We start from the raw sequence: 55,998 nt of genomic DNA on the forward strand, positions 1-55,998 counted from the left end.
GAGGGCCTCGGTCCGGCGACGGTCGGCCTCGGCGCGACGGCGCGCATCGGGGGTGACGGCGCCGGGGGTGAGGGAGCCGGGCCCGCCGGGGCGGGAGGTGAAGGCGCCGGGGGCGTGGGCGATGCGGCTCTGCGAGATGGGGGTGGCGACGGCGGTCATCGTGTTCTCCTCGTGTTCCGTTCGGTGCGACCCGGTGTGCGATCTCCGGTGTTGCACGCAACGTTATGAGGGATTCCACGGCGGGTCGATGGGGAGAACTCCCCTCCCCACGGGGAGAACTACCCATGCCATCGTCGCAGGTCAGAGGGGTCAGCTCGCGGCGTTGCGCGCAGCCTCCGCATCGATCAGGGGGAGATCTGCCCGGGTGACTATCCGGGACGCCACGGCGTACTCGACGAGCTTGGCGCGACGGTTGCTGGCGAGTTTGCCGCCGCCGGCCCGCATGCCGCTGACGCCGAGCTGATCGAGCTTGTCGCAGACATTGTCGAGTTTGCGGTTGAACTTGGTGATCGGCCACCCCAGGCGGGCGGCCGCCTGCGCCGACGACGGGATGGAACTCGATCCGCTCCCCTCGCGCCGCAATGCCTCCTCGGCGAGCACGATGATGAGCAGCTTCTGGCTCTCGGTGAGCGTCGGCACACCCTGGGTGGTGCGGCCCCCGGCGAACGACTGCTGAGTGACCGGCCGGACCTGCGGGGCGGTCGCGTAGACGCTCAGCTCGTAGGTGGTGGGTCCGGCGGTGAACACGATGGTGGTCTCGCCGAAGACCAGCGGCATCCGGGCACCGGGACCGAGGGTCGCCGAGAAACCGACGTCGCCCGCCGACACCGTCGCCGACAGGTGGCTGCCGAGATTGCTCAGCCACCACAGGCCGTTCTCGTTGTGCAGCACCAGGAACTGGCGGTGCAGGTAGGGGTTGTCATCGACCGACAGATCGGCCTCACGGCCGATGGTGAACCGGCGCTCGCCGCTCAGCGGGAACCGTTCGCCGCAGAACTCGACGTAGGTCATCCCGGCCGGAACGGATGCGGCCATCATCGATCCCCGGCTGGGTCGCCCGCTTCCTCTGCGCCGAGTTCGGGTGCGGCGGCCGCCGCGGCGGGCTCGGCAGGTTCGGCGGGTTCGGCGGACTCGCCGGTCGGCACCGGCGCCTCGGCGGAGACGACGTCGTCGGCGGTGACGGTCTCGACGTCGTCGACGGTGACGGTCTCGACGTCGTCGGCGGTGACGGTCTCGACGTCGTCGACGGCGGGCATACGGATGGTCGACACCGATTCGTGGACGTCGACGACGATCACGGTCACATTGTCGTGGGCTCCGAGTGCGAGGGCCGCCTCGACGAGGTCATCGGCGGTCTGCACCGCGCCCTCCCCCTCACCGAGGATGCGGGCGATCTCGTCGTCGGGCAGTTCGCCGGTCAGGCCGTCCGAACACATCAGGAGGACGTCACCGGGCAGGGCAACGGTGGAGAAGTAGTCGGCGACCGGGTCGATCATCCCGGCGCCGAGCGCCCGCGTGATCACATTGCGGCGCGGGTCGGTGCGCGCATCCTCGGGGGTGAGGAAACCGGCATCGATGAAGTCCTGGACCTGCGAGTGGTCGCGGGTCAGCTGTTGCAGCGTGCCGTGCTGGAAGCGGTAGGTGCGGGAGTCGCCGATGTTGAGGATCAGCCAGTGCGGCTCTTCCTCCACGGTCACCAGGACCGCGCCGGTCGCGGTGGTGCCCGCACGCCGTTCGGTGGCGGTCTCGATCTCCGAGATCCGGGTCTGCGCCTGGTCGAGCAGGTCGATCAGCGACTTCTGGGTCTCGATCAGTTCGCCGGAGCTCTCCACCCCGGCCAGGGTGAGCAGTGCCGCCTCGCTGGCCACCTCACCGCTGTCGTGTCCGCCCATGCCGTCGGCGAGCAGATAGGTGCCGGGCAGCGCCAGTGCTGCGTCCTCGTTGGTCTCCCGGACCATGCCGACGCTGCACCGCACCGCCCACTCCAGTCGCAGGTTGCCGACGAAGTGCGTCCCCGAGGTCGATTCGTCGCGGACGATACTCACCGAATCCATGATCAGCAGATACTACCGGCGAGCACCCGCCGGACAACGGCAGACCACACCGGTGCGCCCAGGTTCATTCGAGCGGTTCACGTGTGGTCTGCCGTCGGTGGGGTCACCAGCCGCGTTCGGCCAGACGATGCGGCTGCGGGATGTCGTCGACGTTGATGCCGACCATCGCCTCACCGAGACCGCGCGACACCTTGGCCAGCACGTCGGGATCGTCGTGGAAGGTGGTGGCCTGCACGATCGCCGCCGCACGCTGCGCCGGGTTGCCCGACTTGAAGATGCCCGAGCCGACGAACACGCCCTCGGCGCCGAGCTGCATCATCATCGCCGCATCCGCGGGGGTGGCGATGCCACCGGCGGTGAACAGCGTCACCGGCAGCTTCCCGGCCTTGGCGACCTCGACGACCAGGTCGTACGGCGCCTGCAGCTCCTTGGCCGCCACGTACAGCTCGTCCTCGGGCAGCGAGGTCAGCCGACGGATCTCGTCGCGGATCTTACGCATGTGGGTGGTGGCGTTGGACACGTCACCGGTACCGGCCTCACCCTTGGACCGGATCATCGCCGCACCCTCGGTGATCCGGCGCAGGGCCTCACCGAGGTTGGTGGCACCACACACGAACGGAACGGTGAACGCCCACTTGTCGATGTGGTTGGAGTAGTCGGCCGGGGTCAGCACCTCGGACTCGTCGACGTAGTCGACGCCGAGACTCTGCAGGATCTGTGCCTCCACGAAGTGACCGATCCGGGCCTTGGCCATCACCGGGATGGACACGGTGTTGATGATGCCGTCGATCATGTCCGGATCCGACATCCGCGACACGCCCCCCTGGGCCCGGATGTCGGCCGGCACACGCTCGAGCGCCATCACCGCGACCGCACCGGCGTCCTCGGCGATCTTCGCCTGCTCGGGGGTGACCACGTCCATGATCACGCCGCCCTTGAGCATCTCGGCCATCCCGCGCTTTACTCGCGCTGTGCCCTGACCGATGTCCGACCCGGGAACGTTGCCTGACTGGGATTGGCTCACTGAAAGTCTCCTGGTTCTCGCATTGCTTCCGATCCGCATGGGGTGCGGACCGTCCTGGTATCAGGATAGGTGAGCAGATCCACCGCGTTCCGGCAGGTCGCGCCCGGTCACAGGTGCGTTGCCCGGCACCCTCGCGTCGGTACCCCGCTCGGCCCCGTCATTCGGGTGCGTCGCCCTGCCCCGGGGTCATGCGTTCGACGATCTCGAAGTAGTGCGGGCGGGTCGAACGGCCACCGAGTCGCAGGGCCCGCACCAGGAACCGGTCGGCCAGGGCGAGCGTGTCGCGGACCGCGTCGTTGTAGAACCGGCGCGCCATCATCACCCGGGTCTCGGCATCGGCGAGCTCGCCGACGAGCGCAGCCGGCCGACTGTCGGCCTCGACCCGGGCCAACGCCGCCGACAGCGCGTTCTCGACGTCCTCACGGGCCTCCCACGGCGCGTGTTCGGCGGCATCGGCGCAGGTCAGGAGTTCCCGTGCGGCCGCCCGCGCCTGCGGGTCGCCGTTGGTCGCCATCCATGCGGCGATCGCCCGGACCACCACGGTGCGGCGGTCGAGGGCCGACTCGAGGGATTGCCGGGCCAGGTCGACCCGGACGTTGAGCCGGTCGAGCCGGTTGGCGCGGCCGTAGAGCCAGCCGCCGACGATCAGCGCCACCACCACGACGGCCACGACGATCACGATCACTGTTGAATCGGTCACGTCGTCATCTCCTGCTCGTCCATCGGTTCATCTGCCACACGGGTTCGGTCGGCTCGGGTTCGGTCGGCTCGGGTTCGGTCGGCACACGGCATCGGGGCGGCACCGGCCCGATGGCGGTTCGGTCAGTCGGACACGACGACGGGGCCGGCGCCGACGGTCACGGTCTCGTAGACCCGCATGATCTGATCGGCCACCCGCGACCAGTCGTAGCGTTCGGCGCGGGCCTGTCCGGCGGTGACCAGTTCGGTGCGTGCGGCGTCGTCGCCGAGCAGGGTGATGATGGCGTCGGCGAGCTCGTCGGCGGCCCCCACCCCCACCAGCATCCCGGCGCGGCCGTCGTCGAGGACCCGGCGGAAGGCGTCGAGTTTGGACGCGATCACCGCGGCGCCGGCGGCCATCGCCTCCACCAGCACGATGCCGAAACTCTCACCGCCGAGGTTGGGTGCCACGTAGACGTCGGTGGATGCGAAGGCCCGGGCCTTGGTGACGTCGTCGACGCGACCCAGGAACACCAGGTGGTCGGCGAGTTCCCCGGCCCGGCGGCGCAGTGCCTTCTCGTTGCCGCCGCCGACGACGAGTACCCGGACGTCGGGGAACTCGGCGACCACGCGGGGCAGGGCACGCATCAGGATGTCGATGCCCTTGCGCGGCTCGTCGAAGCGGCCGAGGAACAGGATCGACCGTCCCGGCCACGGGTATCCCTCGAGCGGTTCGGCGGAGGCGAAGAACGGATAGTTGATGCCGTTGGGGATCTCCACCGCGTCGGAGCCGAGGGCCTCCATCTGCCAGCGCCGGGCGAGTTCGGAGACGGCGATCTTGCCGGAGATCCGCTCGTGGTACGGCCGCAGGATTCCCTGGAAGACGGTGAGCCACAACGATCGTGACGTCGACGTGTGGAATGTGGTGACGATCGGTCCGAGTGCCACCATCAACGCCATCATCGACAGACTCGGCGAGTTGGGCTCGTGCACGTGCAGCACGTCGAAGTCGTTCTCGTCGATCCAGCGGCGGAGCCTGCGGTATCCGCGCGGACTGAAGTTCACCCGCGAGACCGACCCGTTGTACGGCAGTGCCAGCGCCGGTCCCGCCGAGACGACGTACTCGGGCAGCGGGGTGTCGGCGTCGGCGGGTGCGATCACGCTGACGTGATGGCCCCGCTCGAGGTAGACCTGTGCGAGCTCGACGACGTGGGCCTGCACGCCGCCGGGCACGTCGAACGAGTACGGGCAGACCATCCCGATCCTCATGCGTCACCCACGATCCGGGCACGTTGCCGGTCGGTCCAGTCCGACTCCCACAGCGGTTGGAGCATGTGCCAGTCGGCCGGATGTGCGGCGATGTTCGCCGCGAATGCGTCGGCGAGGGCCTGGGTGGCGGCCTCCACCCCCACCGACACGTCGATCTCCTCGCCGCAGCCGATCATCGAACCGGGTGCGTCGGTGAACCAGTGGTGGACCGGCAGCAGGGCCGCGCCGGTCTCGATCGCCAGCCGCGCCGAACCGGCGGGCATCCGCGTCTTCTCCCCGAAGAACGTCACCGGCACACCGTGGCGGGCCAGGTCGCGCTCGCCGAGCAGGCAGACGATCTTGCCCTCACGGAGTCGCGCGGCGAGCTGACCGAACGGCGGCTGCTCTCCCCCGCTGAGCGGGAAGATCTCGAAGCCGAGGCTCTCGCGGTACTCGACGAACCGGTTGAACAGCGATTCCGGGCGCAGACGCTCGGCCACGGTCGCGAAACTGGCGCGGTTCTGCACCAGCCACACCCCGGCCATGTCCCAGTTGCCGGTGTGCGGCAGCGACAGGATCACGCCTTTGCCGCGCGACAGCGCCGCATCGAGGCGGGCACGGTCCGGCGCGGGGACGTCGACGGTGGCCGCGGTCTCGGCGAGGTCCTGGGCGGGTAGCCGGAAGGCCTCGTACCAGTAGCGGGCATAGGAGCGCATGGCGTCGGCGACGAGGTCGTCGGGCACCTGCTCGCGCGTGGTGCCGACGACCCGGGCGAGGTTGCGGCGCAACTGTTCCGGGCCGCCGTGACGACGGCCGGCGTAGCCGCCGATCCGGTCGAACGCCGCGCGGGCGAGACCGTCCGGTGCATGGCGGACCCCCGCCCAGCCCGCCCGGTACCCGAGGTCGGTGGCCGACTCCTTCAGCCGTCCGAACTGCTCACCGATGCTCACCGGGCCGCCTCGTCGGGGTCGGATTCGGTGCCCGGATCGGAGTCGGTGGATGTGGCCAGCGGGATCAGGTCGCGGGCACCCGGGGACGACGCGATCGACCACATGCGCTGGCCGACGGTGATCACACTGCCGACGGCGAGCAACCACATCGCCACGTGGATGGCCCACCACAGGCCGAGACCGGTCAGGCCGGCGCCGACGAGCACGATGATCAGCCGGTCCGGGCGCTCGATGAGTCCGCCGTCGCCGTAGAGTCCGGCGGCCTCGGCGCGCGCCTTGGCATACGAGATGACCTGCGAGGTGACCAGGCAGATCAGGGTCGCGACGAACAGCAGCTGGTGCGGATCGTTCCAGGCACACCACCAGGCGAGACCGGCGAAGATCGCGCCGTCGGCGATCCGGTCGCAGGTGGCGTCGAGGACCGACCCGAACCGGGTGCCGCCGCCGCGGGCGCGGGCCATCGCACCGTCGAGCATGTCGAACATGACGAACAGCCAGATGACCATCGTTCCCCAGAACAGGTGGCCCATGGGGAACAGCGTGAGCGCCGCGGCCACGGTGGCGACCGTGCCGATCAGCGTCATCATGTCGGGGGTCAGCCCGGTGCGCAGCAGGGCCCGGCCGATCGGGAGGGTCACCTTGGACACCGAGGCGCGGCCCCGAATGCTCAGCACCGATCTGCTCCTTCCGGCCCACCGGCCGTGACGTCGTCGAATCGGTGCCAGGCGTCGGCGAGCAGTGCGCGGGTGTCGCGCAACAGTTGCGGCATCACCTTGGTGCCGCTGACCACGGTGATGAAGTTCGCGTCTCCCACCCACCGCGGCACGATGTGCTGGTGCAGGTGCTCGGCGAGCGATCCGCCGGCCGCATAACCCAGGTTGAGTCCGACGTTGAACGCGTTCGGGTTGGACACCGCCTTGATGGTGCGGATCATCTGCTGGGTGAACGCCATCAGCTCGGCCGACTCGCCCGGGGTGAGTTCCTCGAGGTCGGCGACCTGCCGGTAGGGCACCACCATGGTGTGGCCCGGGTTGTACGGATACAGGTTGAGCACCGCGTAGACATGTTCGCCGCGGGCGACGACCAGCCCGTCCTCGTCCGACATCCGCGGGATGTCGAGGAAGGGATGGCCCGACGTCTTGGGCTCGGTGGCCTCGGACTCACCGGTGTCGGCGGTCCCCGACCCCGGATCCCCACTCGGGGCATCCCGGTTCTGGGGTGCCTCCGCGGTGATGTAGGTCATCCGATGCGGGGTCCACAGACGCTGGAGCCGATCGGCATCGCCGGTCCCGAAGTCGCGGATCTCGGTCTCCGGCGCGTCCGGGCCGTCAGCCATCGCTGCTCCCCGCGGCCGCACTCACGGACTCGGGGCTCACCAGTTCCTTGCTCGGCGACTCGTTGCGACGCGAGCCGACCCACTCGACGATGGTCTCGATCGCCTCCGCCACCGGCACCCCGTTGACCTGGGTGCCGTCACGGAATCGGAAGCTCACCGCACCCGCCTCGACGTCGCGTTCGCCCGCCAGCAGCATGAACGGCACCTTCCCGGTCGTGTGGGTGCGGATCTTCTTCTGCATGCGGTCGTCAGAGTAGTCGACCTCGGCGCGGATGCCCTGCTTGCGGAGAGCGTCGACGACACCCTGCAGGTGATCGGCGAAGGCCTCCGCCACCGGGATACCCACCACCTGCACGGGTGCGAGCCAGGCCGGGAACGCGCCGGCGTAGTGCTCGGTGAGCACACCGAAGAACCGCTCGATCGATCCGAACAGCGCGCGGTGGATCATCACCGGGCGCTGCTTGGTGCCGTCGGGTGCGGTGTACTCGAGCTGGAAACGCTCGGGCAGGTTGAAGTCGAGCTGGATGGTCGACATCTGCCAGCTGCGGCCGAGCGCGTCCTGCACCTGCACCGAGATCTTGGGGCCGTAGAACGCGGCACCGCCCGGATCGGGCACGAGGTTCAGGCCCGACGCCTCGCCGACTTCGCGCAGCGTGTCGGTGGCCTCGGTCCACAGTGCGTCGTCGCCGACGAACTTGTTGGGGTTCTTGGTCGACAGCTCGAGGTAGAAGTCGTCGAGGCCGTAGTCCTTGAGCAGCGCCAGCACGAAGTTCAGGGTGGTGGTGAGCTCGTCGCGCATCTGATCTTTGGTGCAGTAGATGTGCGCATCGTCCTGCGTCATGCCGCGGACGCGGGTGAGTCCGTGGATCACGCCGGACTTCTCGTAGCGGTACACCGAACCGAACTCGAACAGGCGCAGCGGCAGCTCCCGGTAGGAGCGTCCACGCGACCCGAACACCAGGTTGTGCATCGGGCAGTTCATCGGCTTGAGGTAGTAGTCCTGGCCCGGTTTGCGGACCGTGCCGTCCTCGTTGAGCTCCTCGTCGATGTGCATCGCCGGGAACATGCCGTCGCGGTACCAGTCGAGGTGACCGGAGACCTCGTACAGATGCCCCTTGGTGATGTGCGGCGAGTAGACGAAGTCGTAGCCCTCCTCGACGTGCCGCTTGCGCGAGTAGTTCTCCATCTCCTGACGGATGATGCCGCCCTTGGGGTGGAACACCGGCAGACCCGAGCCGAGCTCGTCGGGGAAGCTGAACAGGTCGAGCTCGGCGCCGAGCTTGCGATGGTCGCGGCGCTCGGCCTCGGCGAGCAGGTCCAGGTACTCCTGCTGGGCGTCGGCCGACTCCCATGCGGTGCCGTAGATGCGCTGCAGGGCGGCGTTGTCCTGGTCGCCGCGCCAGTAGGCGGCCGAGCTGCGGGTGAGCTTGAACGCGGCGATGTACTTGGTGGTGGGCACGTGCGGGCCACGGCACAGGTCGCACCAGATGCGTTCTCCGGTACGGGGATTGAGGTTGTCGTAGACGGTCAGCTCCTTGCCGCCGACCTCCATGACCTCTTTCTCGTCGAAGCTGCCCTTGTCGTCGATCAGCTCGAGTTTGAACGGTTCGTTCGACAGCTCGACCTTGGCCTCGGCCTTGGAGGCGTAGACACGGCGGGAGAACTTCTGCCCCGACTTGATGATCTGCTTCATCTTCTTCTCGAGGGCGGCGATGTCCTCGGGCGTGAAGGGATCGGCGACGTCGAAGTCGTAGTAGAAGCCGTCCTTGATCGGGGGCCCGATGCCGAGCTTGGCATCTGGGAACAGGTCCTGCACGGCCTGTGCGAGGACGTGTGCGGTGGAGTGGCGGATCACGCTGCGGCCGGCCTCGGTGTTGGCCGCAACCGGCTCCACCTCGGTCTCGAGGTCGGGTGCCCACGACAGGTCGCGCAGCATGCCCGACGCGTCGCGGACGACGACGATGGCCTCGGGGCCCTTGTTCGGCAGATCGTGCTCCCGCAGCGCGGTGCCCGCGGTGGTCCCAGCAGGCACACGGATCGTGGCTGGGTAACTCACCTTGACTTCGTCGGGCACGGCGAACGCTCCTCCGGGGGATCGGCCTCTGGACACCAGACGGCGCCCGTCGGCAAAACGGGTTTTCCGACGTCGATCGTATCGAGTTGACCCGACATTCCGGGTCGCCGGTTCCCCCTCTCGGCGCGTCCTCCTCGATTTCGAGACTATCGAGACCGTTTCGCGAATCGTTTCGAGACCGCACGCCCTGGCTGTTTGCCGATCCAACGCGATCGATGAGCGCGTTCCACAATCCGTCTCACAACACACCTGATCTCAATACCGACACCGAAGGCAGTTTCGAGATAGATTCGGTCAATGCCTTCCGACGCATCGACCGCGACCCTGCTCGGGTACGCGCGCGCCCGGCCCCGTGCCGGTTCCCTCGACGAGCAGATCGACCTGCTCACCGAGACAGGCGTCGCCGCCAACCGCATCTACACCGACACCACCGTGTTGCCCGAGGCCGAGCGACCCGGGATGACCGCCCTGCTCGACTACGCCCGTCGCGGCGACACCGTCGTCGTGGTGGGCATCGACCGGCTCGGCCGTTCGACGCCCGAGGTGATGTCCACCGTCCGCCACCTGGGTGAACGTGGCCTTCGGCTGCGCTCGCTGCGGGAACGGATCGACACCACCGAACCGGCCGGCCACATGATCGTCGGGGTGCTCGCGTCACTGTCGGAGCTCGACGACGAGCAGTCCCCCGGTCGGCGGGTGTCGACCGGCGGCGCACGCCGTGCCGGCGGCACGGTGGGCCGGCCCCGCGCGCTCACCCCCGACCAGATCGCACAGGCCGAACGCATGCGCGCGAACGGCGAACCCGTGCCCCGGATCGCCGCGGCACTCGGGGTGAGCCGCGCGACGTTGTACCGCACCCTCGCCACCAAGGAGGCACGGTGATCAGTATCACGGCGGGGTGTGACACCGCCCATCTCGACGCCCTGGAGTTCCGGCGCGGTATCGAGGCCGCGTACGCCTACCTCGGGGCGTTGCCGATCCCGTGGGCGCGCCATCATGCGGTGAGCACCCTGGCCGAACCACCCCGGGACGTCGGCCCGCCCCAGCATGCCGCCGAGCGTGGCCCCGGCGAGGCGTCGACCACAGACGTACACGACGCCGAGTCGGACCTGGCCGCGTCGAGCTACTCCCGCGGGTATCGCGCCGCGTTGCACGGGTTCCTGCGCGACGGCCCCCGGCTCTAGACCCCCACGATCAGCTACACCCGACACGTTTCGGGTGCGCCCACGTCACAGGATCGGGCTGCGTACCCACTCCGCGTCGACGTCGACCCAGCCGGCCACGGTGCCGAACACACCCAGCATCCACATCGAGGCCAGCACCACCAGACAGGTGCCGAGCCCGAACACGCCCTGCACCGACCAGTGCTGATGCCGGAACCATTCCACCCACGCGTCGTATCGGGTGCGCGCGAACCGCAACAACCGGTGCGCCCAGGAGAACTCCGACGCCAGGATACCCAGTCCGAGAAAGACGATCAGCCAGCCCGGCCCCGGATACGGGATGGCGACGACACCGCCGGCGAGCACGAGCGCACCCACCACGCCGACCGTGATGCGGTAGGTGAGATTCAACTCCGGTCGACGCCGGATCACGTAGCGCCGCTTGCGCGCCCAGATCCGGATTCGCTTCCACGCCGACATCCTCGACCACTCCCCTGGCACTGATCCGGGCCGGTGACACCCGTTCTGTCCAGGATACGTGGGCCCGGCCCCGTCGAAATCGTGGCCGCACCACCGCGGACGCCGGGATCCGAGTCGCCCAAGTGCCCGGTGTATCCGGGTCGGCTCTGTGAGACTGTGCAGGTGATTCGCACATTCCGGCTTCTCCGCGTGCTGTCGGCGGCGGTCCCGCTCACCGTGTTGGGCGCGTCGAGCGCCCTGGCCGCGCCGACACCGCAGGGCAGTGCACCCGAGCCGGTGTGCGCCTGGCAGTTCATGTCCAATGCCAACGATCTGAACGTCGCGTTCCCGGACAGCAACGCCACCTACTGGGTGATGCCGTATGCACTCGGCCCCGGCGACTCGATCAGCCTGTCGGGACAGTTCCCCCAGGCCCGATACTTCTCGCTGAACACCTACGGCACCGACTTCGACACCATCGACACCCTGCGCGACAACCAGATCACGCCCGATCGCGGCAGTTCCAATCCGTTCGCCGAGGTGTCGCCGGCGCAGGCCGGCCGCAGCTGGCACGCGGCGGTGGTTCCCGGGCCGGCCGATGCCTCGCGCAACCAGATCAGCGGACTGCCCACCTCGGGGACTCAACGCGTCCCGGTGGGTTTCCTCATCGTGCGGGTGTACGTCCCCGACGACCCGAACTCACCCAACGGTGGAGTCGCCCTGCCCACGATGACGATGCACCTGGGCGGCGCGACGATCCCGTTGCGCCCGTGCGCATCCCCACTTTCCCTCTCCGGGGACTCGGCGCCGATGAAGGCACTGTTCGACCGCCTCGTCACCACCGGTGGCGGCTCGGCGACGGAGGCCGTCTTCACCAATCCGACGACGACCGGCGGCCTGTTCCCGAACGGGGACAACAAGTATCTCGCCGCTCCGGTGACCTATCGGCCCGGCCGGGTGGTCGTGGTCCGCGGAAAGGCGCCCTCGTTCCCCGACACCACCGCCGGGACGTCGCCGGCGGCCGCCCGGGATCTGCGGTACTGGTCGATGTGTCAGAACGACAGGGTGAGCCCCTACCCCGTCGTCACCTGTGCGGCCGACCACCAGACCGCGCTCGACGCCGACGGCTACTACACCTATGTGATCGCCGCGCCCCAGGACCTGGCCGCGCCGATCGATGCGAGCCAGACCCTGATCGGTTGGGGCAGCACCGCCGTCGCCGACAAGGTGCTGATCATGCGGAACATGCTCCCGTCGGCCGGGTTCTATCCGCGGTCGGTCCAGGCGTCGCAGGCCGACCACTCCGATCCCGCCACGTCGATGGGCGCGTACTACCCGCGCGGCACCTACTGCCAGGTCGACGTGCTGCGCAGTCAGGGATGGCAGGGCTGCTATCGGTGAGGACGGATCCGGGCGACACCGCTGGTGTCGTTCGGCCCGAGATGACATCGGTGACCCCGGACCATGCCGGCAGACACGGTCGGGCCCGACTTCTTGACGTACGGCAACGACCAGGTGCTCGTCTCGGTGGTCATCGCCCGGAGCCGACCTGCCGTGCGTAGGTGGCCGGAGTGACACCGAACTCCCGACGGAATGCCCGGGTGAAAGTATCCGGCTCAGAGAAGCCCGCCTCGACGGCTGCAGCGCGGGGAGGTACCCCGCTGCGCAGAAGGTCACGGGCGTGGTCGAGCCGATGCCGGCGGATCAGTGCCGCCGGCGAAGCGTGAGCGCGCGCCAGGATCGCCTGCAGCGTCCGCAGTGAGATGTGATTGTCGTGCGCCAGTCGGCGTGGGGTGAGGTCCGGATCGCGAAAGCTGCGCGCCACCTGCTCCCGCAGCACAGCCACGGATGGCAGAGCCCCGGCCTCACTGGAGGGCATCGGCGGCGCGGAGCGCTGCGGATGGAAGGCCAAGAGCCGCAACTGGTGCCCGGGCAGTGCCGAGATCCGCCACTGCGCGGTGAACCGGTGACCGGCAGCAGTCGCGAACGTCTCTGTGCCGGAAGCCTTCCGATGGCCTCGGGCCGCCTGGACAATCGGGCATTCCTCGGCCGGATACGGCGTTCCGTTCAGGTGAAACGCGTGTAGCGTGTCGTGACTGGAACGGCCGTGCAGGTCTGCGTGATCGGAGATGCCCAACGCCCGACCGGCCGCCTCGTTGGCGTATTCGATAGCGCCGTCCGCGCCGATCACCCACAAGGGCTGCCAGACGGTGTCGACCACCGTGCTCAACCACCGATCCGGCGCACTCGTCACCGCCCAATCGTGGCACCACTCGGTTACACCGCGATTGCCGGGACGTTTCCGCAGTTCGATGCGCAAAGTGTCAGGCAAGTCGCGTATTTTTCCCTTTTCCTGCCCGCCGTCGGGTGATCGACTGGATGCGTCCCAACCCGATCCGCCCGTCAGGGCACGAAAGGACCACCACGATGACGTACAACCCCCGGATGCAGAAGGCCACATTCGCCGAGATCGATCCGGACGTGCACGGCCGGATCTCCAAGCGCACGGCTGCACTCGACGGTGTCGATGTCACGCAGGTGACCTTCGGTGTCGGCGCAAAGTGGTCTGCCGACCTCAAGGACTACGCCGGCACCGCCGACTGTCGACTTCCGCACGTCTCGCTGGTGTTGGCCGGCACCCTGGGAGTCGAGATGACCGACGGCTCCACCGAAGAGTTCTCGGCCGGCGACGTCATGCTGCTGCCGCCCGGGCACGACGCGTGGACCATCGGGGACGAGGCATGCACCTTCGTCGAATTCTCCCGCGGTAACGACTACTACGACCAGCAATCGGCACAATGATCGACAAGCACACGGCAGGGTTGGTCATCGATGAGGCGCGCCAGGATCGCGGGTTGACCTGGAACCGGCTGGCCGAGATCATCGAACGGCCTCCGGTGTGGACGGTTTCGGCACTGCTCGGCATGCACCCGGTGCCGCAGGCCATCGCGGATGTGGTGCGAGACGAACTCGGACTCGACGAGGACATCGCCAAAGCCCTCACCCGACAGCCTGTTCGGATCGGGCCCACCGACATCTCCGCTGATCCGACCATCTATCGCTTCCACGAACTCATCGCCGTGTACGGCGCCGCGTTGAAGGCGCTCATCCACGAGGAGTTCGGCGACGGCATCATGAGCGCCATCAATTGCAGCGTCGCCGTCGATCGAGGTACCCACCCCGACGGCGACCGCGTGAGGGTGACCATCGACGGAAAGTTCCTGCCGTATGCGTGGAACGCCAGCGAGGGCTGACCGACGAGTGCCCCGGCCGCCCTGAGCTGCCGGGGCACGTCCGCTCGTACAGCGCCACCACGGCGCCGCCCGCGGTGGCACCCTAACCACTCGTCCCGCCGGGTCCGTCGAAGCGCACGGCCTGCTCCACCGCGAGGAACACCCCGGAGCCGGTCGTGGTGTTCCAGCAGGTGAGGCCGTTGCTCTCGGAAGCACAGATCCAGTCGTCGAAGTAGTACTGATTGCCGTATGCGGCAACGGGAACCTGGTAGCCGTCAGTGGCGGGTTGGTTCATCCAGCCCGTGGTACCCGAGCCGTCGGTCGGAGCGCCGACACGGTTGGCGGCGAGCGGAAAGATCCACCTGCCCTTACACGTCCCCGACCGGGTCACGCAGCCGAGCGGACTGCTCGACTTGTTGTAGCTCGTGATGCCGCACAGGCCTTGCGCCCCCTCGGCGTCGGGCTGGTTGAAGTCGCAGCCGATCCGGCCGGTCGGCGTCACGAGGTGTGCCGAGCGGAGCTTGCCGTACCTGCTCACATACGTCGGCAGTGGCTGCGCGGTTGCCGGCCGCGGCCCGCCCGCACCCACATAGGCACCCGGGACCGGCGGCGTCGCCTGACCAGGACTCGCGGGACTGCCCGCTGGGCTCGAGTCCGGCATGACAGACGACGTCGACGTCCCGACGGTGGTCGGGTCGCCGTTCACGGCACTCGGCGCTGCGGCCCGATCGTCGCCCTCGGCATCGATCACCAGGATCACCGCCACGACCAGCGCGGACACCAGGACCACGGCGGTGGCCAGGAGCGCCAACACCGTCTTGTTACCCGACGTTGAATTCATCGTCTTCCCCCGAAGCTCGACATCTGGACACCGCCTCACACGAGCGATTCGCCACAGTGAATCACAGACGGGAGGTCCGATCTCTCGATGTCGTCTGGTCGAATCACAGCCCTCGGCGCACGATCGCACCGCAATCGTCGCCAGAGGAGAACCACTGCGCTACAACAGGTTCGACAGTGTGAACCCGATTCGACCGAGGTCGCACCGCCGTTGCCGACACCCGGCGAGCCGGACTTCCACCCAGTCGTCGCGAGCGGCTGGGTCAGCCGGTGATGCCCGTATCGGCGTGTACCCATCACGATCTGGTTGCCCATCGATCCGGATAGGGCGTCAAACGAAGAAAACCCGCAGTTACCTGCGGGTTTTGTTGTGGTCCCGGCTGGGATCGAACCAGCGTCCTATGCTATGGTCAGAGGAACAATCAGCAGGTCAGAGCCGTTTAGTATCCGGTACTTTGGGCGAGATTCCGGCAGTTTTGGCATGCTGAGTACCGCACAAGTACCGCGCCTGCGGTACTTGATCAACCGGGAGGGACACCGTGACCGCTAAGGGCCAGAAGCAGAAGCGCAAGCGCACGTGGGGCATCGTCGACCCTCAACGCAGCGGAAAATATCGCGCTCGCTACACCCATCAGGGGGAGCGATTCAGCGCGCCGACGACGTTTGACACCGTCGACGAGGCTGACCTGTGGTTGTCCACGCAGCGCGTCGACATCTCCAGCGGCAAGTGGGTCCATCCTGACGAGGCCGCGAGACGGGCCGAGGCCCAAGCTGCCGATGCAGCTCGACGAGCCACCACCTTCGGCGAGTACGCCGACAAGTGGGTCCGCGAGCGCACCAACTCCAAGGGTGAGCCGATCCGGCCGCGCACCCGCAAGGAGTACGAGCGGATGCTCAACTCCGAGAATGGCTTCCTCACTGAGTGGCGCGCTACCCCCCTGATCGAGATCACCCCCGACGCGGTGCGGACGTGGCGCACCAAGCACCTCGACACCGGCCACCTCACCGCCACGGCTCGCAGTTATGACCTCATGAAGTCGATCCTCAAGACCGCCGTCGAGGACGGGCTGATCGAGTCCAATCCGTGCAACGTCAAGGGCGGATCGCTCACATCGACGAAGAAGAAGGTCCGCCCGCCGGCAGACGACGAGTTGGAGGCGCTGATCCAGGCCATCGACGAACGGTACAAAGCCCTCGTCGTCGTGGCCGCCGCAGGTGGCCTGCGCTACGGCGAATGCTTGGCGCTCACCACCGACGACGTCATCATCGAGCGTGATAGCGCCGGCGAGGTCGACTGCGTGCGCTTGGTCGTCGACGACGCTGTCGTTGAGGGTGCTGGAATCCCTCGGGAGTCTGGCGAGGTCAAGACCGAGGCTGGTGTGCGAGGGATCTCGATCTTCGGCCGCGACGCGCAGATCATCGCCGACCACGTGGCCAACCTCTCCCCCGGTGTGCTGCTGTGGACCGACACACAGGGCCGCTACGTCAGCCAGTCGTCGGTAAACAACGCGTGGTGGGCTGCCCGCAAGGAGGTTGGCTGCACCGACGTGACGTTCCACTCGCTACGTCACTATGCCGGGACCCGGTACGCGCAGAGCGGGGCGACCATCGCCGAGACGATGGCGCGTCTCGGGCACTCGTCGGCCAAGGCCGCGATGAGATACCAGCACGCGGGCACCCGCGACGACGAGCTGGCTCGCCGGGCAGCTCGCTGATGCCCTGGGCGCCGGCCGATGGCAGGCGCCGCTTGTCTGGCCCATCCCCACGCTGACTCAGAATGTCAGTCCACGGAAGTCCCGGTGAGGTACGGGTGCCATCCGTGCTGCTGCCAGCGCGCCGATGAGCGCTGTGCACGTATGTCACGCAAGCTCTTGCCCCCGTAGCAGGCTTCCAGGCTCACGTCGCGTTCCCCGGTGAAACGCCACCATTGCGTACGCCGTTTCGAGTTCTCGGCAATCACCTCACCTACTAAGTCCCATGTGTCGGCGCGGTAGACGGCTCGGACGATGTCGTTGGCGAAAACCAAGATCGGTAGGCCGGGAAGGTTCCGCGCCGCGGCACCGGCAATCCACGACTGACGACTCCACTCGTAGACATCCTCACGCGTGGCCGTGGGCGAGGCTGCGGCGTTCACTTTGACCAGTGCACACGGGATTGGCAGCGCCGGAACCGTTTCGGCGCTGTAACGCAGAGCCAGCTCACCGGCAGGCTGCATCCCATGCTCAGTAGCGACGTGACCTCCTTGGATATTGACCAGATCTAACTCTGACAGCGCAGCGAAGTCGAGCATGGACTGCTCGGCGGCAAACGCGCCCTGATCCTTTGCTGTGTCCTCGTCGATACGGTGGCGGATAACCCAATGCTCGACGCCGAACCCAGCACCGAAGATCCGGTCGATCCGGTCGTTCTTCTTCGAGGTGATCTCCGCAGCGTCGCCTTCGCCCACGATCTCCGAAGTGTCCAGAGGCTTGGCGCTTCGAGCGCCCCAAACGTGCTGAAATACGCGGTTTCCGCGACCCTTACCGATGTAGAACGGCTTGGACGTCATCGGGTCGACGAGGACGTACACATACACCCCGAGCTTCTCCTGTACCTCAGGTAGAAATGGTCTCGGCAGCACAGGGGCGGGTACCGAAACAACATTGAGGTTGCGCCTGAGCGCTCGGGCAAGGTCGGACTCTAGGGCCGCACTCTCACCCAATACCGCCCTGGTTGCCTCAGCCTCGCCAAGGAATCGACATCCGGTCAGGCGAACCGCTTTCTCGACCACGTCGACAACCGTGCGAGTCGATGGTGTGTCAGAGAGCATCTCAGCGATTGCTGCAACAGCACCCGCCCCAACCTCTACAACCTCAATCTTCTCTTCGTTCACTCGAGCCCTCCGAGTCACTCGTTCCTGTGTTGTCAATGAGTATGGCCGCGGCAACCCGTACCCCACGATCGGCGCCCCGAGCGACGCGAACACCACCGTCGGCACAGCCGCCGGCAAGCCCGAACTCGAACACCCACATTCGAGGGAGGGACTTCTATGTCCACAGCAGTCATCACCGATCCGTGGATCGAGCGCCAGATCGCCGCCGGCCGATTGGCTCCCGGCGCACGCGGCATGAGCCGCACCGAGGCCGCTGACCAGCACAACGCCGCCAACGCGCTCACCCCCACCGACCACGACTACCTGTACAGCCCCGGCCAGGCCCAGCAAACCGCTCTCGCAGCCCTGTCGATGGTCGGCATCGACCTGCCCGACGACACCCGCGTCGTCCTGACCGACCTCGTAGCTGGCCAGTGCGGCCGCGCATACCGGGCCAATGTCGGTCAGATCGAGGCCGCGGTCGAGGAGCACCGACTGTCCACCGGCGAGGCCATCAGCGCCGACGCCCTACTGAACGCCCTGCCGTGGGACTGAGAGGACTGACCATGACTACCGTCGCCACCACCAACACACCCAGGGCATTCGCATCTTGCGAGTCCTGTTACGCCGCAGGCCGCCTCGTCGGCGTGTGGATCGACGCCGTGGACGCCGCGGACACCACCGCCGAGCAGATCCATGCCGGCTCCGGTGTGGACCCCGTCGCCGAGGGCTGCGAGGAGTTCGTCTGCATGGACACCGACAACATGCCCACGACCGGCGAGCCCTCGCTGGAAGAGGCCGCCCGCTGGGGCGAGATCTACGAAGAGGTCGGCGACGAGCAGTGGTCGGCCCTGTGCGCCTGGGTCCGCTCCGGCTCATACATCGCCGAGGGCGACACCGACTTCCCCTGTGTCAGCGACTTCGAGGAGGCATACGCCGGTTGCTGGGACAGCTTCCGCGACTACGCCTTCGAGCTGGCCGAGGACATCGGCCTGTTCGAGGGGCTCGACAGCGAGCACGTCGCGGTCCGGTACTTCGACTGGGACAGCTGGATCAGGGACCTGGAAATGGATCACAGCGTCGAGCGTGACGGACACGGCGGTGTCTACATATTCAGGAGCCTGTGATGACCGGAGCAACGTTGCAGGACGCCGTCGACCTCATCCCCGAGGCATGGCACGACGACATCGCCAACGACGCCGAATCCCAGGGCTGCGACTTGTCCTACGCCGTGTCCAGCAGCGGCCTGCGCACCGAGACCGTCACCCGCATCCGACGGCACTTCGCCGCCCGCGAGGCCGACGCCGACTGGCAGGCACTCAGCGCCGGACAGCAGCTCGACGAGTGCTTCCCGTCCTACGGCGGCATCGGCTGGCCGGAGCTGCTCGACGAGCTGGGAATCACCACGGTCTACGTCACGCAGGCCCCCTGACCGGTGTGCCCATCGGCGCACCCCCACGACCCCGGCACTGTGAGTGCCGGGGTCATCTCATTCGGCCAGCGCGTTTGTGACCTTCATCTCTTGACCGAGTAGTTATAATCTGAAACATATTATCCGGGCGTAGCGTGCAGCCTCCGCCGCCCAGTTTCGGCCCTCGCGGACGCCACTTTCATGCGATAGAACTGCCATGTGCCAGAAACCGCAGCGTTTCACCCGGCCACAGGGTTGTCGAGTTCCGCGCCAGGTAATCCCCTGCCGAGTCATTCGTGCGCCCGACGCGCCGACCGCTGGGTCTTGCGCTTTCATGGAAAATCCATGAATCTGTAAATGTCTGGCTAGCACGACATTGAGATGGCGCCCACTATCCGAAGGAGGGAACATGCCGGGGATCAAGGTTGCGTCCGTGGGACCATGGGGTCATGCCCGTGTCCGACAGCCGCCTGACCCCGCAGCAACTGCGGGGTCGTGAAGTGCGCCGGAAAGCCCTGGCTGCCGTGCTGATCTACAGCCGCAAGGCTGCAGGTCTCACTCAGGCCCAGCTCGCCGAGCGAGCCGGACTGGCGCGATCCACGATCATCAGCCTCGAACAGGGCAAGGCCGCTATCAGCAGCGACGCGCTCTGGGAGATAGCCAAGGCCGTCGAACGACCCCTTAGCGAGATCATCGCTGCCGTCGAAGCAGACGACGCCGCTGCCGCCACACTCCAGCCCGACAGCTAGGCCCTCATCGCCCGCACGCCGGGCACTCACCATCACCATTCCAGCCGACGCACGACGTGCGCATCGGCCGACTCATTGCACCCTCATCGGGGAGGAACCATGCCGCAAACCACCTACTACGAGGTCCTCGGACTCGACCCCCGAGCGTCGTCTCCCGACCTCGCTCGGCAGTTGACCCATCAGCTCACACAGGCACCGCCCGGTCCTGGACGGCAATACATCGAGCAGGCCCGGGCCGTTCTCGGCGACGAGGGCAAGCGCCGTCACTACGACGCTCGGCTCAACGATCCGCAGGCCCCTGCGTGGACTCCGGACGAGCTGCACCGTCTTGCCCTCACCGCGCCCACCCCGGCGCGCACGGGCCTTGTCGCCGCATTCGCCGAGACGAGGGTCAAGGTGCTATCGGGTGTCGTCGCAGGGCTGGCACTGATCCTGGCCATCTCGGTGACCGCCGTGGCGTGCAGCAGCTCCGACGGCGGGACGTCGCCGACCGCGTCTGATGGCTCTGTTCAATCGAGCGCGCAGACCAGCGGTGACAGCGACCAGGTCTGCAGGCCTGCCCGCGGACGAGGGGTGTGGAACGCCGAGTGGGAGAAGGAGAAGAGACCTGACTACCTACTCAAGCTCACCGCGCAGACCGATCTGCCCTCCGAGGTCGCACAGAAGCTGTCCAACCCGCGGCTAGCTTCGGGCCTGAAATTCATGACCCAATACCAGGACAAGACCATCGGTGTGGGCGAGGTCAACTCGACTATCGGAGGACCTGCGGTCTACGTCGCCCAGTACGGCCCCGACGGCGCTCTTATCAAGCTGCACACGATCCGCCAGCAGAGCGACACGACCGCCATGCCGACACCGTTTGATCAGGCTGAGGACATTTCGGGCGGGTACATGCGCGTACAGGCAGACGGCGTCGAGATCCCCTCGGAAGCCAACGGCGTCGAGGCCACCCAGCAGTACGTCGTCAACGCACTGCCCGACGCTTTCGACCGGTCGAAAGTATGGGTCCTGCTCCGCGGCGGCACCAAGCTGTACCGCGGCACTCTCTACGCCAACGCGCCGGACTCTGGCTGCTGAACCGTCACACCCATCAGATAGAAGGAGAACACCCGTCATGTCCATCACTCTCAAGCGAGCCATCGCCACCACCACCCTGGCCACCGCCGGAATCGCAGGCACCCTCGGCGTCGGCGCCCTGGCCGCCCCACCGGCCAGCGCCAAGGTCGACAGCGGCACCTACACGATCCGCTCGACCAACGTCGGGATCACCTCGCTACCAGGCAAGGCAGTCGTGCGCGGCAACAAACTGATCATGCCGGGAGCCCCTGCCCTCGTGCTGCACTCGACACCCCGTGGCGCCTACGCCGATTTCGGCGTCACGCGCTATACCTTCAACAAGCGGAACGGTCAGCTCTACAGCGGCAAGATCATGGTCGGCCCTATCCAGACAGGCACCATCACGCTGCGCAAGCGCTGATCGTCAAGGCTGAAACCTGGGAGCACACCACAGCCACGTTCACCGTCTTCACCCCCCAGGACGGCCGCGAGTGGTGCTGGAAGTCGGGGAACTTCGACAGGAATCTACATTCATACGGCAAACATGGCCGATCATGTCCGAGGTGCGGAACGCTCATCGTGCGAGAGCAGTTCATGAACCGAGGCGCGCACTTCTGTCGGAGGTGTCAGCCCCCGCCACGGAGTAGGCACTGACCGGGGTCGGTGGACACCTAGGCTCGGTTTTACTTGCATGTGCAAGTAAAACCGAGCCATATATAAAAGGGCACCTGTGACCATCACCTACACCATCCGGATCTCCACGCTTGCCTGACCGAGCTGCGCGACGCCCTGACCAAGGTCGACTCTCTCGGACCCGTCGACCCAGCTCGTGCTCCTCGGCGACTGCGTCGACCGGGGCCAACAGCGCGGGCGTCCTCACTGCTGCGAAGGACCTCTGCGACGCCTACCCCGGCCAGACGATCGCTCTCGCTGGCAACCACGAGCGCTGGTTCCTCGACTGGCTCGACGCCGATGATGCCGAGCCCACCTCGAGCGCACGCAGACCATCGGCAACGGACTGTCACGAAGGTGTTGGACCGGAAATGAGCGGATCGTGCCTCTGCAAGTTTGGTCGGCGCCCCTGCCCGTCGAGAGTGACGACGTCCACGGTCGCCTCGCCGGCAACTGAATCTTCAGGCGATTGCAAGAGGATTCGAGCCAGTGGCCTTGCACATGCGCTCAAAATGCTCCGTGTCGGCGAACTTCAGGAACTCCATGCACCTGCGAATCTGGCTGTGGATCACGCGAGCGTCAAGCACATCGACACTCTCGCCGCCCTCACCGTGGGAGTAGCGGTTGCAGAAGTCGTATACGTCGCGGTAGGGGTTATTCACCAGGTCGCCGCCCATGAGTTCTTCTAGCCGCTGGACAAAGGTTCCAACATGCGGAGCCTTGTAGCTTGCAAATACCTCAAGGACACGGCGCGCAGCGTTTGGGAGTAGGAACAGCCGGTCATGATCGGTGCCGTCATCGACACCGTCCATCACCTTCGCGAAGAGGTAAGCGTACTCACTACTGTGCGTCACGAGCATTGGCGGAAGCGGTGTCACTTGAGTCGTGCGCACGCCGCCCTTAGTCGCTGCGTACATCTCTAAGAAGGCCACCTTGGGGAAGCGCGTCTCGTCGACGTCACCCTTCTTGATCTTGTTCCGAGAGGCATTCCATGCACTGCCCTGTGACTTGAGGAAGAGACGTAGGAGTCCGAAGTCATGGGTCAGCACGATGAACTGGCCGAAACCCTTCAGCGTGTCTACTAGCCACTGATGGGTGGCGAAGAGCGCTTCGCGGTCAAGTGAGCTTGAAGGATCATCGATTACAACGATGCGGTGAGTCCTGTCCCCGCTGACGGTCTCGTCCTCTAGCTTGCGTAGGAAATAGAGGAGGGACAGGGTGGTGCGCTCCCCATCGCTCAAGTGGGTCGCTGGCACGTCACCCCTGCGGCAAGCATAGGACTTGCCGTCCTCAGTCACAGCGACGCTGAGGTGGCCCTTCCCATAGACGCGGGCGAGGTCTGCGGTGAGCGTCTCGGCCATCTTCCTGTTGGAGAACCGCTTCTGGCGGAGGTCGCTTAGGGTGCGTTCCGCCAGTTCGGCGCCGTCTTTGGCGGCGTTGCGTTGCGCTTGCGCACTCTTGGCGCTGGCCTCATGCTGATGAAAAGCCTCGGCCCGCGACCCGATGATGTAGTCGAGCACAGTCTCGTAACACGCCTCCACTACCGTGTTGTGATCGTCAACTTGCGCGTTGTGCTCGGTGATCGCTTTCTGCAGTATGGCCGCCGAGAGATCACCGGCGAGAAGTGAGCAATCGGGCGCGCTCGGCGTGGTAGCCGGGTGTTCAACCTTCTCTTTGAGGACGCGTTCAAGGTCATCGAGCACATTCATTCGCTCAGCTACCTCGTCCCTCACGGACTGGAGGTTTGTCGCGTAGCCGTCTCGGAGTTCACGGGCTAGCGCCTCCTGCGACGGCATGGCAGCAAGCCAGTGACCCAGAGCATCCTTATGACTGTGAACCTTTTGTGCGAGCGACTGTGCGCGCTCGCGAATGTCGAACCAACTCTTATCAAAATGCTTAGCAAGCTGCTCCTGCCGGTCAGGCGTTACGGCGTTACCACAAAAGAGGCAGTCAGTGAGTCCCTCATGTAGACCAATGCCCTGTTCGACCCACCGCTGCCGCTCCTGATCCGCGGCGAGAGATGCGATTGCCGCGCTGGTAGGCGTTTCGGCCAGTAGAGTGTCCAGCCCGCTCAGTGCCGCTCTCAGTCCAGCCGGAGCATCCGCGACTACGGGCACGCGCTCCGGCTTGGGCTCGCTCAAGCGTTTGAGTGCCTCGACACTCCTGTTCTCGTCGGGGAACTCACCGACATATTTGCGGAGCATCCCCTCAACAACTGGCATCGAATACTTGTTCTTCGTGAATCGCGTGTAGTCGAAGCTCTTCAACTGCTCCGCGATGCCGTCCTGAGCTGCGCTGGCCAGCTTCTTGGCCCTGGCTGTTGATTCCTGACTTTTCTTCTTTGCCTCGGTCTCTTCAAGACGGAAGGCGTCGATCTTCTTGCCAAGTTCGATCTCCTGGTCTTTGGCTTCGATGGCCTCCTCGCCCAGGGTGACGATGGGCGATGCCGTGTCGCCTTCGAGGAACTGAGATAGATTGCGGTGTACCCACTCCTTGGTAAAGACCGCCATAGCGGGCGAAGGACCGCCACCACCGACCCGCACTGTATGACTGGATCCCAATTCGTCTTCCCAGACGACTTCCGTCGATGTGTCCTCCGAAGCGATCTCAAGCAGGAGTGACGCGAAGGACGACTTACCGCTCCCGTTGTGTCCGTACACGACCGAGCGGCTGCCTAGCGGCAGTGCAGCGGGCCAAAAGTCCTTGGCGAGCGATCGATAGGCGGTTGTCAGGTCAAGGTGGCGCAGCATGCGGAAAATGCTATCGAGCGAGCGTGACTCGCATCTGGCGGCTCGCGAAATCAACATGTCCACAAGCCGGTCGTTGACCGGACACTCTTCGGACGGCCGGCCGATGGCGGGCCGTCCAGGTCACAAAGTCTCATTAGACCCGTCCGCTTATAGTCGCGGTGAAGCGACCACGATCGCACGTCGCGATCTCCCACGGTGCGGGCTTCTGCCGTTCCCGACCTCGCTTCGCGAAGCCGCCACCTCCTGAGCGCAGCCCCGAGGTAGACCAAGTGCGGGACCGCGCTCACGTCCCAGTTTGCGCTCGGCAGAACGATGTTGGCCAACTCTCGTCCAGGCTGCCGGACGACTGAGATACCAGTCTCTCGACGTACTCCGGGAAACTGTCCTCCGATCGGCCCACTACGGTATCGGGGGCCTATCGTGTACTGCAGCGTTCTGAATCACTATCCGAGTTCCGGCACCAGCGTGCGTAGGTCGACCAGTTCGATGTGCGCAGCGGGCCCAGAGGTGAACTCTGCGACTGACAGCTCACTGTGCGGGTCGAAGCGCTCGCCGAACCGTGCCCGAGTGTGCGGTGACGAGCGTCCCAGCGCCCACGAGGCCTTCGCCGCCGAGGTGCGCAGAAAGCGCGCCGGAAGGTCACCGACGACGTAGAGCTGCCCTCGACGGTCGGACTCGTCAAGAGCAAGGTGCACGAGGTCGGCGAACACGCCACGCTTACGCATCGTGTCAGCACCTTTCCATTGAGCAACCTTGAACTCAGCGATTCGCCGGTCCGTCTCAAGGTCGAACGGCCTACTCTTGTCGTTCCCCGCGCCGAGCGATGGACGGTTCACAACACGTTCACCAGGTTCGAGAATCTTGGGTAGAACCAGCGAAATTGTCGTTGCGTGGATAACGTCATTCAGTCGACCGACCGTCGAGCGCACCGCCAACGCTGAAGCCAACAGTTCCGCAGATAGGCCGTATCGTGCACCAACCGCGCTTGCGTCGAGCGCAGTCGCGTCAACCAGGTCAGCCTCGACCTGCGCGAGCTGAGAGGTGAGGCTGTGGTCGGTGAGGAAATCGGAGAGAACGGCGACCGCCGCCGCGAGATCGTTGGGCACTAGGTCAATGTGCCATATGCATCAGACAGTTCTGTGCCTGCTACCGCGACGCAGGTTCAAACTCCGTCAGGACAGATCCGCTTCCCTGTTCACCGCGGGGACCCTTCTGACGCCACCAGGGTTTAGGTGTCCTGCCGATCGACGAGCCGACGCATGTCGGCGTCGTAGGTGTAGTGGACGATCTCACCCGAGATGATCAACTCGATCGCCTGATCGATCACGTTGCGTGGCACGACGAACCATTCGGACGGGTCGTAGTCCCGGCCCGTCTTGTCGACCTGCGTCAGATCCAACCGCACGTCGGCGAAGACGCGATGGAGGAGATTCTCCAGTGCCGAGGCACGAGCGTTGTATATCCGGTATGTCGCGACCACCTCGACCGGCGCCATCAAGTAGGTGGGCGACTTGTCTGCGTTCTTGATTCTGGCCTCGACCGGTCCACGTGAGAAGCCGATCTTGTGCAGATCAGCGATGCCAGAAATCTGCGGATCGGTGCTGCGAGAACGCAAGACGTAGATATAGCCGCTGACCTCGTCGTCGGTGAGGATCTCTGGCTGCTCCCGCGCCACGACGATCTGACCGTCCTCATCTGCCAGCCTGATCCCCAAGGATTGCCTGTACATCCGTGACTCGGTGCCGTTCTCAAAGACGCAGCGAAGGCGCTCGCGCTTGTTCTCGCGAACCGTCGATTTCTTGTACTCAGTCTCCCCGACCTCAGCGACAAAAAGCATCACACCATTGAGCACGAAGAACGCCCCCGGGACGATGTGTGTAAGTCCCGGATATGGCAACAACTGGCTCGCGCCTTCGCGCAACTCTGCATGCTTCTGCTCGAACATCGGAGCGAACTCGGCGAAGTCCTCGGCGGGTCGACGACGCGCCACCTCCTCAGTCTCGAAGCGCTGCTTACGGACCGGAAGACTCGAAACATCCAGGATGCCAGTGTCATCGCCCAGAAGATCGAGAGGGTCATGCTCCAACAACTCGTCGATCGAACCAGGTGCCTCGGGGACGTCGAGAAGGCCGAACTCGTCGAGGTGTGTGAGCGCCTGGATCTTGTTGTCGTCGGCCAGGATGCCGTCCAGTCGAGCGCCGAGCTTGCGCTCGGAGATCTCCCTCGTCGTCGGGCTCGGGAGCCGACCGTGAGTGCGGCGGAACTCTACGATCTCCAGAAACGCCCGCTCCAACCGATCGCTGGAGGTGACCTTCTTCGGCTTCTCGGGCATGTCCAGCAGGCCGTCGACGTCGGAGTCGAGAAGCTTCTGGAACGCGTCGTGCTCCACGATGCGATCGCTTCCTGCGGTCGTGTCGTCTGCAGAGGTCATTGAGCGCTCCCCATTTCGGACGCTCGCTTTTGGGCTTCGCGCTGCTGCTTGAGCCGCCGTAGGAACAGCAGAGCCTCTGCATAGCGCTTCTCTGCGGGGTCGTCTGAACGCACCTCAGGATGCCGCCCGTTGACCTTGACCCAGTTCTGAATCTTGGGGAACAACGCGAGTGCTTCGTCCTCGCTGATCTCGACCCGTGTACTAGTGATCGCGTCGGAAATGATCTTCAGCACCGACGGAGTCACCGACTTCGACATCACCTCGAACGCTCGCTGGAACGGGTTGACCGTGTCGATCAGGTTGATGCTGACGTCATCGATGTTCACGAACGTGTCGGCCATCTTGATGAACCGCTTGTCACCGACCTCGCGAACCTCGCCGTTCTTGATCACCGAGTCCACCACGACCTGCTGGCGGACCTCCTCGACCTGCTCATCGGTCAGATCCGGGTAGCGATCCCGGATGATCTTCGGGATCAGAACCTTGTTCGTGGTCTCAGGGTCAACGCTGCCGGCCGCAGCCTTGGCGAACGTCTCGTCCTGCAAGATGTTGGCCTTCAGGTCATTTAGGTCGGTCTCGACGATCTGCTTGACCCGCTCGCTCGACGGCTCCTTGAAGCCCTTGATCTTGATCGTCCCCGGCTCAGGCGCGTCATCGTTACCGCGTTTGGCCTTGAAGTTGAAGTTCGGTGCCAGTACCTGCTCCATCAGCAGCGACGCTGTGATGGCCTTGAGCATGTTGTTCACCGACACCGTCACCTCGCCCCGCTCAGCGTCGGGTTCGGCCAGCAGGTTCGTGAACTGCGCGTGGGTCTTACCATGGCTGTCGCGGGTGACCCGGCCGATGATCTGGATGATCTCGGTCAGCGACGCTCGATACCCGACGGTCAGAGCGTGCTCGGCGAACGGCCAGTCGAAACCCTCCTTCGCCATACCCAGCGCGATGATGATGTCCACCCCGTCGCGCTCCTTGGCAGCGACGGTAGACAGATAATGCAGCGTGTCGGCACGCTTCTTCTGATCGGTGTCGTCGACCAGATCAGCCACTCGCAGCACCTCGCCCGTGTCTTTGCGCCGGATACGTATGATTCCGGTGTCGGGCTCGGTGTCGATCACGTCGCCGATGGTGTCGATGATGAACCCGACCTCTTCGATCTTTTCCTTGGTCGACTCGCCTGAGTTTACGTTCGGTATGTGCACGATCGTCTTCTTGTCCAGGTCCAGCACTTCGCCGATCGCCTCGGTGTACCGTCCCTGATAAAAGTGGTGCCCGATCCCCAGCGACTTCAGGTACTGGTAGCCGTTGAGCTGGTCGTAGTAGTTGAACGTCACCGGGGTGAACTGCGCCTCGTCCTCCGACGAGAGCACGGGCACCGAGTCGCCACGGAAGTACGATCCGGTCATCGCCACAATATGGACGTCCGAGCCGACCATCACCTCCTTCAGCAGTGCTCCCAGACGGGAGTTCTCGGTATCGGCTGAGACGTGATGGAACTCGTCGATGGCCAGCACGGTCCCGTTGAACTCATCCGGCGCCAACCGCTCGAACGCGAACCGCAAGGTCGCGTGTGTGCACACCAGAATCGGATCGGTACTGCCCAGGAAGTCGACAAACGCGTCGACCTTGCCCGCCGACGACCCTGGCGTGCACAGATTCCGCTCCGGCTTAACCTCCCAATCAGCGAAGAAGCCATGCGAGGTCAACTTCGTTGTCGAGAACGACGCACCGATCGAACGCTCCGGGACAGCGACTATCACTTTCTTGCGGCCCTGGTTGAACAACTTGTCCAGACCTACGAACATCAGCGCCCGAGACTTACCCGATGCGGGCGGGGCCTTGATCAACAGGTGCTGGGCGTCCCGCTTGGCGAACACACGCTGCTGCATCTCCCGCATACCCAACGCGTCAGTATTCACCGATGCACCAGTCTGCGCGTACGTCACGTCGACGACGTTCACCGTGCTGCTCACTTCTTGCCCCTCTTCACCGGCTTCGCCGCCTGCTCCGCAGCGGTCATCTCCTCATACATAGCGAACAGGTCTGACAACCGCTCCTCATCGGTCTCGTAGCCGCGCTTGGAGTAGATCGAATCCACCAATGCGTCAACCTCACCATGTGCCGCACGCAGATCGTCAGGCATCTTGTCCGGATCGTAAAGCTCGGCCAGGGTTCTCTCGCAGTGGTATTCGCGCACATCTAAAACTCGTAGCGCAGCCACAGTCAGCTCTTCCCTAATAGTCCCCGATAACGCCGGCGCCGCAAAGTTGTTGTACACGATCGTATTTGCGTAACGCAGGCGAGACTCATGTTGACCGCCAACTGACCGAGCCCAAACCATGTGCATTCGCGACGTTAGTAACGCAAAAACCCACGGTTCGGCGCCGTAAACCGCAAACGCCAGATCCGAGATCACGGTGTCAGGACCTACGTATCCAGACGGAATGTATTCACGCCGCTCCGACGACACCTTTGGGACAATTACAGCGTCAGTCGCCTTGTAACTAATCTGAACGAACCGGTGAGGCTTCGCTGCGAATGCGGCGGTACTCTCCGCCTTACTGCCGCTTCGTTCCGTCTTTACCATCCTCAGTCGTTCCGCGATTTCTGGAATGCTCCACGCCGCGTCAGCCTCGTCATCCCCAATCCACAAACAGTATCTTTCAAGGCCATCGACATGTTCTTTCGTTCCAATATAAGACTTTATGAATTCGAGCGAACATGGATTTCGATCAGCAAAGCGATTGCGATCTTCAGGAGACAAAACGAGGGATCGAGCACGAGGCATGGAACCGAATACCATGTCTGGTAGGTATGCGCTAAGTGGGTTAGGCCGCCTGGTAATGAATATATTAGATCCGTCAGCTAGGTATCCGTTTATATTTTCAGCACCGAGGCGCATCCCCTCAGAGAAAATATACTTGGGCCCAGTTCTGATATTCCTTAAATTGATAACTGCCACGCTTACGCCAGCACTACCCCTAGCGCTATTCTGCCACTTAAATGAAGTATAGGCATATCCAATTTCCAGGCCCATATCAAATATTCGCGGAAACATCAGACCAACGTGCTCGCCCTGAGAAACAGAATTGGTTGTAATGAAAGATAACTCTGCGTTTGTACCTTTTATATACTCGGCACCCTTCGTGAACCACAACGCGATGTAATCAAGATTCTTCGAGTATCCGTCAGGTCCGAACACGAAAGGAAAGTCATCTTTCATGGTCTTAGTCTGCCCTTTCGCCCCCTTATATGGAGGATTGCCAATCAGATAGATTTCTGATCGCCCATTGTTGGGGCACACTTTTTTCCAGTCTTCGCGGTTTGCGTTTCCGGCCAGCACTCGACCGGTCTCCTTCAGCGGGATCAGCGGTATCTCGACGCCAAACTTCTCGCGGAACTCGCGGTTCATCTGGTGCTTGGCGATCCACAGCGACAAGATCGCCACCTCGACGGCGAAGTCGTCGATCTCAATGCCGTAGAAGCTCTCAATGTCGATCTTCGACACCGCGTACAGCACTTGGTGTTTGGGGCTCAGGTCTGCAAGTCGCTCGAGGATCGCGTGCTCCAGGCGTCGCAGTTCCTTGTAGGCGATGACCAAGAAGTTCCCCGACCCACAGGCGGGGTCGAAGACTTTGATCGCGCCGATCCTCTCCAGCAGCTTCTCCAGCTTGCCGACGCTGCTGAAGCCCGCGTCGAACTCCTCCTTGAGCTCGTCGAGAAACAGCGGCTCGATCGTCTTCAGGATGTTCGGCACCGACGTGTAGTGCTGCCCGAGGTCCGACCGCTTCCCGGGGGTCACGATCGCTTGAAACATCGACCCGAAGATGTCGGGGTTGATCTCACTCCAGTCCAAAACTCCCAGATCGAGAAGCAGCCCACGGGCGGACTTGGTGAACGCCGGCACCACATGTTGCTTGGTGACCTCGAACAGGCGACCGTTGACATACGGGAACGCTGACAAGTAGCTCGCCTTGTCCTCGGGCTTCTCGGTATCCAGGGCGTCGAACAGGTCGGTCAGGAACTCCTGCACGTCCGACCCATCGGCCTGGGTATGCGACCCCACCGCGCTCGTGAACTGACCGTCATCGAAGATCCCGGTGTCCTCAGCAAAGAAGCAGAACAGCAGCCGCGTGAAGAACACGTTCAGCGCATGACGGCCATGCTGCTCGTCGATGAGGTCCGGGTTCGCCCGCAACAGCTCGTCGAACAGCTTGCCCATCCGCTCGGCAGCCTTGACGTCGGCGTGAGCCTCTGAGGTGTACTGCGCCTTCTCCATCCCGGCCCAGGGAAGGAAGAACGTGAAGTGCTTGTCGATGTCGCGGATCGGGAAGACCTTGTTCTCGCCGGTCTTCATGTCGACCGCGACCAGCTCGTCGTAGTCGGTGGCGATTACGAACCGGGGGTTGTACCGAACCACGTCCGGTGATGTCCGCAGCTCCTCGACGTCAGCCAACGGCTCGCGGTCCGTCTCGCGGAAGTAGACGACATTCTTCTGCGCGACGTCGCGGTCCTTGTCGGCTGCGACGTTGAGCGACCCGTTGCGCAGCCGAGTGACGTTCCCCTTCGGCTTCCCGTAGGCCAGAAGTAGATCGAAGATGAACTCGCGGTCATATGTCTCGCGCCGTGCGAGCGGAGTGACTCGCTCCTCGACTGCTTTCAGATTCAGCCTTGCCACGCCTGGAACTCCTTCGCCTGCACCCGCTGACGCCTCTGCCAGTCGGCTCACTCATCATTCCATCGCACGTGCGGACCGATAGCTGAAACCCTCGGGTTCGGGGTCGCGAGACTAGTCCGGTGGCGCTATCGCGGCCGCGATCTGCTCGGCGATCTCGTCGATGTCGACATCAGCGGTGTTGAGCGCCAGCTTGTCGGCCAGTGACGGGCTGTACCCGCGGACATCCTCGGCGGTCACCTCGTGCCAGATCGGCAGCATGGTCTGCTCGCCTGCGACAGTGCGGGTGACAAGCCCGTCCAGCTCGTGATTGGTCCAGCCTTTGGCGAAGAACGACGGTGAAAGGACTACCACGCCGAAGCGACTCGACCTGATCCCCTCGTCGATCTCGCGACGCAGGCTGTCACCGATCTTGATCTCCGTCTTGTCCAGCCACACCCTGACTCCGCGCCTGGTCAGCGCATCGCGCAGCGGGACCGCCACCGATTCCTTGTCCTCAGTCGCATGCGACAGGAAGACGTCCCAGGTCTGGCCCCCCAACGCCTCGCCGACGGGTTCGATCGGTTCACGGACCTCGACGTCCCGCGCCGGGTTCGGCTGCTGTCGCAGCGTGGGTAAGTTCCCTCGTGGCGGAGGTTCCACCTGAACACCGGCCCGCACCTTCCCTGCGTGACCGCCGAGGTCGATGACCACATACCAGTGCCCGCTTCGAGGGATGCCCAGACGTGCAGGCGACCGTTTGGCGAGGCCGCCAATGTAGTTGTACCGCCGCCCAGACTTGTACGAGCGGTAGTCCGAGGCAGTCATCAACTGAACGTTGGCCTGCTTGTCGAGCGTAACCACCGCCGTCGCCCCTTTTTCCTGGTGCTTCAGGTCGTAGTACAGATGCTGCACCAGAGTGGCTTACTTCTTGTCCCGCGGCGGAAACGGGTCGTTACCGGGTGCCACGGTGTCAGAATCTCGAATCTTCCCGTCGCGGCCGTGTATGCGAACCTCGCCGCCGCCCGCGTTGGTCACGATCTCCTTAGCCCGTCCGATAGCTTCGGCCTGAGTGTCGGTGTGAGCCCTCGCCCGGCTCGCGCCCGGCTTCTTTACGTCCCAACCGCCTTTGTCGCTCGGGACCACATGACGTCTGTTGTCGTTGCTCATGTCATTGCCTCCTCGGCATCGCGTAGCCCCAAGTGGACCTGCGTCGAACACTAGCCGCGGCCTCTGACAAAACGGCTGTTCGTACGCCGATCGTCGGCCGAATGTATCGACGGCCTGAAGTCCACCAAGGGCAAGATGTTCGCGAGCCCGGCCCGAGCCGACGCACGAAAAGGGCACTGGCGACGTCCTACCGTTCCTGTACGCCCGGCAGCGTTAGTCGGTAGACCATCGGCGCGGCGGCGGCTGTAGCGTCTGCCGCGGTGTAGAAGGTGAGGCACGGCGAATCGAGCGCCGTCGTCACCACCGCGAGTTCCCAACCTTCGTCCTCCTGGGCGGAGCGGTACTCGTTCGCGGTCAGCAGCACCGTCGGCGTGGCGCCCGAGACGCCCTTGACCTCGACGCGGTGGATGTCGCCGGCGTCGCCCACGCACGTCAAGTCCCAGCCCAGTTTCTTGCTCCCGACGTCCGTGACGACGTAGCCGCGGGCCTCCAGGTAGTCAGTCACCTTCTCAACCGCCGCAGCTTCTACGAGTCGGTTGCTCTCCGGGTCGCCGAAGCCCGCACCCGCCGGGCTGACCGTGATGACTTGCTCGGCGTCTGGTCCGCCCTCGGGGCCAGGTGTCGACAGAGGGTCGTCGCCGCGTGCGATGGCTTCCTCCAGATCGGAGTCGGCTTCATCGACGTCGCCCGCTCGCTTACGAACACCGTGGGCCATTGGCTCGACTGCCGACCATATCGTTGTCGCCACGTTATCCGAGTTAGGGCTCTGTCCGACGAGTTGAGGAGGCTTCCAGCCTTCGACCCACGGTAGGTCGCGCTTCCACAGTTCCTCCGATATTCGATAGCACCGATCCTTCAGCGTATGAATCGTTCGATCAGTCGGTAGTGCCTGTTGCGCCCGACGTAATGCTTCGGCCTTGACGACCGGAACGCCCGCGATCTCTGCCTCAAGGACAGTGAAATACTCGACGGCCAGGATCTCGATATCGCTCTTAGTCCATGGTTGACCGGCCATCGAACACTCCTTCTCAATCCGCGTGTCTTCAATCATGACATCCCGCGCCCCTCGGGTCCGCCCATAGCGCATTCATTCGATCATCTGGGGTACTCCCAAATGGGCACTTCCCAAGTGCCGCATATTGCGTCAATTTAGGGTGAGTACGCGCTATTTATTGACATCTGTCAATCCATGCCTTAGACTCGCATTGACAGACACCGAGTGCCGCGACAGACGCGGACGATCGAAACGGAGATACTCGTGCGCAAGACCCCGATCCTCGACACCGAGCCTGTCTGGACCCAGCCGCTCCTCACGACCCCCGATCTCGCGGAGCTGGTGGGGATCACTGAGGCAGCAATGACCAAGCGCATCCAGAAGAGTGGATTCCCCGAGCCCGCCGAGGTCGACGGGCGTCGGCGCCTGTGGTCGTACGCCCAGGTCTTGACGCTTTTCACCGACCTCGGCGACATCGAGCTGGTCGCGACCGTCACCGAGGCGATCCACCGCCGGGACGCCCAGCTCGCGGCCAGGGTGGACGCGCTGCAAGCGACAATCCAGACAGACCTCGACGAGATCGAGACCGAGCGCGCAGCTTTGACTGCCTTCGGCGAGTTGCTCGCTCCCTTGAACCAGCTGCTCGCGCAACTCGCCGAAGGCGCGGCCGCTCTGCGCTCCGAGATCACCGATTACACCGGTGCCGGTGCCGATAGCGAGGCCGGGGCGGCGTGATCGACTGCGCAGCGTTCGTCGCAGATGTCCACCGCCGCAAGGTCACACACGAGGCGGGGCATGCCGTCGCCGCAGTGGCCCGTGGCGGTCGCGTGATCCGATTCGAGGTGCCGTTCGACGACTTCTCGGCTGGTGTCGAGGTCGTCGGTCAACCGCTGGTGACCCACGCCAGCGACCCGCTCGACCAGTCGTTCATTACCTATGCAGGCCTGTGGGCGACCGCTCGTTGGATGGTCGAGCGCGAGGCCGACGTCGACGACATGCGCGATGCGATGGACTGCGCGATGGCCGACCACAGTGCAGGTGCCGCATCAGACGTGGCCAAGCTGCTCACCGCGGGGGTCGACGCCACCGCTCCGCCGGCCGGTTGGGATGCCGAGCTGGAACGCCTATGGCCACGCATCGTCGCGGTCGCCGACCACTTCTTCACCCACGGTCAGCTCGACCATGCCGGGATTGCATCAATCCTGCCAAGGAGTCTGGTGTGACGTGACAGGTCAACGTGTTGGCTACGTCCGAGTGTCCACCGCCGAGCAGAACGAGGCCCGCCAGCTCGACGACGTCGAGCTGGACAGAGTCTTCACCGACAAGGCTTCCGGCCGCGACCGCCAGCGGCCGGAACTGGAGAAGCTGCTCGACTTCGTCCGCGATGGCGACACCGTCTACGTCCACAGCCTCGATCGCCTCGGCCGCAACGTCGACGACCTGCGTGACCTCATTACTGAGCTGACCGGCCAGGGTGTAGAGGTGCGCATCGTCAAGCAGGGCTTGACCTTCACCAGCGACGACACCAGCCCGATGAACCGGCTCATGCTGACCATGCTGGGCGCGTTCGCCGAGTTCGAGTTGGCCATGATCCGCGAGCGACAGGCCGAGGGCATCGCCAAGGCCAAGGCCGCAGGCAAGTATCGGGGCCGAAACGCGGCATTAACGCCCGAGCAGGTCGAGGAGATCGCACAGCGGCACGCTGGCGGTGCCGGCGAGGGCATCACCGCCCTGGCCACCGAGTACGGCGTCAGCAGGCAAACGGTCTACAACTACTTGAATCGAGGTAGACTCGACATCACTGGTTTGCTTGAGTGATACGACAAGACCCCGACACCACACGGTGTCGGGGTCTTGTTCTTCTGCCGGCTCTAGCGGCGCAACTCTCCGATGGAATAGTCGCCCTTCATAGCGAGGATCGGGTCGCTGCCGTCGATCCGACCGTTGCCGTCCCAATCGATCCGCTCGGCCGTCACGCCGGGCAGCGCCTTGCCGCCGACGATGACCGTGCCGTCGCGGACCGTCGCCACGTCGACACCGGTGGGCAGCGGCGAGGCCACGGAGACACGGATCAACAAGTACTGCCCGTCGGGGGCGACCGACGGCGCGGTGTCGGCGCTGGCCAGGCCCGCACCCAGGCCCAGAGCCAGTCCAGCTCCGGCTACGGCGACGGCTGCGGTACGAATGATGTTCTTGGACATGAGATTTCCTCTTTCGTGTGTACTTCGGAATTGGTGTGCAACCGGACAACCCCGTGGATCAGGCACTACTTACTCGGCACGACGCTGCTGGATGCATCACCTCCCTCTGAGGTGTTCTCGACGAGCTTGACCAGGGCGATCGAGTTACCCATGATGGCCACGGCCTTGTCAGCCTCACCCGCGACACCTTGGATAGCGTCGACGGACGCCCGCCCATCGACCAGACCGGCCGCGTCGGCCGGTACCTGGCCCGTCGCCGCGTATACGCCCGGGGAGCCGGGCTCGCAGCTGCCCGCGCCGCCGACGTCGCCACCGGCCCACGCCCGATCGCCGGTCACGCGGACCGCGTCGTCAGTGACGGTGACATCGGCCTTGTGGAAGCCAGGCCGATCGACCCTGTTCTTCTTCTCGGCCCTGGTCAGTGGGACCGTGGTGTAGACACCCCAGCCGGTCTTCGTCAGCTGGAGCAGGCTCGGATTACCCTGCACCCCATCGGCATTGGTCCGAGCTTGGATGAATGCGCCGGGCAACGGGGTCGATGCCACGACGTCGAGCTTCAGCTTCGGCTGTTCCGTACCGTCCGCCATCGCGTCGCCGAGACCTCCCGGGCCAGCAAGTTTTCCCGTGCGGCAGGCGTCGATTGCGGTCTCAGCGACCTCGCCTCGTACCTCGCCGCTCTTCGCGGCGACCTTCTCGCTGGCCTGCGCATACTTGCTCTGACCAGCGGCTTTCGCATCATCGAGCGTATTCTGTCCGCCGATCTGGCTGAGCCCCACTGCCACGACCCCGACGACCGCGACCACCGCGACGCCGACGCCTGCCAAAACAGCCTTGCTTCTGCCGCTCATCACAGGCGTGGTCGCCGGACCATCACCGACCACCGGAGCGCTCGGCACATCGTCGCCCGGCGCGGGGAGCTCGTTGCCGTGCTCGTCGACATAGACGTACTCGTACTCGACGGCCTCCTCTGCCCCGGGGCCATCCTCGGCAGGCTCGTCATCAGTCACCGGTGCCGTTACCGCCACCGAGATCTTCGGGGTCGATGGCTCCACCGTGCTACCTGAGCCGTCAATCGGCTCATCAGGCACGTCGCCGATCTCCGCCGGGTCGAAGCCGACCTCGTCGTAGTCGCGCTCGTCGCTCATCGCGGGTCTCCTTCGGTGGGTACGCGGCGGGCGACCTTGCGCACGACGCGCTGAGCGGGCACTGGGACGGGGACGGCAGCGGGGGTTGGTGCCGGTGCTGCCGGCGGAATATTGCCGCCCTCTGGCCGGACGACGCCCTTGGCCTTGAGCGAAGCCAAGAAGTTCGGGAACAGGCTCGGCGCCACGACCAGCGAGCCCAGCAGCAGAGCGGCCCCGCCAGCGATATACATGTTCTGAAAAACGTTGAGCGCCATAGTGATAAGCGTGCGAAGCGCCAGGAATGCCATGCCGTACGCGAGGCCGATCACACAGAGCATCGGCACACTTGCTCTGTTCAGGTACCCACCGGATACAGTGGTCGCCGACCGGCCGACCTGGCGCAGGAAATCGACGTCCTGGTCGGTGCCCGCCGCGGGCCCGGCGGCCGTGGGGATCGCAAGAATGCCGCGGTTCCACAACCGCATAGCGATGAATGCCACGGCGGCGGCGAGCACGGTGGCGACCTTCTCCGCGTAGCCTTGCTGCGCGATCACCCACGCCAGCACGCCGACGCCGCCGAAAGCGAGGAGCGTGCCTACGATGCGGATGATTTCGCCCGCGCCGGTCTGGATATGGACATTGACTGGCTGATTAGTCATCTCTTCTCTCCTTCAAAGCTGTTGTTCTGCTTGTCCTTTACGAATCCCGGCACCACGATCGCCACGAGGAGCGCGAGCGTGGCCGCCCCGCCGGCCCATCGCCACGAACCGCCATAGACCACGCCGAGGACGATGAGTGCAATGCCCGCGAGCACCGCAATCGCGATGGCCAGGCCAAGCAGTGCGCCCCTTCTGGCCTCAGCCCTGGTCATCGTGAGCGCACTCTGCGGGTGCGGTCCGCATGATCGCCCGAATGTCGACCTCCGTGCCCGGCGGCGCCGCGTCGATGGCCAGCGAAATCACGACCCCGAGTTCAGTAGCCTTTTTCAGGCGATCCGCCTTGCCGGCGGGGTCGCGAATCAGATCCAACGCATAGTCATAGTCATCGGTCTTTTTCATTGCGCCCTCTTCTCGGTGGTGATTGGTGCCGGTACGCGGACGCGCACCTGTCGAATCTGGGGAGCCGGTGCGGTCACCGGCTCGGTGGGCCGGGTCGTCGGCAGCAGCGGCGCGTCGCCGAGGCGCACCCGGATAGGCGTGGGTCGCGCCGCTGCGGTTGCGGTGGGTACCGCCTCCCAGCCGTAGGCATAGGCGAGCCAGCTCGCCCGGGCGGTGCCGATCACTGGTTGGGCAAGTAACCACCAGCCCCACCAGGGGATTCCGCTGCCCAGCCAGGCGACCCCGGCCACCACGAGCATCGCCACCGCGACGCCGCCCGTGGCCCACGCCAGCGTTCGCCAGCGGAGCGGACCCCAAACCCGCACCTGTCGGTACCAGACCCCGTAAATGGCCCAGGACAACGCGATTGCCGGACCGGCGATAATCAGTCGGCCAGCCTCGACGAGTGTCGCCGCGATCGTCCAACGCCCTCGGTGCTCGTCGCGCTCGGCGGCGATGCGGCCGAAGCGACTCCGAGTGGTCACTTCCGCGACTGCGGCGTCGCCAGCACCCGCGTCGTAGCGGGCCAGGCGGCGAGCACGGGCGGCCAGGCGCTCGCCGCGCCGACGAGCAGCCGGTCGGCGACCGGCTCTGTTGAGCACCCAAGCCGAGCGCGGCTGGGTGTAGTGCGGGTCAGCCACGATCGACCGCCTGCTCGATCGCCGCGCAGCGAGAGCCGCCGTCGCCCTGCGACCCAACACCGAGGGCGAAGCCCGCTGCGAAGACGGCCGCCGTGGCAGCTACGGCCCACACCCAGCGGCGGGTCCAGAACGATGCCCTACCAGTGGTTTTGCCAGCCATCATGGATCATCCGTTCCTGTGTGCGAGGATCGAGGGAAGTAATTCCATCTCTACTTCCACGGTACATCTACATATGCATTTGCACAACTAGTTGCTACGATGAGAGGACCCACATGTCAGACACCGACGACCGCCCAACCCTGAGGTTCAACGTGACGATCAGCCCTCTTGACCACAAAAAGCTCAAGCAGGCCGCGCTCGACGTGGGTACGCCCGCAGCGGTATTGGCGCGCACGCTGATCCAGCACGGCCTCGACCACATCGACGACGATGCGCAGCTCCGCGCCTCCGTGGAGGAGGCGGCGGCGGCTGAACGCGTCCGGCGCCGGGAGGCAGCACGGGCCGGTGGTCGAAAAGGCGGCGGCTCCAACAAGAAGGAGTAGTAGAGGAATGAGCCTTTATCGCAAGGAATCCGGCGGATACAAGCCGAAGGCCACACCTTACGGCGGCATGATCGACGGCCAAATCGCCTGCACGGCACCACATTTGCTCTGTGTGGGCCCTACGGGCCGGGGTAAGAGCCGCCGTGTTCTGGGCCCGGCCCTGCTGATGTGGGAGGGGCCGGCGGTCGGAATTTCGTCGAAGCCGGATTTGATCGAGCTAGCGATCGAGAAGCGCATCGAGCTGGGCGGACAGGGCAAGACCTTTGTTCTGGACCTTTCCGGCAAGGTGCCAGCTTCCGCGATGCCGTCCGGCGTCGAAATGGTCGTCGCCGACCCCGTCGCGCTCATCGTCGACGACGACAGCGCCATCGACATGACCGAGATCTTGCTGCGGACGTCAGGGTCGAGCGCCGGCGGGTCGGACGCGAAAAAGGACCCGTTCTTCGAGGATTCCTCGGTGGCACCGCTGGCGGGCCTGCTGCGCGCCGCCGGTGCCGACGGCATCCGATGGGTGCGACGAGCGGTAGGCCGCATCGAGCCGCCCGAGGCCGACGACACGACCACGCCGTGCTGGTTGAATGCCGTGGGGCGTCTGGAAAAATGGGCAGCGAGATGTTCGCCGAAGAGCTGGCCAATACCGCGGCCTTTTCCGATCGCCTGCGCGACAGCATCCAGGCGACCATGAAGCAGGCCGTCGCTCCCTGGTGGCGCGGCTCCGTCGTCGGGCCCCCCGAGGCGAAGCCGTTCATTCCCACGATGCTGGAAGATCCACGAGCGACGCTTTTCATGGTCGCTCCGGCCGATGGCATCGCCGCAGCCGCCGCGGTGGGCGTCGTGGACGCGATCAGCGCGCATTGGCGCGATGGTCAGACGTTGCCGATTCCGTTGCAACACTTGTTGATCGTGTGTGACGAGCTGTGCAATACACTGCCATGGAAGAAGCTCCCCGTGGTCATCACTGAGAGCCGTTCAATGGGTATTTCCGTCCTTGCGGCCGTGCAAGACACAACCCAATTCGCTCGGCGCTACAACAAGGAGATCATGGAGGAGCTGCGCAGGGTTTTCCCTGCGATCTTGGTTCTTTCCGGCTCACAAGAGAAGGATCTGCTCGAAGATGCCGCGTGGGCCGCTGGGCGGGCCGAGCGCCACAAGATCGGCACTGATCACGCCGGGAGGCAGTCCCAATCGTCGGAAATGGCTCAGGTCTACGAGGGGTCAGACCTGCTACCCAAGAAGATGTCCGAAGGTCGCCTGCTGCGCGGTTCCCGGCCCGGCGCCGACCCCGAGGACGCGATCGAACCGGCCGGACTGAAAGTCGACCTCTACGACCTCAGCGCATTCGACATCGGTGCGGCATAGCCCATCGCCCAGCGCAAAGAACCCCGGTAGCCGTAATGGCCACCGGGGTTCTTGTTTTCGCCGCCTCACCGGCTGCGCACGTCGGCCCGATCGCGCTGGCGCTGAGCGGCCAGAGCTTTCTGGCGGTCAATCGCGGCGTCACGCATCGGGGTGGACGACCGCTGCGCGGTCTGCCCCCGAGTCGCGGCCGGTGATGTCCGCACCGCATTGCCCTGGCCCTGCTGCGCTGACCGGGCTGCAGACTGCTCCTTGCCCTGGCCACCCTTGTGCTCGGCAGACTGCGCCTTCTGCTCGGCGGTGGCCTTGGCCTCCGCTGCCCGCTTCTCCCGCTGTTCACGGGCCACCCGACGAACCTGGAGGCGCTTACGGGCTTCAGCGACCTCAGGGCCACGCTGGCCCCCGGCCCGCCGGATGGCCTCACGGTCTCCCGAGGCGATAGCCTGTTCCAGTCGCCGCACGCGCCGCTGGTCGAGGTCGTGATCTGTCTTTTCGCTCATTCCAATCTCCTTATCTCAGAGTCATTTCCAGCTCTGCGGCTGATCTCCGCAGGCGCATCGCCTTCTTTTCTAGGTCGTCCGCGCCGGTTTCACGAAGCATTTGCTCGTACGTGCCCATTGACGACCACGTCCGAACCCGGTCGACCACCGCCTGACGCTCCAGGTCCAACGCCCGATCCCGAAGCTCATCAACCCGCGCCGTCACCTCGCGGCGACGCCGGGCCACCAGGCTGTCGAACGGCGAGCCCAGCATCGGATTCACCATTTCTCCTCCTCTCATTTCATGTGCTGGTGGTAGGCCTTGTAGCTCTCCACCAAGGCTTTTCCGCCGCGGTACACCGCGTATGAGAGGCCACCGACCACGGCCAGCGTGCCCAGCGCGATCAGGCTCCTCGTGCCCCACGAGTCCGCGGCCTCGAAGCTGCCCCATGCCCACCGGGACAGTGGCCCGACCCCGACGATCTCGGCCACCGGGACGATGAACACCGCCAGAACCGTCAGCATGACCACGTACGGCACCATCAGGACACCCATCCGATACGCATAGGCCCAGTTCACAGCCACTCGTGCGGTTTCCTGCGCCTTCTCCAGCACCGCGACCGCATCCCGCAGATCGGCCGTGACCGCCCGCGTCGGCTCGACTGGCCGCCCAGCGACCTTCGGAACGGTGGGGGACGCGGACATCGCGGACACCGCCTTGCGGTGCGAGGCCTCGATGCGGGGCAGCAGGTACTCAGCCACGCTCGCGGTCACCTCCGTCACCAGTGCGCTTCGACTCGCGCTCGACAGCGCGGTCGCGGAGGGGGGTTGCGGAATCGGCTTGTCCACGACCTCGGTCACCTTGCCCACCAGCTCCTCGACCGAGCTGGCCACGCTGACCACCCTCGCGTCCAGCTCGGTCAGCCGGTTCATCGAGCCGTCGTCCTTCGGTATCGCCGACGCTGTGATCAATGTGTTGACTGCCGCGGTCGTCGAGTTTTGCGCGGCGCTCAGCTGCTCGACGGAGATTCGCAGCGCTGAGAGCTGCGACTGCAGCTCCGTCAATTCGCTCGACGTCGGCGGGTCGTTGGCCTTCATCGCGGCCAGCCGTGCTTCCCGATCCTCGGTCGTCATGGTCATCGGCACGGTCCTTCCCTCTGCTCTTGATCCGGCGGTCCAGTCGATCGCCGGTGTAGTCATCACCCAGGTGGCCGGCCTCAAAAACGATCCGACCATCGCTGGTGTCGAGCGCAATTAGCGGTTCGTCGGAGCGGCCATCGACCTCAATGCCGTGGTCCGGCGCGGCAGCGACGAGGTGATCTCGATCGGTGATCCAGCCATCGATCAAAGCGAGATCGATGCGCGCCCGGGCCCGCTGTTCGACCGTCCCTCCCGACTTCTGCACGCGCTCGGCGTACTCGTCGACCTCGCGCTCCCACGGGGGCCGGCCATCCGGCGTCAGGTAAACCGGCCGGGGCCGGTCATCCGGCGCCACTGGCGCAGGCACCGGCGTCCGCTCGGGTGCCTCCAGCGTCTCGCCCCGAGCGATGCGCTCTGCGTTGAGCGCGGCCTGCTCCTTGACCGAAGCCATCGTGAAGTCGCCCCCGAGGCCGTCGCGACCCTTGCGCGACCGTGGCGAGGCAGCGTGCTCGACGCCGTCCTCGCCGATCCATGCGTAGGAGACACCGCTCTTACCGGTGACCCGGGTCCACACGGCGTCGGCTTCGAGCCGAGCCGTGTAGTCGTCCCACGAGGTGGCCAGCGCCCGCGCCTCACGCAGCCGCACCCGCACATCGTCGTGGCTCGAATAGCCGTGGTCTCGCCGGTCGGCCATGTCCCGCGTCGTGGCCCGGTCACCACGGCCCGCGCTCGCCTTACGGCACGCCTCGACGTACGCGGCGTTGTCGTAGCCGAAATGCTCACGAATCAGCTCGTCCGTACCACCGGGTCCGTGGCGTATGGCATTGATGTCCTTCATGGCGCCATCGATAGCCCGACCGGCCTTGTACCGGCGCTCGGTGCCGTCGTCCAGCTCCAGCACCGCTTCGAGGCTGGAAACATTGGCGACGATGCAGTGGGTATGCCATTTGCCAGGCTGCCAAACCCGCTCGCCGTCGACCTCTATCCACTTGCCGTTGTCGCGCTGGGTGATCAGCTTCGCCATGTGGCCCGGGAACTTCTTTTTGATCAGCGCCGTCGACATGACGTGCTGGCGGTGCCCGGCCCGTTCGTCCCGAGGGTCGGCCTCCTCATGCGTCTGCGAGAGGATTACGTGATACGCCTCGTGCTTGAGCCCCGACTTACCCTGCCGACGAGCGTTCTCGCGCACCCGGTCGACGAACGTCTCCGGGGTGCAATCACCGATAGTGCTCACGAACTCCGCCCGCTCGGTCGGCTCAGGCGAGTCGACGTCCTTCGCCGAGATGTTCCCCACGTAATGGTCCAGGGCCGGCAGGCTCCCGGCCGGGCTGATCATCGTTGTCGCCATCACGCCACCGCCACATGCACAGCGATCAGCCGATCGAGCGCGGCACGGATCGCGGCCAGCTCGGCCAGGACGCCCGCGTGAATGCGGTTGGTCTCACGCATTTCCTGCGCGAGGTTCACCGGCACTTCCCGATACGTGTGCAAATACTTGGCAATCTGATTTTGATTGCGACCGACACCGCGCTCGTCGTGCTCGATCGACGCGAGCCGGTCGGCGATCTCAGACAGCTCGGCGGCCAACGCGGCCCGCAGCGATGGGTCGACATCCTTGACCGTGCGCCCCAGGAACGCGTCCACGGCCAGCTCCACGACCACCGAGAGGGGCCGCTGCCCGGCACGCTTCTCCAGGAGTGCCCGCGTACCCGGCCGGGGCCGAAAAGCGATGGGCGATTCCTTCGTGATCGGCCGTGGCCGACGCCTGGGCACGGCTGTGACGACGGCTGTCGCCGTCGTCCCTGCGCCGTCGCCCCGTGCCATGATCGCCTCCCGTCATCTAGTGCTGCATTTGCATCACTTGTTGCTCTCCACGGTAGCGCTGCGCCGGTCCCGTGGCAAGGGTGGTGGTGCGGTGCCTGGTCCAGTGCGGGAAGACGGCAAGCCTCCCCGCCGTAAACACGAGACCTTCGGCCTCGTGTTTCCGCCCCTCGCTGCGCTCGGGGTCCGCGGGCTTGCCAGGGAGGGGCTGCGCCCCTCCCTGGACCCTCCCCAAAGCGTGAAAAGCGCTGCTGCGCAATCGGCTAGCCCCGGGCATGCCCACCGCCTACGGCGGTGACCCTGCCTCTCGGCTGCACCTCCGCCTGCGGCGTCGGCTGGCCTCGTGGGGCCAGCGCGGCGGTGTACCGGGAAGACGATCGCGATGGGCCGACACGGACACGTCGGGCCCCCGTGCGGGGTGCGGTGGCCGATCGTCGAGGTGCTTCGGCGCGGGTCTATGGGATAGCCCGCGCTCGACTCGGCGGTGGCCAGTGCGGTCCGCGGGCAAGGTGGACCAAGGAGGGCTGTTGCTGGTCCGTCCGGGCCGGGTGCCGATCGATGGATCGAGACAACGTCTGTAAGAAGTCGTGGATGAAAACCATTACTCTGCAAGGAAACGCACGGTCCTAGCGACGCAACGGAGCGGCGATAAGGCCCCCAGTTTGCGCCGATACGAGCCGAGCAGCGACGCCCGCTGACGGCTAAAATGCCTTCTGTGGCAGTCCGCCTCACACCCTGGAGGCTAAGAGGCCTTGTTTCAACGGCCATAAGGCCTTCAGAAGGCCTTCTCGTTGCGTCCAAGTCCATCCGTTCCCGAGCCACAAGACGTCTAGGCCCCCACGCGGAGGCGATACGAAGCAGACTGCGCTGCAACAAAAGCCGCGACTGGCGTCATATATCGCACAGGGACGCAAGCAGAAGGCTATGACGCCTACCGAACGGCCACGCATCGCCTCTGGATGGCCCTTACCTTGCGCCCCGCGAGCAGTCTGGGCCTTCCACTGAGGGCTTTAGCGCCTCTGGGTAGGGCGCGAAATCGTCTGTCGGACAGACGAGAACACCCCGTGCCGGTGGCACAGGGTGTTCAGGCTGCGGTCTACAACGCCCTCACGCAGCGAAAGTGCCGTCCACGTCCATCCGCAGCCGTGCCCCGTCCGCGTGCCCGATGACGTAGGCCGACGTTGCCCCTGCCGGAGGCACCGCGACACCGCGTGCGAACACGTCTCGGTGCCCATTCACGTACAGAGGGTTGTCGACGATCTCAGCCTCGGGATCACCGCCCAGCGCGGGTGCGATACCCTCGCGCAGCACACGCTCCGCGCTCACGTGCTCATCGACAGTGAGCGGGCGACGACGGTTGTATGAGGCCCGCAACATCTCGTAATCATCCCGCGCCACCAATCCGCGTTCGAAAAGAACGCGCAGCCGGCGGCGTGACAGGTGCGTTTTGAGGTCGAGCGGGACACCACTGGCGACCCACAACCGGAGCCGCTCAAGCTCGGCCAAGTCACGCGCTGTCTCCACCATCACGTCCACCGCGAAGTGTGCGATGCAGTCTGAGCCGATGGGGTACAGCATCGATCCGGCTTCACGGTTGGTGATCGTGTACAACCATCCGAGGCCGGTCTGCCCACACACGCACACGCCGGTGCAATCGTCGTCGTAATCGGTGTCGACCACGTCCCATTGTCGACGAGCCACCTCCCAAGGCAGCCCGTCGGACTCCCGTCGCACGGCTGCTATCAGGGCAGCCCGCGCAGGTTCGTCCACATCGTCAAACACCGTATTCATAGCTCTCAGTCCTTCCTATAGCGATTGCAGCGGTATCCCTCGGCAGCGAGCGGCAGCCCAGCTGCCCACCGGGGTAGTTGGCACATGATCTTGGAGATGCGGTCGACGTCGTGGTGGCCAGCGATGATCACCTCGTCGTGGACGTGGCCAACGACCGTGTAACCCGCATCGTCGAGCCGCAGGAGGGCCTCGACCAGGAGGTCGCGAGCGACCGCCTGGCACAAATTGTTGGTAAGTGTGCCGCCCCACAACTTCCCGACCCCGCCATGCGACTTGGTGTAGATGTAGTCACCCTTGGCCGTCTCCCGGACCCGGGCGTAGCGCAGTGTGCGACCACTTGGTAGCACCAACTCCCGGGAACGAGCGTCCCCGCGCACCATCGCCACCCCGCGCAGCCGCCGGACCCGGCAGCTCAGCCCTCGTTCGAGATCCCGCCACAGCCGGGTTACGGGACGACGAGCCTGTTTCCAGGCTTTAGCCAGGGCCTTGATCTCGGAATCGTCGCCGACCGCGCCTTGTGCCCGCAACGTGGCCGGCCCGCCGCCGTACCCGGCCGCCAGAGTCAGCACCTTGCCCTGCCCGCGCACCATCTTGTAACCGACCGGATCAACGGACTTGTCCGGTACATCGAGCCCGATCTTGCGGGCCGCGTCCACGTAAACGTCCTCACCCGCCTCGAAGAGGCCAACGATGTCGTCCTCACCGGTCAACCAGGCCAACACCCGGGCCTCGATGGCGCTGAAATCGACGACGGTGAACGGGCCGACAAGCGCCGGCCGGAGACCGCCGCGCATGTCCCGCAGCGATAGTTCGACGCCTTCCGGATCGGCGATGATCCGGCGGACGAAGTCCTCGACCTCGGCGTCGGTCTCGCCGACCGAATCACGGGACATGTTGTGCAGCTGGGCGCCCCGTGACGACCATCGACCGGTGTGCGCGGTGGCGAAAACATACGCGCCCCGAATCCTGCCGTCCCAGCACGTCCAGTCCAGCATCTTCTGCCACCGGCCGACGACCCCGCCCGCGGTCTTGATACGGATCACCTCCAGCACGTCGTCGGGGAGATCGGTGCGGTCCTTGTGCGCTTTGAGCCACTCCGACTGCTCCAGCTCCGCGGGCAGATGCTTGGCCAGCGTCTCCCGCTGGAGATTCGGCGGGTTGAACCCTCGCGACTCGAACCAGCTCTTGAGCTGCGGCACCGATCGTGGATTGTCCACACCCGTGATCTCGATCAGCCGGTCGACGTCCCGCTGTTGCGCGCCCCGGGCAGCTGTATCCGCCGCCCGGCAGTACTCCAAGTCCACCTCGATGCCAACGTCGTTGACCCGCTGATCGAGCACCCAGGCCCGGCGCTCCTCGGGGCGTGGCCAGGACAGCAGCGGGTCGATGTGCGCCAGCGCGTCGACGTCGCGGCGGGCGTACTCACGGAACCGCATCCATTCGTCCGGGTGCCCGGCGATGATCTCGTCCAGCGGCACGTCGGCCGAGCCGAACAGCTTGATGAGGTCCCTACCCTCATCCAGCTTGGCCGGCGCACCCAGTGCCTCGGCCAGCGCGGCCAGGCTGCCAGGCATACCCAGCAAGCGAGCCCGCGGCAACGTGTCGTCCCAACCCGCCGGGTCGAGGAACTCACCCGCTGGCATGCCCAGTACCCGCGATGCCACCAGCCGATCGAACTGGCTGTTGTGCGCCACCAGCTTTCGGCCTGTGCGGGCCGCGTAGTCCACCAGAAACTGCGTCATGCGACGAATCGCCTCAGCACCTTCGACGACGTGCGTGGCACCAGCGCCGACCCTGAAGGCCAGCAGCGTGGCCTCGAATCCAGGGTGTTCGACATATCGGTACGGACCGTGGTCCTGGAGATATCGGTCATAGCCCCCGCGGATGCGGGCCTCGTAATCGAGACGGATCTGATCGACGCTCATGGCGCCACCGCCGTCGCGGTAGGTGCTGATGCGGGGATGAACACCTTGGTCACGCGACTCGGCGTACCCACGCGCATCGAGACTTGTTGGTACTCGTGCTGGACCTTGCGCCACGCCCGACCAAAGGCTGGCCCGCGAGCGAGATCCGGATCAATGTCAGCGACTTCCTCCCGCAAGTCGCTCTTCTGGAAGTAGCCGACCGCCCGGACACGCTCGTCCAGCACGAACCGCAACACGTCGAGGTCGTCGTCCGGCCGCGTCACCGAGGCCAGCGCGGCCCGTTGACGCTCCTCGCCTTCGGGCGAGAGCACCGGCACCGCTTCTTCATCAATCTTGCGCAGCGCCTCACTGACCAACTGCTCCCACACTTCGTCAGTGAGAAAGGGCATGAGAGATGCGTCCGACCGATCCATCACCAGCATCAGGAACCGCCGCGTACCTTCCAAAGCCGGGTGCAGCAAGAAGACATCATTGCTAGTCCCCACCAGAACTGCACGGGCTTTGAGCTGGGCTTTTCCACGAATGTACTTCGCATCCTCACCGCGGTTGGTCATGGTCACCCGGTCCTTGAACGTGTTGAACCGCTCGTGCTTGAACAGCTCGCTGCTGGCCTCTTCCAGCACGATCCGCTCGCACGTCGCGGAGGTCTCCATCGGTCGGCGGTCGTCAGCGTCGTACGCGATCTCCCGGCCACGGACCAGGCGCTCCCACAGGGTTGTCTTGCCCGTGCCCTGGGGGCCGACAAGAACACCGGCGTAGTCAAACTTCGCCCCAGGCTCCAGGCCACGCTGGACATAACCGTGCACCATCAGGCGGATCGCCTCATCGGTGAATGCTGGGTCGGCGAATCGGCTCGTCCACGGCGTGAGATCAGCCACCGGAAGATCTTTCGGCACACTGAGCAGCATCGCCGCGTGCGGCGACCGACGCCGAGTCGACTCGATTACGTCGTAGACCATCGACTTCTTCTCGTACCAACCCGCTTTTCCGGTGATGATCTCCAGCTCGCGGATCAGCGCCGTGGTCGCCTCCAGACCGACCAGGTCGCCGAACTGGATATGGCCCAAGTCGGTGTCGTAGAACAGGTCGTCGCGGGGGTAGAGCGCGTCGAGCAGCTTGGCCACAGCCTGGACGGTGGGCTTGATCTCGGCACCGGATACCCGGAGCCCCGCGGCCGTGACCGCGTCCGGGTTGTACACCGCCTCAGCGCGGGCGCGCTTGACCGTGATCTTCGCAGGATTGAAAGCCATTGCGTCACAGCACCTCTCGCGCATACGCCAGCAGATCTGCGGCGTCCTGGCCCCGAGAGTCGAGGAAGGACCAGGGCGCAAAATGACCATTGTGAGCCCGGGCGAACCGGCCGACGCGATACGCGTCGTGATCGCCAGTCAGCGCGGCCACGATGCCCTTGCCCGGGAACACCAGCTCGGCGTACGCGGTGATGATCGACTGATTGAAATCGACTCTCGTCGCTGCCACCAGGGCCGAGAGGGCCACCGCGGGCTGAATCTCGTCAAGCGGGGTAGCCAGAGCGCGTGCCCTGTTGTCCTCCTCCCACGCCGTGAGCTGGCGGCCGGCTCCGAGCTTGGCCTCGATGCGCGCTCGCGCCTCAGCCATGAACGTCAGGACTTGGGTCTCGCGCCGCACGCGAATGGCGACGAGGTAAGCGTCGCTCAGGCTGTCGATCGAGCCCGCAGCGCGTGCGATGTCAGGGGTAGACATGATAAAATCTCCTTGTAGCGCGACACGGTTGCAGCCACGTCGCGTGAGTGAATAACAGAACCTTGAGAGAACACCGGCCCTCGTGGCCGGTGTTCTTGTTTCTACAGCTGGTTCGCCGTCAGACCCCGGTATGCACCGGAATGCGCCATGTATGGCGCTCTGCGACCTGCTCCGCGCCGGGAATCCGCCCGGCCTTGAGCCACCGGTATACCGTCGCAATTCCCAGCCGCCGATATTCGGCGTACTCAGCCGGCGCCATCCATATGACGGCCGGGCCGGTCAACACAGGTGCCGTCATCGTCACCCCTCCTTCCCGTCCTCCGAGCGGCGTTTCCGCTGGGCCTGCACCCATCATGACGAAGGTGATCGCAAATGAAAAGCGCTGATAGACAGGACTATTCGGAGGTGACAATGGAAGTGGAGTAATGGAAAAATTGCTAGCGAAGTGGCAACGCGACTGGTCACAGCTATCGGTGAGTTTTACGCTCAGAAATAGCGCCCATATCAGACCGCGTAGATCAATGTTATGAGGATCACATTCCTGATGGCCGTAGCCGGCAGATGTAGCCAGTTGTAGCTTTTTTCGCGTTTTAGCTACAGCAGAAATGGATAATCCATGACAACTGTGCCGGTTGTAGCTTTTCCACTCAGAATAGCTACAAAAAGCTACATGGATGATCCATGAAACAGCAGGTCATACCCCATGTAGCCGATGTAGCCAGAATTCTCTATACCCTTTTCCTGGAAGGGGGGTCTCTATAGGGAGAAGTTACGGGGAGCTATCTTCTTGGCTACACGGCTACACACACGCCGGACAAGCCCCCGTCAGGGGTCTACGCGGAGGCGTGCGGTAGTGGCGGGTACGAGCGCTTGGAAAAGCTCCTATCGGGCACGGCCTGCAGCAGTCCCACTCGCCGGCCACGGGTCTCGAATCACGGCCCAACTTCTCGGCCGCAAGAAGGAAGGATGCTGGCCGGGCAACAGCCTTTCGCTCACCCCCTCCCCAATAGGCTAGAGCCCCGTTCCGGCAGATTGCCGGAACGGGGCTCTGTGCAAGCCGACGGTCGTCAGTGGCCGCCCCTTCCGTAGATGTACTCGCGCAGTGAGCGAGCGGGGATTTGAACGACGACACCACGACGTCGCGGTCGGACGGTGTGGAGGTCGCCAGCCGCGATGAGGCGGTCAACGGTGTCCTCGCTGATGGCCAGACGCTCGGCAACCTCGGCTTTGCGGAAGACCCGCAGATCGTCGGTGACGGAGTGGTCGGAAGATGGCATGGCAGATCCTCGGAGTTCGAGCTTCTCCGAAGACCTTCGGACACGCAGTGCGTTCGGTCTCGTGGACCAGTCCGACGCCGCTCATCCCTCATATGTACGGGCTCATATGCGGCGGGTCATCGTGCGCAGCCGGGCGGCCGCTTGGCGCGGATCTTTAGCGCCCCATACCCTTTATGCCTGATCCCAAGATACCGAGATTCTGCAGGTACCAGCAACTTTCCCGATTTCCGAGTACCGCACAAGTACCGCGACCGCCAAAACGGATGCTCCCGTAAACGAAAGAAACCCCCTGTGACCAGAGGGTTGCTCGTTGTGGTCCCGGCTGGGATCGAACCAGCGACCTTCCCGGTGTGAACGGGACGCTCTTCCACTGAGCCACGGGACCGTGTCGCAGGAGCGCTCGGCTCCCTTGCACGAGCCAGAACATTACACACACTGACCGCCAGAACCAAAATCGCCTGCACACGCCTGGTTCACCGCCCGCTCATGCATCACCGACGAGGTTTCATCCTCCGCCCACCAGCCGGCCACCACCTGGCCATCAGCGTCCGGCAGGCCTGTGACCAGCCGATTTGGCATCCCGCGACACAGTCACGTAATGTTCTGTCCCGCACCGCGAGCACAACGATCCACAAGATCGCTCGTGGAGCGTGCGGATGTAGCGCAGCTGGTAGCGCATCACCTTGCCAAGGTGAGGGTCGCGGGTTCGAATCCCGTCATCCGCTCGAAGCGAGTGAACTCGCGTCGGGTGGTGTGGCCGAGTGGTGAGGCAACGGCCTGCAAAGCCGTGTACACGGGTTCGATTCCCGTCGCCACCTCTAGACAACTGAATAGAACACGCGCGATTAGCTCAGTGGGAGAGCGCTTCCCTGACACGGAAGAGGTCACAAGTTCAATCCTTGTATCGCGCACCCTGAAAGCAGGGCCCGGCAGATCAGCCGGGCCCTGCTTTTTCGTCTCCCCCGGTCCGGAAATGCCGCCGGCATCTCCCCCGCGGCGATGCCACCCCCCTTTCGGAGGCCCTGAAACAGAGTCCGCGCAGGCGTTTTGGAAATTACACCGTTGTCACGTAATGTTCTGTCCCGCACCACGAACGACAACGATCCACAAGATCGAGTTCGGGCAACAATGCGGATGTAGCGCAGCTGGTAGCGCATCACCTTGCCAAGGTGAGGGTCGCGGGTTCGAATCCCGTCATCCGCTCGGAGTCAGAATTCGACAATCGAAGATGACCACGCGCGATTAGCTCAGTGGGAGAGCGCTTCCCTGACACGGAAGAGGTCACAAGTTCAATCCTTGTATCGCGCACCTGACGATGGGCCCGGCATTCTTGCCGGGCCCATCGTCGTCTGCGGATGTCTCGGCGAATGCTATCGACCGGGGTTTCCATGAGTCGGTGTCCGTCGGCGGGAATCCGGGGACGATGACCCGTAATCTTCTCGATATGGACATCGAGGAAGTGTTCGCCAACGTGGCCGTGGCCTTCGAGGCCATCGGCGCGTTCGCGATGGTGGTGGGCTTCGTGATCGCAGTGGTGCTCAGCGCCCGCTCACTGAACCGTAAAGAAGGTGGCGCCCAGGCCTTCTCGGTACTGCGCTCCACCCTTGCCTCGGCCATCCTGCTGGGCCTGGAGATCCTCGTGGCCGCCGACCTGCTGCGGACCATCACCTCCAAGCCGTCGGTGGAGGACGCACTGATCCTGGGCCTGATCGTGGTGATCCGGACGGTGCTGTCGATGTCCATCCAGATCGAACTCGAGGGAGTCCTGCCGTGGCGGCGGGCCATGCTGACCTCCGGCGGCCAGATGATCGCCGAGGCCGTCTCCCGCGACGTCGCCGCATCCAAGAACACCGCATCGGGCACCGTGGCGGTGTCCAAGAACACAGCACCCGACAACTCGGCATCCACACAGCCCTGACCAGCCGATTTGGCGAAACGACGGTCCACCGAATAATGTTTCTCCTCGCGTCCCGAGCACAGACAAGGTCCACAAGACCGCCCGGGACCGATGCGGATGTAGCGCAGCTGGTAGCGCATCACCTTGCCAAGGTGAGGGTCGCGGGTTCGAATCCCGTCATCCGCTCCACAACTCCCCCGATCCCGGTTCGGTCGATCCCCTCCTCGGTTCCCGAGACGCCCTCCTCTTCACTCGAGGCATGCGGCAAGTCGGAAGTCCCTATCAGGCCCCAAGCTTGCGGGCTAGCGTCAGATGCATGACGAGTTATATGAGCGCCCCCGGCTGTGACAATCCCGACTGCACCTGTGGTCCCGACTGCAAGTGCGGAGAGAATTGCACTTGCGGCAAGAAGTAGTCCACACGAGGAGTTGAGCAGTATGGCGGCATCGGTCGACGAGTTCTCCGCACCGGGCTTCGCCATCGAGGCCGCCACGGATCCGGCGCTCGCGCCGGCCGTCGCCGACGTCGCCGCTGCCACCTTTCCCCTTGCGTGCCCGCCACATTCACGACCCGAGGACATCGCTGCGTTCATCCGCGAGAACCTCGGACCGGCGAACTTCGCCGCCTACATCGCGTCGTCGGAATCCGAGGTGCTCGTCGCCCGGGCCGACGACGGCACCCTCGCCGGGTACGCCCTGGTGCATCATCATGCACCCGCCGACGCCGACGTCGCCGCGGTGATCACCGAACGCCCGTCGTCGGAGATCTCCAAGATGTACGTCCTGCCCGGCCACCACGCCCACATCCGGCCGTCAGAGACGCGTACAGCCCCACCGTCGCACCTGCTGATGCGCGCGGCGATCGACCGCGCGCGGCAACGTGGCAGCGCCGTGGTGTGGCTCGGGGTCAACCAGGAGAACGAACGCGCCCAGCGCTTCTACGCGAAGATGGGCTTCCACCGCGCCGGGGTCAAGACCTTCGACCTCAACGGCAGGGTCGAACACGACTACGTCCTGCGCCAGTCCCTGACCTGATCGAACCTGCACCCGCACCCACGCGACCGCACAGCGGCGAGTCACTCACCGGCGGGCCACACACCGGCCGGGCCCGGGACGACAGACCGACCACACGGCCACAGCGGGCACAGCGGGCACAGAACCACAGCCGGCGCCCCACCAGATGGTGGGGCGCCCGCGTCAGGTGTGGATGCGGTGTGCGGCTCAGACCGCCGACTCGGCAAACCGCGACAGCGCCAGCAGACGCGAGGTGGCACGCAGATACTTCTTGCGGTAGCCGCCGTGCAGCATCTCGTCGGTGAAGACCTCGTCGAGCTTGCTGCCCGACACGGTCACCGGGATGTCGGCATCGTAGAGACGGTCGGCCAGCACCACCAGACGCAGCGCCACCGACTGGTCCTGCGCCGGATGCACACCCTCGATGCAGACCAGCGAGATCCCGTCGACGAGGGCCTTGTACTTGGACGGGTGCAGCTTGGCCAGATGCGTGCACAGCTCGTCGAAGTCGTCCAGGGTGGCACCCGGGGTGGACTCGGCCAGCTCCTCGAGCTCGGTGTCCGAACGCGGTGCGGGGGCCGGCGGCAGATCGCGGTGACGGTAGTCGGGGCCGTCGACGCGGATGGTCTCGAACACCGCCGACAGCTTGCGGATCTCGCGCAGGAAGTCCTGGGCGGCGAAGCGACCCTCACCGAGCTGCCCGGGCAGGGTGTTGGAGGTGGCGACGATCGAGACACCCTTGGCGGTCAGCTCGGTCAGCAGCCGCGACACCAGCATGGTGTCGCCCGGATCGTCGAGCTCGAACTCGTCGATACACAGCACGGTGTGCTGCGACAGCCGCTCGACGGCGTTGACGAAGCCCAGCGCGCCCACCACGTGCGTGACCTCGACGAAGGTCGCGAACGACTTGGGTTCGGGCATCGAGTGGTAGATCGAGGCGAGGAGGTGGGTCTTACCCACACCGAATCCGCCGTCGAGGTAGAGGCCGATCCCCTGCGTGGCCTGCTTGCGGGAGAACAGCCCCTTCTTGCCGCCGCGCGCCTTGCGCGCCCGCACGACGAAGTCACGTGCCTTGGCCACGGCCTGCGCCTGTGACGGCTCGTTGGGGTCGGGGATGTAGCTGTCGAAGCTGACCTCATCGAAGGTGGACGGCGGAACCATCTCCTGGATGAGCTGTTCGGGAGAGACGACCGGGTTCCGGTCGGAAAGACGTGCCACCATGGTGGGCAGCCTAACCAGTGCCTACCCCGGGGAATGATGCTCTACCAGCATAAAGCGATCCACGTCACACCCGACGACGCCGACGAGACGGACCTCTACCGCGTCCTCGCCGACCGTTACCCCCACCCCGAGCGGTACGTCCGCGCCAACATGATCGCCACGATCGACGGCGCGATCTCGGTGTCGGGACGCTCCGGTCAGCTCGGCGGACCCACCGATCGCGCCGTGTTCCGCACCCTGCGCGGGCTCGCCGACGTGGTGCTCGTGGGTGCGGCCACCGCGCTCGCCGAGACCTACCACCAACCGCAGCCGGACCCGCAGTTCAGCGCCCACCGTGGCGCCGGCCGGCCCGCCGCACCGGTGTTGGCGCTGGTCAGCCGGTCGCTGACGATCGACCCCGCCTACCCCCCGCTCGCCCACCCCGACACGCTGGTGCTCACCTGCGCGGCCGCCGACCCACAACGACGGCACGCCCTGACCGCGTCGGGAGCCACCCTCGTCGACTGCGGTGAGGGCACCGTCGACCTCGTGGTGGCCCTGCGTCATCTGGGCGAGCGCGGTCTGACGCGTGTGCTGTGCGAGGGCGGTCCCCGCCTGCTCGGATCGATGATCGCCGCCGATCTGCTCGACGAACTGTGCATCAGCACCTCGCCGATGCTCGCCGCCGGTGACGCACCCCGCATCGCGCTCGGCCCCGACCTGCCGCATCTGCCACGGTTCACGCCCACGCAGATCCTGTCCGACGACGACGGCTACGTCTTCACCCGATGGACACGGGCGGCCCGGTGACCGCACGACCGGCCCACCGCGCCCGGTTGACTACCCTCGCCTTCATGCGGTCGGCACGGAACCCCCTCTCCTCGCGCGTCCCCTCCTCGCGCGGTACGGCACCTGCACGGTCCGTCGTGCCCGCACGGCTCGTCGCCACCGCGGGCCTCGTCGTCACGCTCGGTCTG

62 protein-coding genes and 7 tRNA genes (1 of these 69 only partly in view) are annotated in these 55,998 nt (G+C 65.1%); 29 read left to right on the plus strand and 40 right to left on the minus strand.

Annotation, left to right across the window (positions count from 1 at the left end; genetic code table 11):
• Positions 1-309: 309 nt before the first annotated feature.
• The 9 genes from GD1_RS06425 to thrS all read right to left on the minus strand — a co-directional run bounded on the left by GD1_RS06425 (position 310) and on the right by thrS (position 9,364).
• Entirely contained in the window at positions 310-1,038 is a 729-nt protein-coding gene (locus GD1_RS06425) for an FHA domain-containing protein (protein ID WP_020793425.1), read from the minus strand.
• A complete protein-coding gene (locus GD1_RS06430) occupies positions 1,035-2,054 on the minus strand; it encodes a PP2C family protein-serine/threonine phosphatase (protein ID WP_083533914.1) in 1,020 nt (339 codons plus the stop codon). The genes GD1_RS06425 and GD1_RS06430 overlap by 4 nt, the downstream gene beginning before the upstream one ends.
• 103 nt (positions 2,055-2,157) lie before the next feature.
• Entirely contained in the window at positions 2,158-3,078 is a 921-nt protein-coding gene (gene pdxS, locus GD1_RS06435) for a pyridoxal 5'-phosphate synthase lyase subunit PdxS (protein WP_152972617.1), read from the minus strand.
• A 157-nt stretch (positions 3,079-3,235) separates the two neighbouring features.
• Positions 3,236-3,778: a LemA family protein gene (locus GD1_RS06440; RefSeq protein ID WP_053776457.1), complete on the minus strand. Its 543-nt coding sequence runs from the start codon at positions 3,776-3,778 to the stop codon at positions 3,236-3,238.
• Between the two features lie 122 nt (positions 3,779-3,900).
• Positions 3,901-5,025, minus strand: a complete 1,125-nt coding sequence (locus GD1_RS06445; protein WP_053776456.1) for a glycosyltransferase family 4 protein — start codon at positions 5,023-5,025, stop codon at positions 3,901-3,903.
• Positions 5,022-5,954: a phosphatidylinositol mannoside acyltransferase gene (locus GD1_RS06450; RefSeq protein ID WP_373855252.1), complete on the minus strand. Its 933-nt coding sequence runs from the start codon at positions 5,952-5,954 to the stop codon at positions 5,022-5,024. Before GD1_RS06450 ends, GD1_RS06445 begins: the two co-directional genes overlap by 4 nt.
• Positions 5,951-6,628: a phosphatidylinositol phosphate synthase gene (gene pgsA / locus GD1_RS06455; protein ID WP_053776455.1), complete on the minus strand. Its 678-nt coding sequence runs from the start codon at positions 6,626-6,628 to the stop codon at positions 5,951-5,953. The genes GD1_RS06450 and pgsA overlap by 4 nt, the downstream gene beginning before the upstream one ends.
• Positions 6,622-7,290, minus strand: a complete 669-nt coding sequence (locus GD1_RS06460; RefSeq protein ID WP_059036468.1) for an ATP adenylyltransferase — start codon at positions 7,288-7,290, stop codon at positions 6,622-6,624. The genes pgsA and GD1_RS06460 overlap by 7 nt, the downstream gene beginning before the upstream one ends.
• On the minus strand, positions 7,283-9,364 hold the full coding sequence (gene thrS / locus GD1_RS06465; RefSeq protein WP_059036406.1) for a threonine--tRNA ligase: 2,082 nt from the start codon (positions 9,362-9,364) through the stop codon (positions 7,283-7,285). Before thrS ends, GD1_RS06460 begins: the two co-directional genes overlap by 8 nt.
• A gap of 297 nt (positions 9,365-9,661) precedes the next feature.
• On the opposite strand from thrS, the gene GD1_RS06470 reads away from it, so the two are divergent.
• Both GD1_RS06470 and GD1_RS06475 read left to right on the plus strand, forming a co-directional pair.
• Positions 9,662-10,246 (plus strand): recombinase family protein, encoded by a 585-nt coding sequence (locus tag GD1_RS06470; protein ID WP_059036407.1) that lies wholly within the window; start codon positions 9,662-9,664, stop codon positions 10,244-10,246.
• Positions 10,243-10,548, plus strand: a complete 306-nt coding sequence (locus GD1_RS06475) for a hypothetical protein (RefSeq protein ID WP_059036408.1) — start codon at positions 10,243-10,245, stop codon at positions 10,546-10,548. The genes GD1_RS06470 and GD1_RS06475 overlap by 4 nt, the downstream gene beginning before the upstream one ends.
• 45 nt (positions 10,549-10,593) lie before the next feature.
• On the opposite strand, the gene GD1_RS06480 is transcribed toward GD1_RS06475, so the two are convergent.
• Positions 10,594-11,007, minus strand: a complete 414-nt coding sequence (locus tag GD1_RS06480) for a TIGR02611 family protein (RefSeq protein ID WP_053776452.1) — start codon at positions 11,005-11,007, stop codon at positions 10,594-10,596.
• A gap of 162 nt (positions 11,008-11,169) precedes the next feature.
• On the opposite strand from GD1_RS06480, the gene GD1_RS06485 reads away from it, so the two are divergent.
• Complete coding sequence (locus GD1_RS06485) at positions 11,170-12,387, plus strand: hypothetical protein (protein WP_157079387.1); 1,218 nt, start codon at positions 11,170-11,172, stop codon at positions 12,385-12,387.
• A gap of 130 nt (positions 12,388-12,517) precedes the next feature.
• Here the strand turns inward: GD1_RS06485 and GD1_RS06490 are convergent, their stop codons facing one another.
• Positions 12,518-13,306, minus strand: a complete 789-nt coding sequence (locus GD1_RS06490; protein WP_202927031.1) for an AraC family transcriptional regulator — start codon at positions 13,304-13,306, stop codon at positions 12,518-12,520.
• A gap of 107 nt (positions 13,307-13,413) precedes the next feature.
• Between GD1_RS06490 and GD1_RS06495 the strand changes: the two genes are divergently transcribed.
• Positions 13,414-13,788, plus strand: coding sequence for a cupin domain-containing protein (locus tag GD1_RS06495; RefSeq protein WP_059036410.1), 375 nt, complete (start codon positions 13,414-13,416; stop codon positions 13,786-13,788).
• Positions 13,785-14,240, plus strand: a complete 456-nt coding sequence (gene cynS, locus GD1_RS06500; protein ID WP_059036411.1) for a cyanase — start codon at positions 13,785-13,787, stop codon at positions 14,238-14,240. Before GD1_RS06495 ends, cynS begins: the two co-directional genes overlap by 4 nt.
• 82 nt (positions 14,241-14,322) lie before the next feature.
• Here the strand turns inward: cynS and GD1_RS06505 are convergent, their stop codons facing one another.
• Complete coding sequence (locus GD1_RS06505; RefSeq protein WP_157079388.1) at positions 14,323-15,060, minus strand: hypothetical protein; 738 nt, start codon at positions 15,058-15,060, stop codon at positions 14,323-14,325.
• A 538-nt stretch (positions 15,061-15,598) separates the two neighbouring features.
• Between GD1_RS06505 and GD1_RS06510 the strand changes: the two genes are divergently transcribed.
• A complete protein-coding gene (locus GD1_RS06510; RefSeq protein WP_059036413.1) occupies positions 15,599-16,774 on the plus strand; it encodes a tyrosine-type recombinase/integrase in 1,176 nt (391 codons plus the stop codon).
• 65 nt (positions 16,775-16,839) lie between these two features.
• Here the strand turns inward: GD1_RS06510 and GD1_RS06515 are convergent, their stop codons facing one another.
• Positions 16,840-17,931, minus strand: coding sequence for a GIY-YIG nuclease family protein (locus GD1_RS06515; protein ID WP_157079389.1), 1,092 nt, complete (start codon positions 17,929-17,931; stop codon positions 16,840-16,842).
• A 156-nt stretch (positions 17,932-18,087) separates the two neighbouring features.
• On the opposite strand from GD1_RS06515, the gene GD1_RS06520 reads away from it, so the two are divergent.
• The 7 genes from GD1_RS06520 (at position 18,088) to GD1_RS25630 (ending at position 21,780) form a co-directional block, all read left to right on the plus strand.
• A complete protein-coding gene (locus tag GD1_RS06520) occupies positions 18,088-18,465 on the plus strand; it encodes a hypothetical protein (RefSeq protein ID WP_059036415.1) in 378 nt (125 codons plus the stop codon).
• 11 nt (positions 18,466-18,476) lie between these two features.
• Positions 18,477-19,037: an antirestriction protein ArdA gene (locus tag GD1_RS06525; protein WP_059036416.1), complete on the plus strand. Its 561-nt coding sequence runs from the start codon at positions 18,477-18,479 to the stop codon at positions 19,035-19,037.
• The gene (locus GD1_RS06530; RefSeq protein ID WP_059036417.1) at positions 19,037-19,342 is read left to right on the plus strand and encodes a hypothetical protein; all 306 of its coding nucleotides are present in this window, start codon (positions 19,037-19,039) and stop codon (positions 19,340-19,342) included. The genes GD1_RS06525 and GD1_RS06530 overlap by 1 nt, the downstream gene beginning before the upstream one ends.
• A gap of 428 nt (positions 19,343-19,770) precedes the next feature.
• On the plus strand, positions 19,771-20,070 hold the full coding sequence (locus tag GD1_RS06535; RefSeq protein WP_059036418.1) for a helix-turn-helix transcriptional regulator: 300 nt from the start codon (positions 19,771-19,773) through the stop codon (positions 20,068-20,070).
• Between the two features lie 99 nt (positions 20,071-20,169).
• The gene (locus GD1_RS06540) at positions 20,170-21,147 is read left to right on the plus strand and encodes a J domain-containing protein (protein WP_059036419.1); all 978 of its coding nucleotides are present in this window, start codon (positions 20,170-20,172) and stop codon (positions 21,145-21,147) included.
• Positions 21,148-21,184: 37 nt separating this feature from the next.
• Positions 21,185-21,547 (plus strand): hypothetical protein, encoded by a 363-nt coding sequence (locus GD1_RS06545; RefSeq protein WP_059036420.1) that lies wholly within the window; start codon positions 21,185-21,187, stop codon positions 21,545-21,547.
• Positions 21,547-21,780 carry a zinc finger domain-containing protein gene (locus GD1_RS25630; RefSeq protein ID WP_280513257.1) on the plus strand — a complete coding sequence of 78 codons (234 nt, stop codon included), beginning with the start codon at positions 21,547-21,549 and terminating at the stop codon, positions 21,778-21,780. Before GD1_RS06545 ends, GD1_RS25630 begins: the two co-directional genes overlap by 1 nt.
• Positions 21,781-22,259: 479 nt before the next feature.
• Here GD1_RS25630 and GD1_RS06550 read toward each other — a convergent pair whose 3' ends face one another.
• From GD1_RS06550 to GD1_RS06585, 8 genes are all read right to left on the minus strand, one after another.
• The gene (locus tag GD1_RS06550) at positions 22,260-24,548 is read right to left on the minus strand and encodes an AAA family ATPase (RefSeq protein ID WP_059036470.1); all 2,289 of its coding nucleotides are present in this window, start codon (positions 24,546-24,548) and stop codon (positions 22,260-22,262) included.
• Positions 24,549-24,991: 443 nt separating this feature from the next.
• Positions 24,992-25,654, minus strand: a complete 663-nt coding sequence (locus tag GD1_RS06555; protein WP_202927030.1) for a hypothetical protein — start codon at positions 25,652-25,654, stop codon at positions 24,992-24,994.
• Positions 25,655-25,776: 122 nt separating this feature from the next.
• On the minus strand, positions 25,777-26,979 hold the full coding sequence (locus GD1_RS06560) for a GIY-YIG nuclease family protein (protein ID WP_059036422.1): 1,203 nt from the start codon (positions 26,977-26,979) through the stop codon (positions 25,777-25,779).
• On the minus strand, positions 26,976-28,949 hold the full coding sequence (locus GD1_RS06565) for a DEAD/DEAH box helicase (protein WP_059036423.1): 1,974 nt from the start codon (positions 28,947-28,949) through the stop codon (positions 26,976-26,978). The genes GD1_RS06560 and GD1_RS06565 overlap by 4 nt, the downstream gene beginning before the upstream one ends.
• Entirely contained in the window at positions 28,946-31,654 is a 2,709-nt protein-coding gene (locus GD1_RS06570) for a DNA methyltransferase (protein ID WP_059036424.1), read from the minus strand. Before GD1_RS06570 ends, GD1_RS06565 begins: the two co-directional genes overlap by 4 nt.
• Before the next feature lie 111 nt (positions 31,655-31,765).
• Positions 31,766-32,545, minus strand: a complete 780-nt coding sequence (locus GD1_RS06575; RefSeq protein ID WP_059036425.1) for a DUF1883 domain-containing protein — start codon at positions 32,543-32,545, stop codon at positions 31,766-31,768.
• Positions 32,546-32,554: 9 nt separating this feature from the next.
• Positions 32,555-32,800, minus strand: a complete 246-nt coding sequence (locus tag GD1_RS06580; RefSeq protein ID WP_059036426.1) for a DUF2188 domain-containing protein — start codon at positions 32,798-32,800, stop codon at positions 32,555-32,557.
• Between the two features lie 187 nt (positions 32,801-32,987).
• The gene (locus GD1_RS06585; protein WP_162128816.1) at positions 32,988-33,851 is read right to left on the minus strand and encodes a protein NO VEIN domain-containing protein; all 864 of its coding nucleotides are present in this window, start codon (positions 33,849-33,851) and stop codon (positions 32,988-32,990) included.
• 207 nt (positions 33,852-34,058) lie between these two features.
• Between GD1_RS06585 and GD1_RS06590 the strand changes: the two genes are divergently transcribed.
• Genes GD1_RS06590 through GD1_RS06600 form a run of 3 tightly spaced genes read left to right on the plus strand, consistent with a single transcriptional unit; the run spans position 34,059 to position 35,612 of the window.
• Complete coding sequence (locus GD1_RS06590) at positions 34,059-34,529, plus strand: helix-turn-helix transcriptional regulator (protein WP_157079390.1); 471 nt, start codon at positions 34,059-34,061, stop codon at positions 34,527-34,529.
• On the plus strand, positions 34,526-35,017 hold the full coding sequence (locus GD1_RS06595; RefSeq protein ID WP_059036429.1) for a hypothetical protein: 492 nt from the start codon (positions 34,526-34,528) through the stop codon (positions 35,015-35,017). The genes GD1_RS06590 and GD1_RS06595 overlap by 4 nt, the downstream gene beginning before the upstream one ends.
• On the plus strand, positions 34,977-35,612 hold the full coding sequence (locus tag GD1_RS06600) for a recombinase family protein (RefSeq protein ID WP_202927029.1): 636 nt from the start codon (positions 34,977-34,979) through the stop codon (positions 35,610-35,612). The genes GD1_RS06595 and GD1_RS06600 overlap by 41 nt, the downstream gene beginning before the upstream one ends.
• 53 nt (positions 35,613-35,665) lie before the next feature.
• Here GD1_RS06600 and GD1_RS06605 read toward each other — a convergent pair whose 3' ends face one another.
• The 6 genes from GD1_RS06605 to GD1_RS06630 form a co-directional block, all read right to left on the minus strand.
• Entirely contained in the window at positions 35,666-35,995 is a 330-nt protein-coding gene (locus tag GD1_RS06605) for a hypothetical protein (RefSeq protein WP_059036431.1), read from the minus strand.
• Positions 35,996-36,060: 65 nt separating this feature from the next.
• Positions 36,061-37,140 (minus strand): hypothetical protein, encoded by a 1,080-nt coding sequence (locus GD1_RS06610; RefSeq protein ID WP_059036432.1) that lies wholly within the window; start codon positions 37,138-37,140, stop codon positions 36,061-36,063.
• Complete coding sequence (locus tag GD1_RS06615) at positions 37,137-37,778, minus strand: hypothetical protein (RefSeq protein ID WP_059036433.1); 642 nt, start codon at positions 37,776-37,778, stop codon at positions 37,137-37,139. Before GD1_RS06615 ends, GD1_RS06610 begins: the two co-directional genes overlap by 4 nt.
• Positions 37,775-37,990: a hypothetical protein gene (locus GD1_RS06620; RefSeq protein WP_059036434.1), complete on the minus strand. Its 216-nt coding sequence runs from the start codon at positions 37,988-37,990 to the stop codon at positions 37,775-37,777. Before GD1_RS06620 ends, GD1_RS06615 begins: the two co-directional genes overlap by 4 nt.
• Entirely contained in the window at positions 37,977-38,177 is a 201-nt protein-coding gene (locus tag GD1_RS06625; RefSeq protein ID WP_059036435.1) for a hypothetical protein, read from the minus strand. The genes GD1_RS06620 and GD1_RS06625 overlap by 14 nt, the downstream gene beginning before the upstream one ends.
• On the minus strand, positions 38,174-38,857 hold the full coding sequence (locus GD1_RS06630) for a hypothetical protein (protein ID WP_059036436.1): 684 nt from the start codon (positions 38,855-38,857) through the stop codon (positions 38,174-38,176). Before GD1_RS06630 ends, GD1_RS06625 begins: the two co-directional genes overlap by 4 nt.
• A 273-nt stretch (positions 38,858-39,130) precedes the next feature.
• On the opposite strand from GD1_RS06630, the gene GD1_RS06635 reads away from it, so the two are divergent.
• The 3 genes from GD1_RS06635 to GD1_RS06645 are packed head-to-tail and all read left to right on the plus strand — an operon-like array spanning position 39,131 to position 40,759.
• A complete protein-coding gene (locus GD1_RS06635) occupies positions 39,131-39,400 on the plus strand; it encodes a hypothetical protein (protein ID WP_059036437.1) in 270 nt (89 codons plus the stop codon).
• A 7-nt stretch (positions 39,401-39,407) separates the two neighbouring features.
• Positions 39,408-40,085, plus strand: coding sequence for a type IV secretory system conjugative DNA transfer family protein (locus tag GD1_RS24965; RefSeq protein WP_059036438.1), 678 nt, complete (start codon positions 39,408-39,410; stop codon positions 40,083-40,085).
• Positions 40,013-40,759, plus strand: a complete 747-nt coding sequence (locus GD1_RS06645) for a TraM recognition domain-containing protein (protein WP_162128814.1) — start codon at positions 40,013-40,015, stop codon at positions 40,757-40,759. The genes GD1_RS24965 and GD1_RS06645 overlap by 73 nt, the downstream gene beginning before the upstream one ends.
• 65 nt (positions 40,760-40,824) lie before the next feature.
• On the opposite strand, the gene GD1_RS06650 is transcribed toward GD1_RS06645, so the two are convergent.
• The 12 genes from GD1_RS06650 to GD1_RS06710 all read right to left on the minus strand — a co-directional run bounded on the left by GD1_RS06650 (position 40,825) and on the right by GD1_RS06710 (position 51,296).
• On the minus strand, positions 40,825-41,256 hold the full coding sequence (locus tag GD1_RS06650) for a hypothetical protein (protein WP_059036440.1): 432 nt from the start codon (positions 41,254-41,256) through the stop codon (positions 40,825-40,827).
• A 10-nt stretch (positions 41,257-41,266) separates the two neighbouring features.
• Entirely contained in the window at positions 41,267-41,521 is a 255-nt protein-coding gene (locus tag GD1_RS06655) for a hypothetical protein (RefSeq protein WP_059036441.1), read from the minus strand.
• Between the two features lie 11 nt (positions 41,522-41,532).
• Entirely contained in the window at positions 41,533-42,009 is a 477-nt protein-coding gene (locus GD1_RS24970) for a hypothetical protein (RefSeq protein ID WP_162128812.1), read from the minus strand.
• Complete coding sequence (locus GD1_RS06665; protein WP_059036443.1) at positions 41,990-43,723, minus strand: hypothetical protein; 1,734 nt, start codon at positions 43,721-43,723, stop codon at positions 41,990-41,992. Before GD1_RS06665 ends, GD1_RS24970 begins: the two co-directional genes overlap by 20 nt.
• Entirely contained in the window at positions 43,723-44,019 is a 297-nt protein-coding gene (locus GD1_RS06670) for a hypothetical protein (RefSeq protein ID WP_157079391.1), read from the minus strand. The genes GD1_RS06665 and GD1_RS06670 overlap by 1 nt, the downstream gene beginning before the upstream one ends.
• Positions 44,020-45,303: 1,284 nt before the next feature.
• Positions 45,304-45,987 (minus strand): hypothetical protein, encoded by a 684-nt coding sequence (locus GD1_RS06680; protein ID WP_157079392.1) that lies wholly within the window; start codon positions 45,985-45,987, stop codon positions 45,304-45,306.
• A gap of 5 nt (positions 45,988-45,992) precedes the next feature.
• Entirely contained in the window at positions 45,993-47,912 is a 1,920-nt protein-coding gene (locus tag GD1_RS06685) for a DNA polymerase (protein ID WP_059036447.1), read from the minus strand.
• Positions 47,909-49,162, minus strand: coding sequence for a VapE domain-containing protein (locus tag GD1_RS06690; RefSeq protein ID WP_059036448.1), 1,254 nt, complete (start codon positions 49,160-49,162; stop codon positions 47,909-47,911). The genes GD1_RS06685 and GD1_RS06690 overlap by 4 nt, the downstream gene beginning before the upstream one ends.
• Before the next feature lie 4 nt (positions 49,163-49,166).
• Positions 49,167-49,634 carry a hypothetical protein gene (locus GD1_RS06695; protein ID WP_059036449.1) on the minus strand — a complete coding sequence of 156 codons (468 nt, stop codon included), beginning with the start codon at positions 49,632-49,634 and terminating at the stop codon, positions 49,167-49,169.
• A gap of 118 nt (positions 49,635-49,752) precedes the next feature.
• Positions 49,753-49,932, minus strand: coding sequence for a helix-turn-helix domain-containing protein (locus GD1_RS06700; protein ID WP_157079393.1), 180 nt, complete (start codon positions 49,930-49,932; stop codon positions 49,753-49,755).
• Between the two features lie 769 nt (positions 49,933-50,701).
• Positions 50,702-50,911 carry a helix-turn-helix domain-containing protein gene (locus GD1_RS06705; protein ID WP_059036451.1) on the minus strand — a complete coding sequence of 70 codons (210 nt, stop codon included), beginning with the start codon at positions 50,909-50,911 and terminating at the stop codon, positions 50,702-50,704.
• Between the two features lie 313 nt (positions 50,912-51,224).
• Positions 51,225-51,296: transfer RNA gene (locus GD1_RS06710), tRNA-Val, on the minus strand.
• Positions 51,297-51,563: 267 nt separating this feature from the next.
• On the opposite strand from GD1_RS06710, the gene GD1_RS06715 reads away from it, so the two are divergent.
• The 8 genes from GD1_RS06715 (at position 51,564) to GD1_RS06750 (ending at position 53,842) form a co-directional block, all read left to right on the plus strand.
• Positions 51,564-51,636, plus strand: a tRNA-Gly gene (locus GD1_RS06715).
• 22 nt (positions 51,637-51,658) lie between these two features.
• Positions 51,659-51,729, plus strand: a tRNA-Cys gene (locus tag GD1_RS06720).
• A 21-nt stretch (positions 51,730-51,750) separates the two neighbouring features.
• Positions 51,751-51,822 (plus strand) — tRNA-Val (locus GD1_RS06725).
• Positions 51,823-52,041: 219 nt separating this feature from the next.
• Positions 52,042-52,114 (plus strand) — tRNA-Gly (locus tag GD1_RS06730).
• Between the two features lie 33 nt (positions 52,115-52,147).
• Positions 52,148-52,219, plus strand: a tRNA-Val gene (locus GD1_RS06735).
• A 136-nt stretch (positions 52,220-52,355) separates the two neighbouring features.
• A complete protein-coding gene (locus GD1_RS06740; protein WP_053776538.1) occupies positions 52,356-52,829 on the plus strand; it encodes a DUF1622 domain-containing protein in 474 nt (157 codons plus the stop codon).
• 92 nt (positions 52,830-52,921) lie between these two features.
• Positions 52,922-52,997 (plus strand) — tRNA-Gly (locus tag GD1_RS06745).
• A gap of 248 nt (positions 52,998-53,245) precedes the next feature.
• Positions 53,246-53,842 carry a GNAT family N-acetyltransferase gene (locus tag GD1_RS06750; protein ID WP_059036452.1) on the plus strand — a complete coding sequence of 199 codons (597 nt, stop codon included), beginning with the start codon at positions 53,246-53,248 and terminating at the stop codon, positions 53,840-53,842.
• A gap of 186 nt (positions 53,843-54,028) precedes the next feature.
• On the opposite strand, the gene zapE is transcribed toward GD1_RS06750, so the two are convergent.
• A complete protein-coding gene (gene zapE / locus GD1_RS06755) occupies positions 54,029-55,042 on the minus strand; it encodes a cell division protein ZapE (RefSeq protein ID WP_059036453.1) in 1,014 nt (337 codons plus the stop codon).
• A gap of 36 nt (positions 55,043-55,078) precedes the next feature.
• On the opposite strand from zapE, the gene GD1_RS06760 reads away from it, so the two are divergent.
• Entirely contained in the window at positions 55,079-55,831 is a 753-nt protein-coding gene (locus tag GD1_RS06760; RefSeq protein WP_059036471.1) for a pyrimidine reductase family protein, read from the plus strand.
• A 44-nt stretch (positions 55,832-55,875) separates the two neighbouring features.
• Positions 55,876-55,998: the start of an alpha/beta hydrolase gene (locus tag GD1_RS06765; protein ID WP_083533928.1), read on the plus strand. The gene runs 1,497 nt beyond the window's last position; only the first 123 of its 1,620 coding nucleotides appear in the window; its start codon is at positions 55,876-55,878; its stop codon lies beyond the right edge, outside the window.

This window comes from Gordonia desulfuricans NBRC 100010, from assembly GCF_001485495.1.
In the GTDB taxonomy this organism is placed as follows: Bacteria; Actinomycetota; Actinomycetes; order Mycobacteriales; family Mycobacteriaceae; genus Gordonia; species Gordonia desulfuricans.

Coding starts and splice junctions, on each gene's coding strand:
- GD1_RS06425 (WP_020793425.1), bottom strand. CDS start 1,038: ATGATGGCCGCATCCGTTCCGGCCGGGATGACCTACGTCGAGTTCTGC.
- GD1_RS06430 (WP_083533914.1), bottom strand. CDS start 2,054: ATGGATTCGGTGAGTATCGTCCGCGACGAATCGACCTCGGGGACGCAC.
- GD1_RS06445 (WP_053776456.1), bottom strand. CDS start 5,025: ATGAGGATCGGGATGGTCTGCCCGTACTCGTTCGACGTGCCCGGCGGC.
- GD1_RS06460 (WP_059036468.1), bottom strand. CDS start 7,290: ATGGCTGACGGCCCGGACGCGCCGGAGACCGAGATCCGCGACTTCGGG.
- GD1_RS06470 (WP_059036407.1), top strand. CDS start 9,662: ATGCCTTCCGACGCATCGACCGCGACCCTGCTCGGGTACGCGCGCGCC.
- GD1_RS06480 (WP_053776452.1), bottom strand. CDS start 11,007: ATGTCGGCGTGGAAGCGAATCCGGATCTGGGCGCGCAAGCGGCGCTAC.
- GD1_RS06495 (WP_059036410.1), top strand. CDS start 13,414: ATGACGTACAACCCCCGGATGCAGAAGGCCACATTCGCCGAGATCGAT.
- cynS (WP_059036411.1), top strand. CDS start 13,785: ATGATCGACAAGCACACGGCAGGGTTGGTCATCGATGAGGCGCGCCAG.
- GD1_RS06505 (WP_157079388.1), bottom strand. CDS start 15,060: ATGAATTCAACGTCGGGTAACAAGACGGTGTTGGCGCTCCTGGCCACC.
- GD1_RS06520 (WP_059036415.1), top strand. CDS start 18,088: ATGTCCACAGCAGTCATCACCGATCCGTGGATCGAGCGCCAGATCGCC.
- GD1_RS06525 (WP_059036416.1), top strand. CDS start 18,477: ATGACTACCGTCGCCACCACCAACACACCCAGGGCATTCGCATCTTGC.
- GD1_RS06530 (WP_059036417.1), top strand. CDS start 19,037: ATGACCGGAGCAACGTTGCAGGACGCCGTCGACCTCATCCCCGAGGCA.
- GD1_RS06535 (WP_059036418.1), top strand. CDS start 19,771: ATGCCCGTGTCCGACAGCCGCCTGACCCCGCAGCAACTGCGGGGTCGT.
- GD1_RS06540 (WP_059036419.1), top strand. CDS start 20,170: ATGCCGCAAACCACCTACTACGAGGTCCTCGGACTCGACCCCCGAGCG.
- GD1_RS06545 (WP_059036420.1), top strand. CDS start 21,185: ATGTCCATCACTCTCAAGCGAGCCATCGCCACCACCACCCTGGCCACC.
- GD1_RS06550 (WP_059036470.1), bottom strand. CDS start 24,548: ATGCTGCGCCACCTTGACCTGACAACCGCCTATCGATCGCTCGCCAAG.
- GD1_RS06560 (WP_059036422.1), bottom strand. CDS start 26,979: ATGACCTCTGCAGACGACACGACCGCAGGAAGCGATCGCATCGTGGAG.
- GD1_RS06580 (WP_059036426.1), bottom strand. CDS start 32,800: ATGAGCAACGACAACAGACGTCATGTGGTCCCGAGCGACAAAGGCGGT.
- GD1_RS06585 (WP_162128816.1), bottom strand. CDS start 33,851: ATGATTGAAGACACGCGGATTGAGAAGGAGTGTTCGATGGCCGGTCAA.
- GD1_RS06600 (WP_202927029.1), top strand. CDS start 34,977: ATGCCGGGATTGCATCAATCCTGCCAAGGAGTCTGGTGTGACGTGACA.
- GD1_RS06605 (WP_059036431.1), bottom strand. CDS start 35,995: ATGTCCAAGAACATCATTCGTACCGCAGCCGTCGCCGTAGCCGGAGCT.
- GD1_RS06610 (WP_059036432.1), bottom strand. CDS start 37,140: ATGAGCGACGAGCGCGACTACGACGAGGTCGGCTTCGACCCGGCGGAG.
- GD1_RS06615 (WP_059036433.1), bottom strand. CDS start 37,778: ATGACTAATCAGCCAGTCAATGTCCATATCCAGACCGGCGCGGGCGAA.
- GD1_RS06620 (WP_059036434.1), bottom strand. CDS start 37,990: ATGACCAGGGCTGAGGCCAGAAGGGGCGCACTGCTTGGCCTGGCCATC.
- GD1_RS06625 (WP_059036435.1), bottom strand. CDS start 38,177: ATGAAAAAGACCGATGACTATGACTATGCGTTGGATCTGATTCGCGAC.
- GD1_RS06635 (WP_059036437.1), top strand. CDS start 39,131: ATGTCAGACACCGACGACCGCCCAACCCTGAGGTTCAACGTGACGATC.
- GD1_RS24965 (WP_059036438.1), top strand. CDS start 39,408: ATGAGCCTTTATCGCAAGGAATCCGGCGGATACAAGCCGAAGGCCACA.
- GD1_RS06645 (WP_162128814.1), top strand. CDS start 40,013: ATGTTCGCCGAAGAGCTGGCCAATACCGCGGCCTTTTCCGATCGCCTG.
- GD1_RS06650 (WP_059036440.1), bottom strand. CDS start 41,256: ATGAGCGAAAAGACAGATCACGACCTCGACCAGCGGCGCGTGCGGCGA.
- GD1_RS06655 (WP_059036441.1), bottom strand. CDS start 41,521: ATGGTGAATCCGATGCTGGGCTCGCCGTTCGACAGCCTGGTGGCCCGG.
- GD1_RS06665 (WP_059036443.1), bottom strand. CDS start 43,723: ATGGCGACAACGATGATCAGCCCGGCCGGGAGCCTGCCGGCCCTGGAC.
- GD1_RS06680 (WP_157079392.1), bottom strand. CDS start 45,987: ATGAATACGGTGTTTGACGATGTGGACGAACCTGCGCGGGCTGCCCTG.
- GD1_RS06685 (WP_059036447.1), bottom strand. CDS start 47,912: ATGAGCGTCGATCAGATCCGTCTCGATTACGAGGCCCGCATCCGCGGG.
- GD1_RS06690 (WP_059036448.1), bottom strand. CDS start 49,162: ATGGCTTTCAATCCTGCGAAGATCACGGTCAAGCGCGCCCGCGCTGAG.
- GD1_RS06695 (WP_059036449.1), bottom strand. CDS start 49,634: ATGTCTACCCCTGACATCGCACGCGCTGCGGGCTCGATCGACAGCCTG.
- GD1_RS06700 (WP_157079393.1), bottom strand. CDS start 49,932: ATGACGGCACCTGTGTTGACCGGCCCGGCCGTCATATGGATGGCGCCG.
- GD1_RS06705 (WP_059036451.1), bottom strand. CDS start 50,911: ATGCCATCTTCCGACCACTCCGTCACCGACGATCTGCGGGTCTTCCGC.
- GD1_RS06740 (WP_053776538.1), top strand. CDS start 52,356: ATGGACATCGAGGAAGTGTTCGCCAACGTGGCCGTGGCCTTCGAGGCC.
- GD1_RS06750 (WP_059036452.1), top strand. CDS start 53,246: ATGGCGGCATCGGTCGACGAGTTCTCCGCACCGGGCTTCGCCATCGAG.
- zapE (WP_059036453.1), bottom strand. CDS start 55,042: ATGGTGGCACGTCTTTCCGACCGGAACCCGGTCGTCTCTCCCGAACAG.
- GD1_RS06760 (WP_059036471.1), top strand. CDS start 55,079: ATGCTCTACCAGCATAAAGCGATCCACGTCACACCCGACGACGCCGAC.